Genomic DNA, 53093 nt, shown 5'->3' with positions numbered 1-53093 from the left:
GGCCGCTCGCCGCGGGGGCCCAAAAACAAACCCATGTCCCAAAATTTGTTCGGGGGGGGGGGGGGGGGGCCCCCCCCCCCCCCGACGTCGGCGTACGCCCTCCCGCTCGACCTCGGCGGACGAGTGGGCTGCGGCCTGCGCTACTCTTGAATGTCGCCGCTGTCGCACCGCGCTGACCGTGCGCGCTCCGAGGGCGGCGACAGCCGCATTTTCCCAGCTCCAAGCCCCAGGAAGTGACATGCCTCCGAAGAAGAAGCTCGTCAAGACGTTCACGCTTCAGCTGCCGGCGGGCCAGGCCACGCCGGCGCCGCCGGTCGGCCCCGCGCTCGGCCAGCACGGCGTGAACATCATGGAGTTCTGCAAGTCCTACAACTCGCAGACCGAGTCCCAGCGGGGCGACATCGTCCCCGCCGAGATCAGCGTGTACGAGGACCGGTCCTTCACGTTCGTGCTGAAGACCCCGCCCGCTGCCCGGCTGCTGATCAAGGCCGCCGGTGTGCAGAAGGGCTCGGGCGTTCCGCAGGCCGAGAAGGTCGGTTCGGTCAGCCGCGCCCAGCTGCGTGAGATCGCCGAGAAGAAGATGGCCGACCTCAACGCCAACGACCTGGCCCAGGCCGAGAAGATCATTGCCGGCACCGCCCGGTCGATGGGCATCACCGTCAACGACTGACGTCGGCCCGGACCTTCGACCCAACCGTGGGAGGGCACGCGCCGAGCGGGCCCGCCAGAGACCACAGGAGTAATCAGCAATGCAGCGCAGCAAGAGCTACCGCAAGGCCGCCGACGTCGTCGACCGGTCCAAGCTCTACACCCCCTCCGAGGCCGTGAAGCTGGCCAAGGAGACCACCAACGTCAAGTTCGACGCCACGGTCGAGGTCGCCATGCGCCTCGGCGTCGACCCCCGCAAGGCGGACCAGATGGTCCGCGGTGTGGTCAACCTGCCGCACGGCACCGGTAAGACCGCCCGCGTGATCGTGTTCGCCAGCGGCGCGAAGGCCGACGAGGCTGTCGCGGCGGGTGCGGACGAGGTGGGCACCGATGAGCTGGTCGCCCGGATCCAGGGTGGTTGGCTCGACTTCGACGCGGCGATCGCCACGCCGGACCAGATGGCCAAGATCGGCCGGATCGCGCGGATCCTGGGCCCGCGCGGTCTCATGCCGAACCCGAAGACCGGCACGGTGACCATGGACGTCACCAAGGCGGTGCAGGACATCAAGGGCGGCAAGATCACCTTCCGGGTGGACAAGCACTCCAACCTGCACCTGATCATCGGCAAGGCGTCCTTCTCGGAGAGCCAGCTGGTGGACAACTACGCCGCGGTGCTCGACGAGGTGCTGCGTGCCAAGCCCTCCTCGGCGAAGGGCAAGTACCTCAAGAAGGTCATCCTGACCACGACGATGGGTCCGGGTGTCCCGGTCGACCCGAACGTGGTGAAGAACCTGCAGGAGGGCTCGGCCGAGGCCTGAGCCGAACTCCGCTCCACCGGGGCGCCGCCACCACCGTGGCGGCGCCCCGGCGCGTCTGAGATGTGGCACGCTCGACCGCATGCGGCTGGAAAACATCTGGTTGCGGTACCACCGGCGGGGGTCGTGGGTGCTGCGGGGCGTGGACGTGCGGATCGGCCCGGGCGAGACGGCCGTCGTTCTGGGCCGCAACGGGGTGGGCAAGTCGACCCTGCTCCAGGTGGCCGCGGGGGTGCTCCGGCCGGGTCGGGGCCGGGTGACCGACCGGCCGGCGCGGGTGGGCTGGGTGCCGGAGCGTTTCCCGGCCGACCAGCCGTTCACCGTGGCCCGCTATCTGACCGGGATGGCCCGGGTGTCGGGGTTGGGCAGCGCGGCGGCTCACGAGGCGGTGAGCTCCTGGACCGAGCGGCTCGGGCTGTCCGCCTTCCGCTCGGTCCGGCTGCCGGAGCTGTCCAAGGGCACCGCGCAGAAGGTGGGCCTCGCCCAGGCGATGCTGCGTCCACCGGGCCTGCTGGTGCTCGACGAGCCGTGGGAGGGCCTGGACGCCGCCACCCGCGACCTGGTTCCCGAATTGATCGACGAGGTGCTGACCGACGGCGGTGCGGTCCTGGTGAGTGACCACCGCGGCGAGACGGTCCGGTTGCCGGGCGCGCGCCGCTGGTTGGTCACCGACGGCACGGTGACCGAGGAGACGTCGTCGGCGGACGAGACGATCGCCGTGGTCGAGGTTGCGGTTCCGGCCGCGCGGGTCGCCGGCACCGTCGCCCGGTTACGCGCCGAGGGGCACCAGGTGCTGCGGGTACGCTCCGACGCCCCGCCGACCCCGCCGGGTGATCCAGAGGCCCCGTACGACGCCGTGGCGGTCGAACAGGTGGCGGGGGAGGCCCGGTGAGCGCGCTGGTCCGGATGCGGCTGGCCGGTTTCCTGCGGACCGGGCGAGCGATGGCGCCACTGCTCGCGGGCCTGGTCACGCTCGGCATCCTCTACGGCGGTGGCCGAGCCCAGCCGGCGGAGGCGTACGGCGTCTCGGCGGTGGTGCTCTTCCCGGTCGTCGCCTGGCAGACAAAGATTCTTCTGGACGTGGAGCCGGACGTGCAGCGCCGGCTGGCGCAGGTGACGGTCGGGGTGGCCCGGGAGCGGTTGGCCGGGCTTCTCGCCGCCGGCGTGGCGGCGCTGGTGACGGTGACCGTTGCGCTGCTCTTCCCGTGGCTGGTCGGCGGGGTCTCCGGCCCGGTCGATCCGGGGGACCGGTCGATCCCGGTCGGGCTTGCCCTGGGGGTGTGGGCGCATCTGCTCGCCGCGCCCGCCGCGGTTGCCCTCGGCGCACTGGCGAGCCGGGCATCGGTGGGCGGTGCCGGGTACGGCGTCGCGGTGCTGGCTCTCGGTGGGGTCGGCGCGGTGGTGCTCGGCCTGGCCGGCTCGGTGGCTCCCTGGCTGGCGCCGCCGATCATGGCCGCGGCCCGGGCCACCGCAGGCGATGCCGCGGCGCTCACGCTGCTCGGGCTCAGCGCGTGGGCGTTGGCCTGGAGCGCCGCCGCGCTCGGCGGCTACCTGTGGCGGCGGCGGGTCCACGGCTGAGGGCTCGGAGGGCTGTTCGCGAAGGTGGCCCGGCCCACACCGGCCCGATTTGGCGCAGCTCACGGGCGTCGCGTACTCTTCAAACGTCATCCGTGTTCTCATGGATGAGGAACCACCCAGAGACCGCTGGTCACCGTGCTTCGGCACGGTCGAAGGTCCCGCGACATCGGGCGACCCGCGTAGGGCGGCAAGCGTAACTCGGCAGTGAGCATGGTCCGCCGACCGTGACGATCTTCCGGCCCTCGCCCCGTGCGCCCTGCGCCGGGGCTTTTCGTTGTCGTGCTGCCTCCGCCCCCGTTCCGGCTTCGGCTGTGACGGGGACCAGCCTCGAGTAACGAGAGAGGAGGGACATGGCGGACAAGCCGATCCGGGCCGACAAGGCCACGGCCGTCGCTGAGCTGACCGAAAGCTTCCGCAGCTCGGGCGCCACCGTGCTGACCGAGTACCGCGGTCTGACGGTTTCCCAGCTCACCCAGCTTCGGCGCTCGCTCGGCGCCGAGACCAGCTACACGGTCGCGAAGAACACGCTGGCGAAGCGTGCTGCGACGGACGCGGGCATCACCGGCCTCGACGAGCTGTTCACCGGTCCTACCGCGCTGACTTTCGTTTCGGGCGACGTCGTCGAGGCGGCGAAGGGGCTTCGCGATTTCGCGAAGGCCAACCCGAAGCTCGTCATCAAGGGCGGTGTCTTCGAGGGCAAGGCCATTTCCGCGGCCGAGGTCTCGAAGCTGGCCGACCTTGAGTCCCGCGAGGTGCTGCTGGCCAAGCTGGCCGGCGCGATGAAGGGCAACCTGAGCAAGGCCGCGGCCCTGTTCCAGGCCCCGCTGTCGAAGACCGCCCGCCTGGCGGCTGCCCTGCAGGACAAGCGTGAGAAGGAGGGCGCCGAGGCGGCCTGAGGCCCCCACGGCGCTCCAGTTCTTTACTTAACAGAATCAGGAAAGGACGCCAGATATGGCGAAGCTCAGCACCGACGAGCTGCTCGACGCGTTCAAGGAGATGACGCTGATCGAGCTCTCTGAGTTCGTGAAGCAGTTCGAGACGACCTTCGAGGTCACCGCCGCGGCTCCGGTCGCGGTTGCCCAGGGCGGCGGCGGCGCCGCTGCTGCTCCGGTCGAGGAGGAGCAGGACGAGTTCGACGTCATCCTCGAGGCTGACGGTGGCAAGAAGATCCAGGTCATCAAGGTCGTGCGTGAGCTGACCGGCCTGGGCCTCAAGGAGGCCAAGGACGCGGTTGAGTCCGCGCCGAAGGCCATCCTGGAGAAGGTCAACAAGGAGACCGCCGAGAAGGCGAAGGCCAAGCTCGAGGGTGAAGGCGCCAAGGTCACCCTCAAGTGACCTGATGTTCCACCAGCGCGTACCCGGCTCATGCGCCGGGACAACGATCGCGTCGCGGCGGGCGGTGATCCGACACGGATCGCCGCCCGCCGTGTTGGTGGATCTGGCGTCGACCCCACCTGAGCTGGCTCCAACGACCGGCGCCACTGACCCGAACGAGCGTGCCGGGGTCGCCCTCCAGTGGGAAAGAAGGGGCAACCCGGATACCGGCCCTTGACGCGGCCCGGGGCTGGCAGGCACGCTGACACCAGCAAGACACCGCGCTTGCGACGGCCACTACGTGGGTATGACAGCGGCGGCACCATCGGCCGCTGTAACCCGAGCGGCCCAGTGGGGACGTTGCGTTCTGAGCGGCCCGGCAGACCCCGGTTTACGGGGGCCGAGGCTCGTTCCGCAAACGACCCGCGGGGTGGGCTGGACAGCGGTTAGCCTGTCGGCTACACTGCTAGTTTGCGCTGCCTTCCGACTTGACCCCTGCTCGGAAATGTCCGTTTACGGATATTTCTGGTGGGGTCATTGGAGTGCACGCGTACCAGCCGTTCTGCAGCACCGGTCCTCGGAAGGACGCATCTTGGCAGCTTCCCGCCCTGCGAAGACCAGTCGTACGTCGAGCGCATTCGCTCCCCGCCGAGTTTCATTCGGCAGGATCACCGAACACCTCGAGGTCCCCAACCTCCTCGCCATTCAGAACGAGTCCTTCGACTGGCTCGTCGGCAACGAGGGTTGGCAGGGCCGGTCGGCGGACGACCCGCACGCACGCTCGGGTCTCGCGGAGATCCTTGAAGAGATCAGTCCCATTGAGGACTTCTCCGGCACCATGTCGCTCTCCTTCTCGGCGCCGCGCTTCGACGAGGTCAAGGCCTCGATCGAGGAGTGCAAGGAGAAGGACCTGACCTACTGCGCTCCGCTCTTCGTGACCGCGGAGTTCACCAACAACACCACTGGCGAGATCAAGAGCCAGACGGTGTTCATGGGTGACTTCCCGATGATGACGCCCAAGGGCACCTTCGTCATCAACGGCACCGAGCGCGTCGTGGTCAGCCAGCTCGTCCGGTCCCCGGGCGTGTACTTCTCCAAAGAGCCGGACAAGACCTCCGACCGCGACCTCTCCAGCGTCAAGGTCATCCCGAGTCGGGGTGCCTGGCTGGAGTTTGACATCGACAAGCGCGACACGGTCGGCGTTCGCATCGACCGCAAGCGTCGGCAGGCCGTCACCGTCCTGCTCAAGGCCGTCGGATGGTCGGCTGAGCGGATCCGTGAGCGGTTCGGTTGGTCCGAGCTCATGATGACCACGCTCGAGAAGGACCACATCGCCGGCGCCGACGAGGCCCTGCTCGATATCTACCGCAAGCTCCGCCCTGGCGAGCCGCCGACCCGCGAGAACGCCCAGACCCTGCTCGACAACCTCTTCTTCAACCCGAAGAGGTACGACGTCGCCAAGGTCGGGCGCTACAAGTTCAACAAGAAGCTCGAAGTCGCCGTGCCGATCACCACCGGCACGCTGACCGAGGACGACATCGTCGCCACCGTGGAATACCTGTGCCGGCTGCACGCCGGTGAGGACGGCTACGAGGCCGACGACATCGACCACTTCGGCAACCGGCGCCTGCGCACCGTGGGTGAGCTGATCCAGAACCAGGTTCGGGTCGGCCTGTCCCGGATGGAGCGGGTCGTCCGCGAGCGGATGACCACGCAGGACGTCGAGGCGATCACCCCGCAGACCCTGATCAACATCCGCCCGGTGGTGGCGGCGATCAAGGAGTTCTTCGGGACGTCTCAGCTGTCCCAGTTCATGGACCAGACCAACCCGCTGGCGGGTCTGACCCACCGGCGCCGGCTGAGCGCGCTCGGCCCGGGTGGTCTGTCCCGGGAGCGGGCCGGCTTCGAGGTCCGCGACGTGCACCCGTCCCACTACGGCCGGATGTGCCCGATCGAGACGCCGGAAGGCCCGAACATCGGCCTGATCGGCGCGCTGTCCACCTTCGCCCGGGTCAACCCGTTCGGCTTCATCGAGACGCCGTACCGGAAGGTCATCGAGGGTCGGGTCACCGACCAGATCGACTACCTGACCGCGGACGAGGAGGACCGGTTCGTCAAGGCCCAGGCCAACGCGCCGTTGAAGGCTGACGGCACGTTCGCCGAGGACCGGGTCCTGTGTCGTCGTAAGGGCGGCGAGACCGAGGACGTGATCCCGGCCGCCGTCGACTACATGGACGTGTCGCCGCGGCAGATGACCTCGGTCGCGACTGCCATGATCCCGTTCCTCGAGCACGACGACGCCAACCGGGCACTGATGGGCGCGAACATGCAGCGCCAGGCCGTGCCGCTGGTCAAGGCCGAGGCGCCGCTGGTGGGTACGGGCATGGAGTACCGGGCCGCGGTCGACGCTGGCGACGTGGTGGTCGCCGAGGTCGGCGGTGTGATCGAGGATCTCTGCGCCGACTACGTCACCATCCACCAGGACGACGGCCACCGCCGGACGTACCTGCTGCACAAGTTCCGCCGCTCCAACGCCGGCTCCTGCGTCAACCAGAAGCCGGTCGTCTTCGAGGGCGACCGCGTCGAGGCCGGTCAGGTCATCGCCGACGGTCCCTGCACCGACGAGGGCGAGATGGCGCTCGGGCGCAACCTGCTCGTGGCGTTCATGTGCTGGGAAGGCCACAACTACGAGGACGCGATCATCCTGTCGCAGCGCCTCGTGCAGCAGGACGTGCTCACCTCGATCCACATCGAGGAGCACGAGGTCGACGCTCGGGACACCAAGCTCGGCCCGGAGGAGATCACCCGCGACATCCCGAACGTCAGCGAGGAAATGCTCGCCGACCTCGACGAGCGCGGGATCATCCGGATCGGTGCCGAGGTCGTCCCCGGTGACATCCTGGTCGGCAAGGTCACGCCCAAGGGCGAGACCGAGCTGACCCCGGAGGAGCGGCTGCTTCGCGCGATCTTCGGTGAGAAGGCGCGTGAGGTCCGGGACACCTCGCTGAAGGTGCCGCACGGCGAGACCGGCACGGTCATCGGCGTGCGTACCTTCTCCCGCGAGGACGGCGACGAGCTGCCCCCGGGCGTCAACGAGCTGGTCCGGGTGTACGTGGCCCAGAAGCGGAAGATCCAGGACGGCGACAAGCTCGCCGGCCGGCACGGTAACAAGGGCGTCATCTCCAAGATCCTGCCGATCGAGGACATGCCGTTCCTGGAGGACGGGACCCCCGTCGACATCGTGCTCAACCCGCTGGGTGTGCCGAGCCGGATGAACATCGGCCAGGTGCTCGAAACCCACCTCGGCTGGGTCGCCAAGACCGGCTGGAAGGTCGAGGGCGACGACGCGTCCTGGAAGAAGCAGCTGCGTTCGATCGACGCGCACGAGTCCGAGGGGGACACGAACGTGGCCACCCCGGTCTTCGACGGCGCCCGCGAGGAGGAGATCGCCGGTCTGCTCTCGTCGACCCTGCCCAACCGGGACGGCAACCAGCTGATCGGCTCCAGCGGCAAGGCGCAGCTGTTCGACGGTCGCTCCGGTGAGCCGCTGCCGGACCCGATCGCGGTCGGCTACATCTACATCCTGAAGCTCAACCACCTGGTCGACGACAAGATCCACGCACGGTCGACCGGCCCGTACTCGATGATCACGCAGCAGCCGCTGGGTGGTAAGGCGCAGTTCGGTGGTCAGCGTTTCGGTGAGATGGAGTGCTGGGCGATGCAGGCGTACGGCGCCGCGTACGCCCTGCAGGAGCTGCTCACGATCAAGTCCGACGACGTGCTCGGCCGGGTGAAGGTCTACGAGGCCATCGTCAAGGGCGAGAACATCCCGGAGCCGGGCATCCCGGAGTCGTTCAAGGTGCTGCTCAAGGAGCTGCAGTCGCTGTGCCTCAACGTTGAGGTGCTCTCCAGCGACGGTGTGGCCCTGGAGATGCGCGAGACCGACGACGAGGTGTTCCGGGCCGCCGAGGAGCTGGGCATCGACCTGTCCCGGCGCGAGCCGAGCTCGGTCGAAGAGGTCTGAGGTGAGCGGTCGGGGGCCGGTCTACCGGCCCCCGACCTCGCCCGAGAATTAGCAGTACAGACGACGACATAGGGGACATAGTGCTCGACGTCAACTTCTTCGACGAGCTGCGCATTGGTCTCGCCACCGCCGACGACATCCGTCAGTGGTCGCACGGCGAGGTCAAGAAGCCTGAGACGATCAACTACCGCACCCTGAAGCCGGAGAAGGACGGGCTCTTCTGCGAGAAGATCTTCGGTCCGCAGCGGGACTGGGAGTGCTACTGCGGTAAGTACAAGCGCGTCCGGTTCAAGGGCATCATCTGTGAGCGCTGCGGCGTCGAGGTGACTCGCTCCAAGGTCCGTCGTGAGCGGATGGGGCACATCGAGCTCGCCGCTCCGGTGACCCACATCTGGTACTTCAAGGGCGTTCCGAGCCGGCTGGGCTACCTGCTGGACCTCGCCCCCAAGGACCTCGAAAAGATCATCTACTTCGCCTCGTACGTCGTGACGAGCGTGGACGCGGAGTCGCGTCACCGTGACCTCTCGACGATCGAGAACGAGATCCTCGCCGAGAAGCGGCAGTCCGAGAACAGCCGCGACTCAGAGATCGAGAAGCGCGCCGCCAAGCTCGAGGCCGACCTGGCCGAGCTGGAGGCCGAGGGTGCCAAGGCGGACGTCCGGCGCAAGGTCAAGGAGGGCGGAGAGCGCGAAATGCGCCAGATCCGCGACCGGGCCCAGCGCGAGATCGACCGCCTGGACGAGGTGCTGGACACCTTCCGCAAGCTGGAGCCGAAGCAGCTGGTCACCGACGAGCTGCTCTACCGCGAGCTGCGCGACCGGTTCGGTGAGTACTTCACCGGTTCCATGGGCGCCGAGGCGATCAAGGCGCTGGTCCAGAACATGGACCTCGACGCCGAGGCCGAGAGCCTGCGGGAGACCATCCGGTCCGGCAAGGGCCAGCGGAAGATCCGGGCGCTCAAGCGGCTCAAGGTCGTGGCGGCGTTCCTGAACACCCGCAACTCGCCGCTCGGCATGGTGTTGGACTGCGTCCCGGTCATCCCGCCGGACCTGCGCCCGATGGTGCAGCTCGACGGTGGCCGGTTCGCGACCTCGGACCTGAACGACCTGTACCGCCGCGTGATCAACCGGAACAACCGCCTCAAGCGGCTGATCGACCTCGGGGCTCCCGAGATCATCGTCAACAACGAGAAGCGGATGCTCCAGGAGGCCGTCGACGCACTGTTCGACAACGGCCGTCGCGGCCGGCCGGTCACCGGTCCGGGTAACCGCCCGCTCAAGTCGCTGTCCGACATGCTCAAGGGCAAGCAGGGCCGGTTCCGCCAGAACCTGCTGGGCAAGCGCGTCGACTACTCCGGCCGTTCGGTCATCGTGGTCGGCCCGAAGCTCAAGCTGCACCAGTGTGGTCTGCCCAAGCAGATGGCGCTGGAGCTGTTCAAGCCGTTCGTCATGAAGCGGCTGGTCGACCTGAACCACGCGCAGAACATCAAGTCCGCCAAGCGGATGGTCGAGCGTCAGCGCCCGGTCGTGTGGGACGTGCTGGAAGAGGTCATCGGCGAGCACCCGGTGCTGCTCAACCGGGCGCCGACCCTGCACCGCCTGGGCATCCAGGCCTTCGAGCCGCAGCTGGTCGAGGGCAAGGCGATCCAGATCCACCCGCTGGTCTGCACGGCGTTCAACGCCGACTTCGACGGTGACCAGATGGCGGTGCACGTGCCGCTGTCCGCCGAGGCCCAGGCCGAGGCACGCATCCTGATGCTGTCGTCGAACAACATCCTCAAGCCGGCCGACGGTAAGCCGGTCACCATGCCCACCCAGGACATGGTCATCGGTCTCTACCACCTCACCCACCGCATCGCCGGTGAGAAGAAGGGTGAGGGCCGGGCGTTCAGCTCGGACGCCGAGGCCCGGATGGCCTTCGACAACGGCGAGCTGCACCTGCAGGCGCTGGTGAAGATCCGCCTGCGCGGCGTGACCGAGGTCGACAACGGCGCCGGTGCCGAGCAGTGGACCGCCCCGGAAGGCTGGGTCGAGGGTGACGCGCTGACCGTGGACACGACCCTGGGTCGGGTGCTGTTCAACGAGACGCTGCCGCAGGGCTACCGCTTCGTGAACTACGAGATCCGCAAGGGTCAGCTCTCCGCGATCGTCAACGACCTCGCCGAGCGCTTCCCCAAGGTGGCGCTGGCCGCCACCCTGGACGGGCTCAAGGAGGCCGGTTTCCACTGGGCCACCTGGTCCGGCGTGACGATCGGCATGGAGGACGTCATCGCTCCGCCGCGCAAGGCGGAGATCCTGGCGAAGTACGAGAAGGAAGCCGACCGGATCGACAAGCAGTACCAGCGTGGTCTGATGACCGCCGAGGAGCGTCGCGGCGAACTCATCGAGATCTGGACCAAGGCGACCAACGAGGTCGCCAAGGAGATGGACACCGCGCTGCCGCAGGAGAACCCACTGTGGAAGATGATCCACTCGGGTGCCCGCGGTAACCTGCTCCAGCTCCGGCAGATCGCGGCGATCCGTGGTCTGGTGGCAAACCCGAAGGGCGAGATCATCCCGCGGCCGATCAAGGCCAGCTACCGGGAGGGTCTGTCCGTGCTGGAGTACTTCATCTCCACGCACGGTGCCCGTAAGGGTCTTGCCGACACCGCGCTGCGGACCGCCGACTCGGGTTACCTGACCCGTCGTCTGGTGGACGTCTCGCAGGACGTCATCATCCGTGAAGAGGACTGCGGCACCGACCGGGCGATCCCGATGCAGATCGGCGAGAAGCTGGACGGCAAGCTCGTCGTCCACACCCACGCCGAGACCAGCGTGCACGCCCGGACCCTGGCCGACGACATCAAGGGGCCGGACGGCACCGTGGTGGCCGAGCGCGGTCAGGACCTCAACTCCATCGGGGTCGACAAGATCGTCGCCGCCGGCGTGGAGACGGTCCGGGTGCGCAGCGTGCTCACCTGCGAGTCCAAGCTGGGTGTCTGCGCGGCCTGCTACGGCCGGTCGCTGCCGACCGGCAAGTCGGTCGACATCGGCGAGGCGGTCGGCATCATCGCCGCCCAGTCCATCGGTGAGCCCGGTACGCAGCTGACGATGCGTACCTTCCACACCGGTGGTGTCGCGGGTGAGGACATCACCCAGGGTCTGCCGCGTGTCCAGGAAATCTTCGAGGCTCGGGTCCCGAAGGGTAAGGCGCCCATCGCCGACACCCCCGGCCGGATCCGGATCGAGGACGGCGAGCGGTCCCGCAAGATCATCGTGGTTCCGGACGACGGCAGCGAAGAGATCGTCTACGACAAGATCTCGAAGCGGGTCAAGCTCCGGACCCACGACGGCGGCCACGTCGCGGTCGGCGAGAAGCTGACCGAGGGCACCATCGACCCGCACGAGCTTCTGCGGATCATGGGTCCGCGGGCGGTCCAGGTCCACCTGACCAGTGAGGTCCAGGAGGTCTACCGCTCGCAGGGTGTGCTCATCCACGACAAGCACATCGAGATCATCATCCGCCAGATGCTCAAGCGGGTGACGGTCATCGACTCCGGCTCGACCGAGTTCCTGCCGGGCGTGCTGGTCGACCGGGCGCTGTTCGAGTCGGAGAACCGCCGGCTCGTCTCGGAGGGCGGCGAGCCCGCCGCTGGTCGTCCGGTGCTGATGGGTATCACCAAGGCCTCGTTGGCCACCGACTCCTGGCTCTCGGCGGCCTCCTTCCAGGAGACCACCCGGGTGCTGACCGACGCTGCGATCAACTCGCGCAGCGACTCGCTGGTCGGCCTCAAGGAGAACGTGATCATCGGCAAGCTCATCCCGGCCGGTACGGGCATCAGCAAGTACCGCAACGTCCGGGTGGAGCCGACCGAGGAGGCCAAGGCCAAGGTCTACTCGATGACCGGCTACCCGGAGACCGACTACGGGTTCGGGCCGGCCAGCGGGCAGGCTGTGCCGCTGGACGACTTCGACTTCGGGTCGTACCGCTAAGCACCAATCACACGACGAGGCCCCCGGCGGATGCCGGGGGCCTCGTCGTGTCCGGACCGGCCCACCCCCGGCCCGAGTTCGGCATGATGGGGGGATGACGACCGCACCCGGGCAGGTGGCAGTCGCGCAGCAGGGCCTGCGCCACCCGCTGGACCCGGATCCGGCCCGCGCCACGAAGGTGCGGGCGGTTATCGCGCTGGGGCTGCTCGGCCTGCTGACCGGGCTGTTCATCGGTGGGGTGGTGCCGGCGACGGTGGCACTGCAACTGGCCCGGCAGGCGCGCCGTGAGGCGTACGCCTCGGGGGGTTTCCTCACCGGGAGCGCCTGGCTGCGACAGGGGGAGCGGATGGCCTGGACCGGCCTGGTGTTGGCCGCGGTCAGTGTGGTGGCCGCGGTGGTCATCGGGGTGGTTCGGTTGGCCGGTGCGCCGTTCGGCCACGATTACCCGGCGAACATGGACTGAGCCATCCGTGGCCGCGCCCGGCGCGGGCGGCGGCACTCTCGGCGGTAGCCTGGCCGGTGTCGCCGTGTGGCGGTGGCGGCCTTTCGACAGGAGGACCTCGTGACGGAACCGGCCCGGCCCCCTGCGGACGAACCGGCCGGCCATCCGGACGCGCCGTCCGAGCCGAGTGGCTGGGCACGGCCAGGCCCGAGCAGCGAGCCGCACCCACCCGCGTCCACGCCGGGTTGGGGCGGGCCGCCACCTTCCGCGCCGCACCCCGGCTGGGGTGCGACAACCCCGCCTGACTCCGCGCAGCCGTACCCGGTCTCCGGAGCGCAGACCCCGCCGCCGGGGTGGGGCCCGCCGTCGTCCGGGGCTGGCATGCCGCCCGGGTGGGGCCCGCCGTCCTCCGGGGCTGGCATGCCGCCCGGGTGGGGCCCGCCGTCCTCCGGGGCTGGCATGCCGCCCGGGTGGGGCCCTTCGGCGCCGGGCCATGCCCCCGGCTGGGGTGCCGCGCCGGGGCATCCGGTGCCACCGCCCACCGACGACCAACGCCGGCCGCCGAAGCGGGTGGAGATGGTGCCCGGTACGCCGTTCGGCGTCGTGCACCTGGACGTGGCGCCGGTCACCTCCGGGCTGGCCATCGGTGCGCTGGTGGCCGGGGTCGCGTCGGTCCTGGTCTCACTGCTGGTGATCTGCTTCGGGGTGGCCTTCGTGGACGAGGGCGGGGCCTGGGCTTCCGGAGCGTTCGCCGCGCTCGCCGTACTGGCCGGCCTGGCGGCGGTCGTCGCCGGCCTGCTCGGCCAACGGCAGATCCGCAGGTCGACCGCGCCCTCCGCGGTCCGGTTCACCGGCCGAGGGCTGGCGGTGGCCGGGATCAGCTGTGGCGCGGTGGGGGCGCTGCTCAGCCTTGTGGGCCTGGGCCTGGCGCTGCTTCTCGCCCTGACGTGAGGCCGGCCACCATCCGATCCGCCACCTGACGCGGTTCCCGGCACCCGCCCCGGGGGCGACGGGTGGTCCCGAGGGGAAGCCGGTACACTTGTGCTCGTAGGTGCCCATCGCGGGCGACGGGGCAGGGCGAGATCCGGCCGGCGGGTGTGAGACGGTCGCCGGGCGATTGCGTTTTGACCTGGGCGGTTGTGGTAGGTACTCTTCCCCCTTGTGCCCGGGCATGCCCGGGCAACTCGTGCGTGCGCTGTTTCCGGAGATCGGACGGCGGCACGACAAGACAAGGATCCGGGGCGGGGCGACCCGCGCACCGGTGACAGACACCCGGTTGCACGCGAGAGCGTCCGCAACGGGACCGTGATGAGGGCGACACGCCCGACCGCGGGTGCCGGGGCCTCCGCAAGGTGGCCCTGGTCGGAATGTAGGAGAGCCGGTCATCAGGCCGGCTAACGAGCAGACGGCGCGGCCGCGAATGCGGCCGAAGGGAGCGGAGAAACCCGGTGCCCACGATCCAGCAGCTGGTCCGAAAGGGCCGCAAGGCAAAGACGAGTAAGACCAAGACCCCGGCGCTGAAGGGTTCCCCTCAGCGGCGCGGCGTGTGCACCCGCGTGTACACCACCACCCCCAAGAAGCCGAACTCAGCGCTGCGCAAGGTCGCTCGTGTGAAGCTCAGCAGCCAGATCGAGGTGACCGCCTACATCCCGGGTGTCGGTCACAACCTGCAGGAGCACTCGATCGTGCTCGTTCGCGGCGGCCGGGTGAAGGACCTCCCCGGCGTGCGTTACAAGATCGTTCGCGGTTCGCTGGACACCCAGGGTGTCCGCAACCGCAAGCAGGCGCGCAGCCGTTACGGCGCCAAGAAGGAGAAGAGCTGACATGCCGCGTAAAGGACCCGCTCCGCGGCGGCCACTGGTCGCTGACCCGGTGTACAACTCGCCGCTGGTCACCCAGCTGGTAAACAAGATCCTGCTGCGCGGCAAGCGCCAGCTCGCCGAGACCATCGTGTACGCGGCCCTTGAGGGCTGCCGCGAGAAGTCCGGCACCGACCCCGTCGTCACCCTCAAGCGGGCGATGGACAACGTCAAGCCGACCCTCGAGGTGCGCAGCCGTCGTGTCGGTGGCGCCACCTACCAGGTTCCGGTCGAGGTCCGCCCGACCCGGGCGACCACCCTGGGCCTGCGCTGGCTGGTCACCTACTCCCGCGCTCGGCGGGAGAAGACCATGGTCGAGCGGCTGATGAACGAGCTGCTGGACGCGAGCAACGGCCTCGGTGCCGCCGTCAAGCGGCGCGAGGACACGCACAAGATGGCCGAGTCGAACAAGGCCTTCGCGCACTACCGCTGGTAACACCCTGGTTCCGGCGCCCACGGGCGCCGGAACCGCCACCAGTTGAGTCGAGACGACGATAAGTAGGGATTGAAGTGGCCGCCGCAGACGCGCTCGCCAACGTACGCAACATCGGCATCATGGCGCACATCGATGCCGGTAAGACCACGACCACCGAGCGAATCCTCTTCTACACCGGCATCACGTACAAGATCGGTGAGGTCCACGAGGGCGCTGCCGTCATGGACTGGATGGAGCAGGAGCAGGAGCGTGGTATCACCATCACCTCCGCTGCTACCAAGTGTGAGTGGAAGGGCCACACGATCCAGATCATCGACACGCCTGGCCACGTCGATTTCACGGTCGAGGTCGAGCGGTCGCTGCGGGTCCTGGATGGTGCGGTCGCGGTCTACGACGGTGTTGCCGGCGTGGAGCCGCAGACGGAGAACGTCTGGCGGCAGGCCGACAAGTACAACGTCCCGCGCATGTGCTTCGTCAACAAGCTCGACCGGACTGGCGCCGACTTCTTCCGCTGCGTGCAGATGATGATCGACCGGCTGAACGCCACCCCGCTGGTGCTCCAGATCCCGATCGGGCTCGAGGGCGACCACATCGGTGTCGTCGACCTGATCGGCATGCGCGCTCTCACCTGGCGTGGGGAGACCCAGAAGGGTGACGACTACGCGATCGAGGAGATCCCGGCCGACCTGGCCGACTCCGCGGCCGAGTGGCGCGAGAAGCTGCTGGAGACCCTCGCTGACGTCGACGACGCGGTGATGGAGAAGTACCTGGAGGGCGAGGAGATCTCCGCCGAGGAGATCAAGGCCGCCATCCGGCGTGCCACCATCGCCGGCAAGGCCAACCCGGTGCTCTGCGGCTCGGCGTTCAAGAACAAGGGCGTTCAGCCCATGCTCGACGCCGTGGTCGACTTCCTGCCGTCGCCGCTGGACGTTCCGGCGATCGAGGGTACGGCCACCGACGGCGAGACCCCGCTGATCCGGAAGCCGTCCAAGTCGGAGCCCTTCGCCGGCCTGGCCTTCAAGATCCAGACGGACAAGCACCTCGGCAAGCTCACCTACGTCCGGGTCTACTCCGGCCTGCTCGAGTCCGGCTCCCAGGTGGTCAACTCCACCAAGGACCGCAAGGAGCGGATCGGCAAGATCTACCAGATGCACGCCAACAAGCGGGAAGAGCGTCCGTCGGCGCAGGCCGGCGACATCATCGCCGTCCAGGGTCTCAAGCAGACCACCACCGGCGACACGCTTTCCGACCCGGCGAACCCGGTGATCCTGGAGTCGATGACCTTCCCGGAGCCGGTCATCTCGGTGGCGATCGAGCCGAAGACCAAGTCCGACCAGGAGAAGCTCGGCACCGCGATCCAGCGGCTGGCCGAGGAGGACCCGACCTTCCGCGTCCGTCTGGACGAGGAGACCGGTCAGACGGTCATCTCCGGCATGGGCGAGCTGCACCTGGACATCCTGGTCGACCGGATGCGCCGCGAGTTCAACGTCGAGGCCAACGTCGGCAAGCCGCAGGTGGCGTACCGCGAGACCATCCGCCGCAAGGTGGACAAGGTCGAGTACACCCACAAGAAGCAGACCGGTGGTTCCGGCCAGTACGCCCGCGTGATCGTGAGCGTCGAGCCGCTGCCGCTGGACAACGACTCGCCGACCTACGAGTTCGCCAACGCCGTCAGTGGCGGCCGTATCCCCCGGGAGTTCATCCCCTCGGTGGACGCCGGCGCGCAGGACGCACTGCAGTACGGCATCCTCGCGGGCTTCCCGCTGGTCGGTGTGAAGCTGACCCTGCTGGACGGCCAGTACCACGAGGTTGACTCGTCGGAAATGGCATTCAAGATCGCCGGCTCGATGGTGATGAAGGACGCGGCCCGCAAGGCCGATCCCGCACTGCTTGAGCCGATGATGGCCGTTGAAGTCACCACTCCTGAGGAGAACATGGGTGACGTCATCGGTGACCTCAACTCCCGCCGCGGCATCATCCAGGCGATGGAGGAGCGCAGTGGCGCCCGCATCGTGAAGGCTCTGGTGCCGTTGTCGGAGATGTTCGGCTACGTCGGCGACCTGCGGTCGAAGACCCAGGGCCGGGCTAGCTACAGCATGCAGTTCGACTCCTACGCCGAGGTTCCGCAGAGCGTCGCGAAGGAGATCATCGCCAAGGCAACGGGCGAGTAACTTCCCCGAGCAGGTGATTCGTGGTTGGTCGCGGGAGGGTTCACCCGCCCGCGGCCACCACGATCGGATCGCGTGAGACCGGGCCTGTAGGCTTCATCGCCGCAGAACCCACAAAGAGACTCTCCGGCCGTCAGGCCGGAAAGGCTGTCGACAGAGTCCTAAGCGCCGACCGGCGCGCCGGGCGTACGAACCAAGAAGTCCACAGGAGGACACCAGTGGCGAAGGCGAAGTTCGAGCGGACTAAGCCGCACGTCAACATCGGCACCATTGGTCACATCGACCACGGTAAGACGACGCTGACGGCGGCCATCACCAAAGTCCTGCACGACCAGTTCCCGGACCTGAACCCTTACACGCCGTTCGACGAGATCGACAAGGCGCCGGAGGAGAAGGCCCGCGGCATCACGATCTCTATCGCGCACGTCGAGTACCAGACCGAGTCGCGGCACTACGCGCACGTCGACTGCCCCGGGCACGCGGACTACATCAAGAACATGATCACCGGTGCCGCGCAGATGGACGGCGCGATCCTGGTGGTCGCGGCGACCGATGGCCCGATGCCGCAGACCCGCGAGCACGTGCTGCTGGCCCGTCAGGTTGGCGTGCCGTACATCGTCGTGGCGCTCAACAAGAGCGACATGGTCGATGACGAGGAGCTCCTGGAGCTCGTCGAGCTCGAGGTCCGTGAGCTGCTCTCCTCGCAGGAGTACCCGGGTGACGACCTGCCGGTCGTTCGGGTTTCGGCGCTGAAGGCCCTCGAGGGTGACCCCGAGTGGACCGGCAAGCTGCTGGACCTGATGACCGCGGTCGACACCTCGATCCCGCAGCCGGAGCGCGAGATCGACAAGCCGTTCCTGATGCCGGTTGAGGACGTTTTCACGATCACTGGTCGTGGCACCGTCGTCACCGGTCGCGTGGAGCGCGGCGTTCTCCTGCCGAACGAGGATGTCGAGCTCGTCGGTATCAAGGAGAAGAGCTTCAAGACCAAGGTCACCGCGATCGAGATGTTCCGGAAGACCCTGGACGACGCCCGCGCAGGCGAGAACGTCGGCCTGCTGCTGCGTGGCACCAAGCGCGACGAGGTCGAGCGCGGCATGGTCGTCGTGAAGCCGGGCTCGAACACCCCACACACGGAGTTCGAGGCGACGGTCTACATCCTCTCCAAGGAGGAGGGCGGCCGGCACACCCCGTTCTTCCAGAACTACCGTCCGCAGTTCTACTTCCGGACCACGGACGTCACCGGTGTCGTCACCCTCCCCGAGGGCACCGAGATGGTCATGCCGGGTGACAACACCACCATGTCGGTGAAGCTGATCCAGCCCATCGCCATGGAGGAGAACCTCAAGTTCGCGATCCGCGAGGGTGGCCGTACCGTCGGCGCCGGGTTCGTCACCAAGATCTCCAAGTGAGCTAGGTAACCCCGATTAGACCGGCCGCCAGTCGTGCGGCATACTAGTCAGGTTGCGTAACGACAGTTCGTCGCCTGTGTTCGGCTTTCGCTGAACCTCCAGGTGATGGCACCGTCGAGCGTAGGGTGGTTGGCGGCCCAGTCGCCAACCACCCTCGCACGGCGTTCAGGTCGCGGTAATGCGATCGGCGCCTTGACCCCCGCGCGGTCAGCACCACTCCGGAACCACGGGGCGGAGCCCGGCCCGAGGGCGCGACACGCCCGACCGCGGGGGTCGGCGAAGTGGGCCTGTGCCAGCCGGTGCAGGCGCCCGCAACACAGCGGCATCGAGAGAAGGAACAGAAGCCACCATGGCGGGACAGAAGATCCGCATCCGGCTCAAGGCCTATGACCACGAGGTCGTCGACTCCTCGGCTCGGAAGATCGTCGAGACGGTGACGCGCACCGGGGCGCAGGTCGCGGGCCCGGTGCCGCTGCCCACGGAGATCAACCGTTTCTGCGTTATCCGCTCGCCGCACAAGTACAAGGACTCGCGCGAGCACTTCGAGATGCGCACGCACAAGCGGCTGATCGACATCATCGACCCGACCCCGAAGACGGTCGACTCGCTCATGCGCCTCGACCTGCCGGCTGGCGTCGACATCGAGATCAAGCTGTAGGGACCGGACAAATGGACAGGCAAGTCAAGGGGATCCTGGGCGCCAAGCTCGGCATGACCCAGGTCTGGGACAACAACCGTGTTGTTCCCGTGACCGTGGTCGAGGCCGGCCCGTGCGTCATCAGCCAGGTTCGTAGCGCCGAGAAGGACGGTTACTCAGCGGTCCAGCTGGCGTACGGCACCATCGACCCGCGCAAGGTCAAGAAGCCGATCAGCGGGCACTACGCCAAGGCGGACGTGGCGCCGCGCCGGCACATCGTCGAGCTGCGCACCACGAACGCTGGGGAATACTCGCTCGGCCAGGAAGTCACTGTCGACGAGTTCCCGGCCGGCGTCACCATCGACGTCACGGGCAAGACCAAGGGCAAGGGTTACGCCGGTCCGATGAAGCGGCACGGCTTCCACGGTCTGGGCGCGGGCCACGGTGTCGAGCGTAAGCACCGTTCGCCCGGCTCCATCGGCGCCTGCGCCACTCCGGGTCGTGTCTTCAAGGGCACCCGGATGGCCGGCCGGATGGGTGGCGTGCGGTACACCGTGCAGAACCTCACCGTCCAGGCGGTCGACACCGAGAAGAACCTGCTGCTCGTTCGGGGTGCCATTCCTGGTCCCAAGGGCGCGCTGGTTCTGGTCCGTACCGCGGCGAAGAGCAAGGTGAAGAAGGGCGGTGCGGCCAAGTGACCACCGTTGACGTACGCACCGTCGAAGGCACCACCAGCAGCTCGGTCGAGCTGCCGGCGGACATCTTCGACGTGCAGGCCAACGTCGCGCTGATGCACCAGGTCGTGGTGGCCCAGCTCGCGGCGGCCCGACAGGGCACGCACAAGGTCAAGACCCGCGGCGAGGTCGCCGGTGGCGGCAAGAAGCCGTACAAGCAGAAGGGCACCGGTCGCGCCCGGCAGGGCTCGATCCGCGCGCCGCAGTTCGCCGGCGGTGGCGTGGTGCACGGTCCCGTACCGCGTGACTACAGCCAGCGGACCCCGAAGAAGATGAAGGCCGCCGCGCTGCGTGGTGCCCTCTCCGACCGGGCCCGCGCCAGCCAGGTGCACGTCGTCGAGGCGTTCGTCTCGGGCGAGAAGCCGTCGACCAAGGCGGCCCTGGCCACGCTGACCAAGCTCACCGAGGCCCGTCGGGTCCTGGTCGTGCTGAGCAGCACCGACGAGCTGAACTGGGTGTCACTGCGCAACGAGCCGCGGGTGCACCTGATCGAGTCCGGCCAGCTGAACACGTACGACGTGCTGGTGGCCGACGATGTGGTCTTCACCAAGGACGCCCTGGACGAGTTCCTGGGCGTGCCCGCCGAGACCACCGAGGAGGGTGGCAAGTGAGCACGATCGCCGACCCGCGCGACATCATCGTGGCGCCGGTCGTCTCGGAGAAGAGCTACAGCGAGCTGAACCGGAACTGGTACACCTTCCTGGTGCACCCGGACGCGAACAAGACCGAGATCAAGATCGCTATCCAGCAGATCTTCAACGTCCGCGTCCTGACGGTCAACACGCTCAACCGCCAGGGTAAGCGCAAGCGCACCAAGACCGGTTTCGGTCAGCGTAAGGCGACCAAGCGGGCGATCGTGAAGCTGGCTGACGGTGACCGCATCGAGGCCTTCGGCGGCCCGGTCAGCTGAGGGGTGTAGACAATGGCTATCCGTAAATACAAGCCGACGACGCCGGGCCGACGTGGCTCCAGTGTCGCTGACTTCGCCGAGATCACCCGGTCCACGCCGGAGAAGTCGCTGGTGGTTCCGCTGCCGAAGAAGGGCGGGCGTAACGCCCACGGCCGGATCACCACGCGGCACCACGGCGGCGGTCACAAGCGCCAGTACCGTCTGATCGACTTCAAGCGGGTCGACAAGGACGGCGTGCCGGCGAAGGTCGCTCACATCGAGTACGACCCGAACCGCACGGCGCGCATCGCGCTGCTGCACTACGCCGACGGCGAGAAGCGGTACATCATCGCGCCGAAGGACATGAAGCAGGGCGACCGCATCGAGTCCGGCCCGGGCGCCGACATCAAGCCGGGTAACAACCTGCCGCTGCGCAACATCCCGGTTGGTACCACGATCCACAACGTGGAGCTGCGTCCGGGTGGCGGGGCCAAGCTGGCCCGGTCCGCCGGTGTCGGCATCCAGCTGCTCGGCCGCGAGGGGGCGTACGCGACCCTGCGTATGCCGTCCGGCGAGATCCGGCGCGTGGACGTGCGCTGCCGCGCCAGCGTCGGCGAGATCGGCAACGCCGACCAGTCGAACATCAACTGGGGCAAGGCCGGCCGTATGCGGTGGAAGGGCAAGCGCCCGACCGTCCGTGGTGTCGCCATGAACCCGGTCGACCACCCGCACGGTGGTGGTGAGGGTAAGACCTCCGGTGGTCGCCACCCGGTCAACCCGCAGGGTAAGCCCGAGGGCCGCACCCGTCGTAAGGGCCAGCCGAGTGACCGGATGATCGTCCGCCGCCGCTACGCCACGCGTAAGCGCGGCTGAGGGAGATAAGACATGCCTCGCAGCCTGAAGAAGGGCCCGTTCGTAGACGACCACCTGCTCAAGAAGGTGGAAGTACAGAACGACAAGGGCTCGAAGAACGTGATCAAGACCTGGTCGCGGCGCTCGACGATCATCCCCGAGATGCTCGGGCACACGATCGCCGTGCATGACGGACGCAAGCACGTCCCGGTGTTCGTGACCGAGGCGATGGTCGGGCACAAGCTCGGCGAGTTCGCGCTGACCCGCACGTTCAAGGGTCACGAGAAGGACGACCGGAAGAGCCGTCGGCGCTGACGCCGCGGGCATACGGATAGAGGGAACAAGGGGTTACAGCGATGCCAGGAAAGGGCGACGCTCCGGTGCTTCCGGGCGCGCGGGCGGTTGCGCGGCACGTGCGCATCTCGCCGATGAAGGCGCGCCGGGTGGTCAACCTCGTCCGCGGCCTGCCCGCGAAGGAGGCGCTCACGGTGCTGCAGTTCGCGCCGCAGGCTGCGAGCGAGCAGGTGTACAAGGTGCTCGCTAGCGCGATCGCCAACGCGGAGAACAACGAGCGGCTGGACCCCGACGCGCTGCTCGTCAGCGAGGCCTTCGTGGACGAGGGCCCGACGATGAAGCGGTTCCAGCCGCGGGCGCAGGGTCGGGCGTACCGCATCCGCAAGCGCACCTGCCACATCACCGTGGCGGTCGAAGCGGTCGCGCCGGCGGCGCCGAGGAAGGCCGCGGCGAAGAAGGCCGCCCCGGCCACGGAGGCCGCACCGGCCGAAGCGCAGAGCAAGACGGAGGACGCCGAGTAATGGGTCAGAAGGTTCACCCCACTGGGTTCCGGCTCGGCATCTCGACCGACTGGAAGTCCCGCTGGTTCGCGGACAAGCTCTACAAGGACTACATCGGCGAGGATGTAAAGATCCGCCGCATGATGTCCAAGGGCCTGGAGCGCGCCGGGATTTCCAAGGTCGACATCGAGCGCACCCGCGACCGGGTTCGGGTCGACATCCACACCGCCCGGCCGGGCATCGTCATCGGCCGTAAGGGTGCGGAGGCCGACCGGATCCGCGGCGAGCTTGAGAAGCTCACCGGCAAGCAGGTTCAGCTGAACATCATCGAGGTGAAGAACCCCGAGTCGGACGCTCAGCTCGTTGCGCAGGGCGTGGCCGAGCAGCTGTCCAGCCGGGTCAGCTTCCGTCGGGCGATGCGCAAGGCCATGCAGTCGGCCATGAAGAACCCGGTCTGCAAGGGCATCCGGGTTCAGGTCTCGGGTCGCCTCGGCGGCGCCGAGATGAGCCGGACCGAGTTCTACCGTGAGGGCCGGGTTCCGCTGCACACGCTGCGGGCCAACATCGAGTACGGCTTCTTCGAGGCCCGTACCACGTTCGGCCGGATCGGTGTGAAGGTCTGGATCTACAAGGGCGACGCCGTCATGGGCCGGGAGACTCCGGCAGAGGCCGGTCCGTCCCGCCCGCGTCGTGGTGAGCGCGGCGACCGTCCCGAGCGTCCGCGCCGTGGCCGGTCCGGTTCGTCCGGCACCACGGCTGGTGGCACCGAGGCCGGCCGGGCTGCTGCGACCACCATCGCGCAGCAGGCCGAGACGCCGAGCGGCGAGCCGGTCGACAGCGCAGCTGTCGCCGCCACGGCTTCCGCTCCGGCAGAGACGCAGCAGGAGGGCTGACAGATGCTGATGCCGCGCAAGCCCCCGAAGGGCTTCCGCAAGCCGCACCACCCGGACCGCAGTGGCGCGTCCAAGGGTGGTAACCGGGTGGTGTTCGGCGAGTTCGGGATCCAGGCTCTCGAGCCGGCGTACGTGACCAACCGCCAGATCGAGTCGGCGCGTATCGCGATGACTCGTCACATCAAGCGTGGTGGCAAGGTCTGGATCACGATCTTCCCGGACCAGGCCCTCACCAAGAAGCCTGCCGAGACCCGGATGGGTTCCGGTAAGGGCTCGCCCGAGTGGTGGGTCGCCAACGTCAAGCCGGGGCGGGTTCTCTTCGAGATGTCCTTCCCCAACGAGCAGACCGCGCGAGAGGCTATGCGTCGCGCGATCCACAAGCTCCCGATGAAGTGCCGCATTGTTACGCGCGAAGTGGGTGAATCCTGATGGCAGCGGGCGTTAAGGCGACCGAGCTGCGTGAGCTCTCCGAAGAGGAGCTGGTCACGAAGCTGCGGGAGGCCAAGGCGGAGCTGTTCAACCTCCGCGTACAGGCCGCAACCGGGCAGCTGGACAACAACCGGCGGTTGCAGGTCATCCGTCGGGAGATCGCCCGGATCTACACGATCATGCGTGAGCGTGAGCTGGGGCTCTCGGCCGCGCCGACTGAGGTGACTGCATCATGACCGAAGACACCGCCACCGCCGCCGCGCGGTCCCGCCGCAAGGTCCGTGAGGGCCTGGTGGTCAGCGACAAGATGGACAAGACCATCGTTGTCGAGGTCGAGGACCGGGTTCGGCACGCGCTGTACGGCAAGATCATGCGCCGTACTCGCAAGCTGAAGGTGCACGACGAGCAGAACGCCGCCGGCATCGGCGACCGGGTCCTGATCATGGAGACCCGGCCGCTGAGCGCCACCAAGCGTTGGCGGATCGTGGAGATCCAGGAAAAGGCCAAGTAGCGAAGGCTCGACCTGCCCGGCGTTGCGTCGGGCGTAGGTTCCGCCAGGCTCCGGCCGCTCCGGCGGCCGGAGAACCGGCAGACATAGGAGATAGACGTGATTCAGCAGGAGTCGCGACTGCGCGTCGCCGACAACACGGGTGCTCGGGAGATCCTCTGCATCCGGGTTCTCGGTGGCTCCGGTCGGCGCTACGCGAGCATCGGCGACGTCATCGTGGCCACGGTCAAGGACGCGATCCCGGGTGCCGGCGTGAAGAAGGGCGACGTCGTCAAGGCGGTCATCGTTCGCACGGCCAAGGAGAGGCGGCGGCCGGACGGCTCGTACATCCGCTTCGACGAGAACGCCGCCGTCATCATCAAGGACGGCGGGGACCCGCGCGGTACCCGCATCTTCGGCCCGGTGGGCCGGGAGCTGCGGGACAAGCGGTTCATGAAGATCATTTCCCTCGCGCCGGAGGTGTTGTGACCGTGAAGGTCAAGAAGGGCGACACGGTCGTCATCATCGCCGGTAAGGACAAGGGTGCCAAGGGCAAGGTCATCATGGCCTACCCGCGGCAGGACAAGGTCCTGGTCGAGGGCGTGAACCGGGTCAAGAAGCACACCCGCATCAGCACCACCCAGCGTGGCGCCAAGACCGGCGGCATCGTCACTCAGGAGGCCCCGATCCACGTCTCGAACGTGCAGGTCCTGGACTCCGACGGCAAGCCGACCCGTGTCGGTTACCGCTTCGACGACAACGGCCAGAAGGTCCGCATCGCGCGTAGCACCGGTAAGGACCTGTGATGACCACGGCTACCGAAAAGACCCTGCCGCGCCTCAAGGAGCGGTACCGCAACGAGATCGTGGCCCAGCTGCGTGAGCAGCACAGCTACGGCAACCCCATGCAGGTGCCGCGGCTGGTCAAGATCGTCGTCAACATGGGTGTCGGCGAGGCTGCTCGCGACGCCAAGCTGATCGACGGCGCGGTCCGCGACCTCGCCACGATCACCGGCCAGAAGCCGCAGGTGCGGCGGGCGACCAAGTCCATCGCGCAGTTCAAGCTCCGCGAGGGCATGCCGATCGGCGCGAAGGTCACCCTTCGTGGCGACCGGATGTGGGAGTTCATGGACCGGCTGCTCTCCATCGCGCTGCCGCGTATCCGCGACTTCCGCGGCCTCGACGGGCGCAAGCTGGACGGGCACGGCAACTACACGTTCGGTCTGACCGAGCAGTCCGTGTTCCACGAGATCGACCAGGACCGGATCGATCGCCAGCGGGGCATGGACATCACGGTGGTCACGACCGCCACGACCGACGACGAGGGCCGGGCGCTGCTCAAGCTCCTGGGCTTCCCGTTCAAGGAGAACTGAGATGGCCAAGAAGGCGCTGATCATCAAGGCGGCCGCGAAGCCGAAGTTCTCGGTTCGCGCGTACACCCGCTGCCAGCGGTGCGGGCGTCCGAAGGCGGTCTACCGCAAGTTCGGGCTCTGCCGGATCTGCATCCGGGAGATGGCTCACCGTGGTGAGCTGCCGGGCGTGTCCAAGGCTTCCTGGTAAGGGCGACCGCGTCCCGGCCGTCGGCCGGGAACTCCTGCACCGATTAGGTATTGCTCTTCGCCGTAGGCCCGGGGCTGATGCCCCGGGAACCCCGGCGAGAAAGGCTGACGAAATCCATGACGATGACCGACCCGATCGCAGACATGCTCACGCGTCTGCGTAACGCCAACCAGGCGTACCACGATCAGGTGAAGATGCCCTACTCCAAGATCAAGGCGAACATCGCCGAGGTCCTGAAGGCCGAGGGTTACATCGCAACCTGGTCGGTCGAGGAGCCCGAGGAGGGCGCCGTCGGCAAGCGACTGGTCGTCGAGCTGAAGTACGGCCAGAGCCGCGAGCGGAGCCTGGCCGGCATCAAGCGCGTGTCCAAGCCCGGTCTCCGGGTGTACGCCAAGTCGGACGGGCTCCCGCGGGTGCTCGGTGGGCTGGGCGTGGCGATCATTTCGACGTCCCAGGGGCTGCTGACCGACCGGCAGGCCCGCAAGCGGAGTGTTGGCGGGGAAGTCCTCGCCTTCGTCTGGTAACGGGAGACAGGTAGAAATGTCGCGAATTGGACGTAAGTCGATCCCGGTACCAGCCGGCGTCGACATCACGATCGACGGGCAGACCGTCAAGGTCAAGGGCCCCAAGGGCCAGCTCCAGCACACCCTCGCCGAGCCGATCAAGATCGAGCGGGCCGAGGATGGGCAGCTGAGCGTCAACCGGCCGAACGACGAGCGCAAGGCCAAGGAACTCCACGGCCTGAGCCGTACGCTGGTTGCCAACATGATCGTCGGGGTCACCGAGGGCTACCGCAAGAGCCTGGAGATCGCCGGCACCGGTTACCGGGTCACCGCCAAGGGTTCGGACCTTGAGTTCGCGCTCGGGTTCTCGCACCCGGTGATCGTTCCCGCCCCGGCGGGCATCACCTTCACGGTGGAGCGGCCGACCCTGTTCCACGTGGCTGGCATCGACAAGCAGCAGGTCGGTGAGGTCGCCGCCAACATCCGGAAGATCCGCCCGCCGGAGCCCTACAAGGGCAAGGGCGTCAAGTACCAGGGCGAGGTCATCCGCCGCAAGGCTGGAAAGGCAGGTAAGAAGTGAGCGCCACGCTGCTCAAGCGCCGCCGCGGCGTCGCCGCCAAGCGCGCCGTTGGGCGTGCGCGTCGGCACTTCCGCGTCCGCAAGAACGTCAGTGGTACGGCCGAGCGTCCGCGCCTGGTCGTCACCCGTTCGCTGCGGCACATGGTCGCCCAGGTCGTCGACGACACCAAGGGTCACACCCTGGCGTCGGCGTCGACCCTGGACGCCTCGCTGCGCGGTGCGGAGGGCGACAAGAGCGCCCTTGCCGGCAAGGTGGGCGCACTGCTCGCCGAGCGGGCCAAGGCCGCCGGCGTCTCCAAGGTCGTCTTCGACCGCGGTGGCAACCGGTACGCGGGGCGAGTCGCCGCGCTTGCCGATGCCGCCCGCGAAGCCGGGCTCGAGTTCTAACAACCCCGTCACGAGAGATAAGGAAGGCTGCTGATGCCAGGTCAACAGCGCCGTGGCGGCGGGTCCGGTGGCAACGAGGGTGGTCGCCGCGACAACCGCCGTGAGGGCGGCCGCGGAAACGCGCCCGTCGAGAAGACCCCGCACCTTGAGCGGGTCGTCGCGATCAACCGCGTCGCCAAGGTCGTGAAGGGTGGTCGTCGCTTCAGCTTCACCGCCCTGGTGATCGTTGGCGACGGCGACGGCACGGTCGGCGTGGGCTACGGAAAGGCCAAGGAGGTGCCCGCGGCCATCGCCAAGGGCGTCGAGGAGGCCAAGAAGCACTTCTTCAAGGTGCCGCGTATCGGCCAGTCGATCCCGCACCCGATCACGGGTGAGGACGCCGCTGGAGTGGTGCTGCTCAAGCCGGCCTCGGCCGGTACGGGTGTCATCGCCGGTGGTCCGGTTCGCGCCGTGCTGGAGTGCGCCGGGATCCACGACGTGCTCTCCAAGAGCCTCGGCTCGTCGAACCCGATCAACATCGTGCACGCCACCGTGGCGGCCCTGAAGGGGCTTGAATCCCCCGAGCAGGTCGCGGCGCGTCGTGGCCTGCCGGTGGAGGACGTCGCGCCGGCCGCCATGCTGGCGTCGCGTGCGGGGGTGGCGCGCTGATGGCACGTCTGAAGGTCACCCAGCTCCGGTCCGTTATCGGGACCAAGCAGAACCAGCGTAATTCGCTGCGTTCGCTCGGTCTCAAGCGGATCAACGACGTGGTGGTCAAGGAAGACCGGCCCGAGATCCGCGGCATGATCTTCACGGTCAACCACCTCGTGAAGGTCGAGGAGGTCGAGTAATGACGATCAAGGTGCACCACCTGCGCCCGGCGCCCGGTTCCAAGACCGCGAAGACCCGCGTGGGTCGCGGTGAGGGTTCCAAGGGCAAGACCGCCGGTCGCGGTACCAAGGGTTCCAAGGCCCGCAAGAACATCTCGGCGGCGTTCGAGGGTGGGCAGATGCCCATCCACATGCGCCTGCCGAAGATGAAGGGCTTCAAGAACAAGTTCAAGGTGGTCTTCCAGGTGGTCAACCTGGACCGACTCGCTGAGCTGTTCCCGAACGGCGGCCAGGTTGGCCCGCTGGAGCTCGTTGAGTCCGGCGCGGTCCGCAAGGGTCACCCGGTCAAGGTTCTCGGCACCGGGGACCTCGGCGGAGTGGCGCTCCAGGTGTCGGCGCACGCGTTCAGCGCGTCGGCCAAGGAGAAGATCGCCGCCGCCGGTGGCTCCGTCACCGAGCTGTAAGGCGTACCACCCCATGGCGCCCGTCCAGTTGTGAGCAACTGGCGGGCGCCATGGTCTACCTGGGCCTCGATCGCCCGGTAATATCGGAATCGATTTATGTAGTCGGGCGCATCTGCCCGGACCGGGGTGGTGCTGTTAGAGTCCCATCCCAGCCATGGATTGCGGGCACTCGCCCGTGATCCACCCCGACCCGCCAGGGATCACCGGCGGCCCGCCTCGCGCAGGAGGAAGAAGTTGCTGTCCGCCTTTCTCAGTGCGTTTCGTACGCCTGACCTGCGCAAGAAGCTGCTGTTCACAGTAGGCATCATCGCGGTCTACCGGCTGGGTGCCACGCTCCCCAGCCCGGGCGTCTCGTACGGCAACGTGCAGAAGTGCCTCGACAGCATCCAGGGTGAGACCACCGGGGTGCTGAACCTGCTCAACCTCTTCTCCGGCGGAGCGCTGCTACAGCTCTCGGTCTTCGCGCTGGGCATCATGCCCTACATCACCGCGTCGATCATTCTGCAGCTGCTGACCGTCGTGATCCCGCGCCTCGAGCAGCTCCGCAAGGAGGGCCAGGCCGGCCAGGCGAAGATTACCCAGTACACCCGCTACCTGACCCTTGGTCTCGGTGTGCTGCAGGCCTCGGCGTTCGTGGCCCTGGCCCGCTCTGGGCAGCTGTTCCAGAACCGCTGCGACCAGTTCCCGATCATTCCCACCGGCACCGGCATCCCGGACTGGCTGACCCTCGGCATCCTGGTGATGACGATGACCGCCGGCACCGGCATGGTCATGTGGCTCGGTGAGCTGATCACCGACCGGGGCGTCGGCAACGGCATGTCCGTCCTGATCTTCACCTCGATCGCGGCCCGGCTGCCCAGCGAGGGTTGGCAGATCAAGACCAGCAAGGGCTGGGGCATGTTCGCCCTGGTCATCGCGCTGGTGCTGGTGGTCATCACCGCGGTCACCTTCATCGAGCAGGCGCAGCGCCGGGTCCCGGTGCAGTACGCCAAGCGGATGATCGGCCGGCGGATGTACGGCGGCACCTCGACCTACATCCCGCTGAAGGTCAACCAGGCGGGTGTGATCCCGGTCATCTTCGGTTCGTCGCTGCTCTACCTGCCGCAGTTGGCTCTGCAGTTCTTCGACCAGACCGACCCGGGCAAGACCCAGGCGTGGATCCAGAACAACCTGGTCAACCCGAGTAGCCCGATCTACATCTCGGTCTACTTCCTGCTGATCATCTTCTTCACGTACTTCTACGTCTCGATCACGTTCAACCCGACCGAGGTCGCGGACAACATGAAGAAGTACGGCGGGTTCGTGCCGGGCATCCGCCCGGGCAAGCCGACCGCCGACTACCTGGACTTCATCCTCAGCCGGATCACCCTGCCGGGCGCGCTCTACCTGGGTGTCATCTCGATCCTGCCGAACTTCTTCTTCATCTGGCTGGACAACCAGCAGTACCAGAACTTCCCGTTCGGCGGCACCGCTGTGCTCATCATGGTCGGCGTCGGTCTGGAGACCGTGAAGCAGATCGAGAGCCAACTCATGCAGCGGAACTACGAAGGGTTCCTGCGGTAGATGAGACTCGTTCTGGTTGGCCCGCCGGGCGCGGGCAAGGGCACGCAGGCCGAGTTCGTCGCCGCACACCTGTCGGTGCCCAAGATCTCGACCGGAGACATCTTCCGATCGAACGTCACCCAGGGCACGCCGCTCGGTGTCGAGGCGAAGCGGTACATGGACGCTGGCGAGCTGGTTCCGGACGAGGTCACCATCAACATGGTCCGGGACCGGCTGGCCGAGCCCGACGCCAGCGAGGGTTTCCTGCTCGACGGGTTCCCGCGGACCACTCCGCAGGCTGCCGCCCTGGACAAGCTCCTCGCCGATCTGGGCACCGCCCTGGATCTGGTCCTGGAGCTGGTGGTCGACGACGACGAGGTCATCCGGCGTCTCTCCGGTCGGCGTACCTGCCGGGGTTGCGGCAAGATCTGGCACGTCGAGTTCGACGCCACCACCCGGACGGGCATCTGTGACCGGTGCGGCGCCGAGCTGTTCCAGCGCGACGATGACAAGCCGGAGACGATCGCGACCCGGCTTCGTGAGTACAGCGAGAAGACCGCACCCCTGGTCGACTACTACGGCGCTCAGGGCAAGTTGGTCGGGATCGACGCCACCGGCCCGGTGGAGGACGTCACCACCCGGGCCATCGACGCACTGCGGTCGTACGGCGGCTGAGGTCCGGCCGGACCACGGCGGATAGAGTGCGAACAGCGGGGTACGCGTGACGTGCCCCGCTGTTCGGCAACGAAAGGTAATCGCTCCATGCGTCGTCCCCAGCTGGACATCCAGCTGAAGACCCCTGACCAGATCGAGAAGATGCGGTCCGCCGGGCTGGTGGTGGCCGAGGCGCTGCGCCGGATGCGGGAGGCGGTCGCCCCCGGTGTGAGCACCGCCGATCTGGACGCGATCGCCGAGTCGACCATTCGCGAGGCGGGTGGCGTTCCGTCGTTCAAGGGCTACCACGGTTTTCCGGCGTCGATCTGCTCCTCGGTCAACGAGCAGGTCGTGCACGCCATCCCGTCGTCGGAGCAGGTGCTCCAGGCCGGTGACCTGATCTCCATCGACTGTGGTGCGGTGCTGGACGGCTGGCACGGCGACGCCGCGATCACCGTCGGGGTCGGTGACGTCGACCCGGCGCTGCTGAAGATGGCCGAGGTCGCCGAGGACGCGATGTGGGCCGGTATCGCCGCCGCCGCACGCGGTGCGGCCAGTGGCAAGGGGCGACTCACCGACATCTCGCACGCGGTGGAGAGCGCCGTCCGTAAGGGCGGCCGGTACGGCATCGTCGACGGCTACGGCGGGCACGGCATCGGCACCGAGATGCACCAGGACCCGCACGTGCTCAACCACGGGCGGCCGGGCAAGGGCCCACGACTGGTCACCGGCATGGCGTTGGCCATCGAGCCGATGATCACGATGGCGTCGCCGCGTACGTCCGAGCTGGCCGACGGCTGGACGGTGGTCACCCGGGACGGCTCGGTGGCAGCACACGTCGAGCACTCGATGGCTCTGCTGCCGGACGGGGTCTGGGTGCTCACCGCGTTCGACGGGGGCCGAGCCCGACTGGGCGACCTGGTCACCGCCCGGCAGCCCGCCGCCTCAACCGCCCCCTAACCACCCACCCCACCCTAGGAGCGCGCCCCCCGGCGCGCTCCTAGCCTCGTTGATCATGAAGTTATTGCCATGACACGCCGCTGTCCCGGGCAATAACTTCATGATCAACGGAGGTCCGGGGTGGGACGCTGCGGGCGTGTGGGTGGCATGCTTGCCGGCATGGACGGACGCGACGGGATGCGAGCGGCGGACGCGGACCGTGAGGCGACGGCTGACCGGTTGCGGGCTGCCCTCGGCGAGGGTCGGCTGGATCTGCACGAGTACGACGAGCGTGTGCAGCGCGCCTACGCGGCGCGTACGTACGCCGAGCTGGACACCCTGCTCACCGACCTGCCGCCGGTGACGCCCGCGGAGCGTTCGACGCTGATGCCGGGCAGCCCGGCCGTCGGTGCGCCGACGGGCGCTGTGGCCGGCCAGCCTGTCCCTGCTGTGGGCAGTGTCACCGCTCGGTGGCTGGCCGAGGTGTGGTTGCCGTACCTGAGGGTGATCGCCATCGTGGTGACCGTCTGGGCGGTGACCTCGCTGCTCAGCCAGGACCTGCTCTACTTCTGGCCAGCCTGGGTGGCAGGGCCGTGGGGCGCGGTGCTGGTGGTCCGTACGGTCACGGGGCTGACCGGGGGAGAGCCCCGGCGTCAGTCGATCGAGCGGGAGCGCAGGCGGCAGCGCAGGCGGGCGAAGCGGGAACGCCGGCGCGAGCTGCGCGCCGGCGAGCCGGATGAACGGGACGACCCGCGACCGGCTGGCTGACCGCCGACAGTGGTTCGGATCACTGTCGCCCTCTCGGAATGAACTGGCTGCCGACGACCGGGCGCACCGGCCGGCGATGGTCCCGCGAGATCATCTGTCCTCCGGACGGAGTTCCGCGCCCGCCACGGCGGCGCGCGGGTGGCCGGTTTGGCGACCGCCCGCAGGCGGGCGTACACTTTCAGATCGGCGCACAGCGTCCACTCCGGCATGCCCGCCCTGCGCTTCGGCGGGACCTGGAGCCGCGGCTGGCGCGGGCTTCTGATTTTGGTCAGATCCCGTGTAAGACGTTGTGGGCCGCCCGGAGCAATCGACGTCAGGACAGCGGAGGACATGCCGAAAAAAGACGGAGCCATTGAGATCGAGGGTCGGGTCATCGAGCCCCTGCCGAACGCCATGTTCCGGGTGGAGCTCGCGAATGGCCACAAGGTGTTGGCTCACATCAGCGGCAAGATGCGGCAGCACTACATCCGCATCCTTCCGGAGGACCGGGTCGTCGTCGAACTCTCGCCGTACGACCTGACCCGCGGGCGCATCGTCTACCGCTACAAGTAGTCCTGACGACGGCCGGGAAGTCCCGTGTCCGTCTTCGACGTCCGGTCTCGCGCATCGCGCGTCCCCGGGCCAGATGGGAAGTAAGGCAACCGTGAAGGTCAAGCCGAGCGTCAAGAGGATCTGCAACAAGTGCCGGGTTATCCGTCGGCACGGCCGGGTCATGGTCATCTGCAGCGACCCGCGCCACAAGCAGCGCCAGGGCTGACTCAGCCCGTCCGGTCGGAGCACGACCGGGTGGCGTTGGTCCGGGTAGATCCTCAGCGACACACACATCACACATGCTCGTCCCAGCCACGAGCGGTACGCGAGACGTACTCCTGCGTGGCTGACCCCCGGTCGGAGGCCGGGGCCCGCTCGGGCAGCGACCGATCCCGGTCGCCGGCGCTCACCGCGTCGGAAAGACGGGACGGCCGGTAGCGGGGTGGGACGGGTCCACACCTCCGCCACATATCACGAGGAGTACGCCCGCACATGGCACGTCTAGTCGGCGTGGATCTCCCCCGCGAAAAGCGGATGGAAATCGCGCTCACCTACATCTTCGGGCTCGGTCGCACCCGGGCCCAGGAGACACTCGCCGCTACCGGGATCTCGCCGGACAAGCGCGCTCGGGACCTCACGGACGAGGAGCTCGTGCAGCTCCGCGACCACATCGAGGGCAACTACAAGGTTGAAGGCGACCTGCGCCGCGAGGTCGCCGCTGACATCCGCCGCAAGGTTGAGATCGGCTGCTACGCCGGCATCCGGCACCGCCGGGGCCTGCCTGTGCGTGGCCAGCGGACCAAGACCAATGCGCGGACCCGCAAGGGCCCGAAGCGGACCGTCGCCGGCAAGAAGAAGCCCGGCAAGAAGTAGTTCTTAACCGGATGATGGGTCGGCCGCCGCCGAGCTAGGCCAGGCCGCAACCCGATTCGGAAAGTCAACTAGGAGCGCACAGACTTATGCCACCGAAGGCTCGTGCCGGAGCCGCTGTAAAGAAGGTCCGGCGCAAGGAACGCAAGAACGTCGCCCACGGGCAGGCGCATATCAAGAGCACGTTCAACAACACCATCGTGTCCATCACGGACCCGACCGGTGCGGTCATCTCCTGGGCCTCCGCTGGCCAGGTGGGCTTCAAGGGCTCCCGCAAGTCGACTCCGTTCGCCGCGCAGCTGGCCGCCGAGGCTGCCGCGCGTCGCGCCATGGAGCACGGCATGCGCAAGGTCGACGTGTTCGTCAAGGGCCCCGGCTCCGGCCGGGAGACCGCCATCCGTTCGTTGCAGGCCGTGGGCCTCGAGGTCGGGCAGATCGCCGACGTCACCCCGCAGCCGCACAACGGATGCCGTCCGCCCAAGCGTCGCCGGGTCTGAGAGGTAGAGAGAGATGGCTCGTTACACCGGTGCTGACTGCCGCCGTTGCCGGCGGGAGAAGATGAAGCTGTTCCTCAAGGGCAGCAAGTGCGATGGTCCGAAGTGCCCGTTCGAGTCCCGGCCGTTCCCGCCCGGGCAGCACGGCCGCGGCCGCACCAAGGAGACGGAGTACCTGCTCCAGCTCCGTGAGAAGCAGAAGGCCCGTCGTGTCTACGGCGTGCTGGAGAAGCAGTTCCGCGGTTACTACGAGGAAGCCGTTGGCAAGCAGGCCAAGACCGGTGAGGTCCTCCTGCAGATCCTCGAGTCGCGGCTGGACAACGTCGTTTACCGGGCCGGCTACGCCCACTCGCGGGACATGGCCCGCCAGCTGGTCAAGCACGGTCACTTCACGGTGAACGGCAAGAAGGTCGACATCCCGTCGTACCGCGTCAAGGAGCACGACATCATCGAGGTTCGGGGCAAGAGCAAGGAGCTCACCCCGTTCATCGTCGCGCAGGCTCAGGCCGGCTCGAAGACGGTTCCGGCGTGGCTTGAGGCCATCCCGAGCCAGATGAAGGTGCTCGTGCACTCCCTCCCGGCCCGGCAGGTCATCGACACGCAGGTCCAGGAGCAGTTGATCGTCGAGCTCTACTCCAAGTAGTCCGAGCTCGTTCGGTGGCCCGCCCTTCGGGGCGGGCCACCGGAACAGTTTGTGTCGTGGACGTCAAATAGCGGGCGTCCCGGAAGAGAAGAGAAAAGATGCTCATCAGTCAGCGACCCTCCCTCTCCGAGGAGTCGATCAACGAGACCCGGTCGCGGTTCGCCATCGAGCCGCTGGAGCCGGGCTTCGGCTACACCCTGGGTAACTCGCTGCGGCGCACGCTGCTGTCGTCGATCCCGGGCGCGGCCGTCACCTCGATCAAGATCGACGGTGTGCTGCACGAGTTCACCACGATCCCCGGTGTCAAGGAGGACGTGGTCGAGCTCGTCATGAACATCAAGGAGCTGTGCGTCAGCTCCGAGCACGACGAGCCGGTCAGCATGTACCTGCGCAAGCAGGGCCCGGGCGACGTGACCGCGGGCGACATCCAGCCGCCGGCCGGCGTCTCGGTGCACAACCCGGACCTGAAGCTCGCCACCCTCAACGGCAAGGGCCGGCTCGACATGGAGCTGACCGTCGAGCGGGGCCGGGGCTACGTGACGGCGGCACAGAACAAGCAGTCCGGCGCCGAGATCGGCCGGATCCCGGTCGACTCGATCTACTCGCCGGTGCTGAAGGTGACCTACCGCGTCGAGGCGACCCGTGTCGAGCAGCGCACCGACTTCGACCGGCTGATCATCGACGTCGAGACCAAGCCGTCGATGGGCCCGCGTACCGCGCTGGCCTCCGCAGGTTCGACGCTGGTGGAGCTGTTCGGGCTGGCCCGTGAGCTGGACGAGACCGCCGAGGGCATCGACATCGGGCCGTCCCCGCAGGACGCCCAGCTGGCGGCGGACCTCGCTCTGCCGATCGAGGAGCTGGACCTCACCGTCCGCTCCTACAACTGCCTCAAGCGCGAGGGCATCAACTCCGTTGGTGAGCTCATCGGGCGTACCGAGGCCGACCTCCTCGACATCCGCAACTTCGGTCAGAAGTCGATCGACGAGGTCAAGATGAAGCTCGCCGGGATGGGTCTCGGGCTGAAGGACTCGGCTCCGAACTTCGACCCGGCGCACGTCGTGGACACCTTCGGCGAGGCCGACTACGACACCGACGACTACCGCGAGACCGAGCAGCTCTAGTCCGCGCTGCCGCCACAACTGAGGAGCACCAAAAATGCCCACGCCCACCAAGGGCCCCCGCCTCGGCGGCAGCCCCTCGCACGAGCGGCTGATGCTGGCCAACCTGGCCACTGCGCTGTTCCAGCACGGCAAGATCCAGACCACTGAGACGAAGGCCCGGCGGCTGCGTCCGCTGGCCGAGCAGCTCATCACCAAGGCCAAGCGCGGTGACCTCGCCTCGCGGCGGCGGGTGCTGGGTGTCGTCAAGGACAAGGACGTGGTCTACGCCCTGTTCGACCAGATCGCGCCCCGCTACTCCAACCGCCCCGGCGGTTACACGCGGATCGTGAAGACCGGTCCGCGCAAGGGTGACAACGCGCCGATGGCAATCATCGAGCTGGTGGAGGAGCTTCAGGTCGCCGAGCCGAAGGCGAACAAGAAGACCGCCGCCCGCAAGGCCGCGCAGCAGGACAAGGTCGAGGCGCTCGCCCCGGCCGAGGAGACCCCGCAGTCGGCTCAGGCCGACCAGGACTCCGAGGCTCCGGTGTCGGCGTCCGGTGACACCGCCGCCGCCCGCGAGGACAGCGACGAGGCCACCGAGAACAAGGCCTGATCAAGGGCAACGTCGGGCCCGGCACCCCCATCGGGGTGCCGGGCCCGACCCGTAACAGGAGGTACGAGGTGGACGAGCGGATCCGGCTGCGGCTGGACGTCTCGTACGACGGCACGGGCTTTTCCGGCTGGGCTGCTCAGCCGACCCGGCGCACGGTCGCGGGGGTGCTCGTCGAGGCCGTGGACCTGGTCCTCGGCGCCGGCACGGCCACCGGACTGACGGTGGCCGGGCGGACCGACGCGGGGGTACACGCCACGGGGCAGGTCTGCCACCTGGACCTGCCCGTCGACGTGTGGCGGCAGCACGAGGGGCTGCTGCTGCGTCGCTTGGCCCGTCTGCTCCCCACCGACGTGCGCGTACGGGCGATGACCGAGGTACCGGCCGACTTCGACGCCCGGTTCTCGGCGACCTTCCGGCGCTATGAGTACCGGGTCACCGATGCGCCCTTCGGCGCCGAGCCGCTGCGCCGGCACGAGGTGCTGGCCTGGCCGAAGCCGCTGGACCTGGCCGCGCTGAATGCCGCGGCGACCGGCCTGGTGGGGGAGCACGACTTCGCCGCGTACTGCCGACGCAAGGAGAACGCGACCACGCTGCGCGAGGTGACTCGGCTGGACTGGCGTCGCGACCCGGATGGCATCCTGGTCGCCACCGTGCAGGCCGACGCGTTCTGCCAGGCGATGGTGCGCAGCCTGGTGGGGGCGATGCTGGTGGCCGGGGACGGCCGCCGCCCGGTCGAGTGGCCGGGCAGCCTGCTCACCCGTCAGGCTCGGTCCAGCGAGGTGACCGTGGCCCCCGCGCATGGGCTGACCCTGGTCGCGGTCGGCTACCCGGCCGATCCCGCCGAGTACGCCCGCCGCGCCGACCTCACCCGCCGGCTGCGGGTTCCGATCGAGGGCTGACCGCCGACGGCCTGCCGGGGATCAGTCGCCCGGCAGTTCGCTGCCGCCGGTGCTGCCGCCGGTGCTGCCGCCCTGGCTCCCGTTGTTGTCGGTCGGCGCGGCCGTCGGCTGCGCGGCTGTGCCACCGTCGGCCCGCTGTTGCAGCACGCCCCGGCTGAGGTGCAGCTCGATCATGTCGAACAGGATCTCGCGGACCTTGGTGTCACCCGCCTTGATCGCCGCCCCGTCCTCGCGGACCACCAGCGCGTACGCCAGGTAGTGACCCCGGACCTGCCAGCCGACCCGTGCCGGGGCGGTGGCCAGCACGTCGGTGCCGTCGCCGCCGGTGAGACCACGGAACCGGCCCTGCCGCTCGTCGAGCTGTTGCCGGATCCGGTCCCGGGCTCGCTCCGCGCTGACCTTGTCGGTGAGGTTGAACAAGCCGGCGGTGACCAGGTGGTCGCCGTCGGGCGTACGCAGCGTGGCCCGGACCACCTGGTTGCAGCCGAGCCGGACCAGCAGGTCGGCGACCTCGCCGGTGGCGGCGACGGCGCAACTGCCACTGGACTGTGTCTTGAGCACCTGGTAGCTAGGCTGGCCGGCGGTGAGTTTCAGTTCCTTGCCGGGGAAGAGTTCCTTGGCGGTGAGCGGGGCCTGGTCGGTGTCCCGGGAGTCGAGGGCCAGCCGTTCCGGCGCGGCGGACGTCGGGGCCGCGTTCGGCTGGTACGTCGGGGTGGCCTGTGGTTGCTGGTCACGGTCGATGAGCAGCGCGGCGGCACCCAGGCCGCAGAGGGCGAGCAGGACCAGGACGGCTGCGCCGCCGATCACCACCTGCCACAGCCGCCCGCCGTTGCGCCGGGTGGCGGGGTCCACCGGCTGCGCCGAGGTGTACACCTGGCTGCGGGGCGCTGCGGGCGGAATGTCGACACGGGCCGGCGGTGGCGGCGACGAGGGCAGCGAAAGCTGATTCGCCCGGGGCAGCGACGGCGTGGGGAAGCGTGACGGAGAGGGCCCGGCCGGCGGCGGCGGCCCGGCGCCGAGCACCGACAGGTCGGACCCGGGCTCCGGGTACTCCTCGAAAGCGTCCTCATCGGACTCGTACCGATACACCATGTCGCCCAGAGTAGGAGGCATTGTCCCTTTAGGGGGTAATATCGGGGAAATGTGCGCGTGGGCCGTGTCGTGGCCCGCCCCGGCCGGTGCGAGAATTGCCGGCGTGACCGGCGACCACTACTTCACCGCTCAACCCACCAGCGATGCTCCGGCGCGCGAGGTCGAGTTCTCCGTCGCCGACCGCGACTACCGGCTTGTCTCTGCCGGCGGGGTCTTCTCCGCCAGCCGGCTCGACCCTGGCACGGCGGTGCTCCTGCGCAAGGCCGAGCTGCCCGCCGTCGAGACCAGCGGCAACCTGCTCGACCTCGGCTGCGGGTTCGGGCCGATCAGCTGCGTACTGGCCGATTTCGCGCCGACGAGCACCGTCTGGGCCGTCGACGTCAACGCCCGTGCCCGCGAGCTGACCGCCGCCAACGCGGTCCGGATCGGCGCCGGTGACCGGGTCCGGGTCAGCGCGCCGGATGACGTGCCGCCAGACGTCCGGTTCGCCCAGCTCTGGTCCAACCCACCCATCCGGATCGGCAAGGACGGGCTGCACGACCTGCTGCTGCGCTGGCTGCCCCGGCTCGCACCGGACGGCGTCGGCTGGCTGGTGGTCGCCCGGCACCTCGGCGGCGACTCGCTGCAGCGCTGGCTCACCGAGCACAGCTGGCAGGTCGAGCGGTACGCCAGCCAGAAGGGCTTCCGGGTGCTGCGGGTCACCCGGTAATTGGATGTACCCCCCGAGCCTTGTTGGGGCAGGATCCCGTCGTGGGATACGTGGACGTGGCAGGGGTCGGGCACATTCTGCCCGACGGTCGGGAACTCTTCGCCGACGTGTCGTTCCGGGTCGGGGAGGGCGGCAAGGTCGCCCTGGTCGGGCCGAACGGCGCGGGGAAGACGACGCTGCTGCGGATGGTCGCCGGCGACCTGCCGGTGCGTAGCGGCGTCGTCGCACGGGCCGGCGGGCTGGGCGTGATGCGCCAGTTCATCGGCATGATCGGCGACGAGTCGACGCTCGCCGACCTGGCGTTGTCGCTGGCCCCGCCGTCGCTGCGCGACGCCGGCCGCCGGCTCGGCGAGACCGAGGCGGCCATGCGGGCGACCGAGGCCCACGGCAAGTTCAGCAACGCCGCGGGCAAGGCCCAGCTGGCGTACGCCGACGCGCTGGGCGCCTGGGGCGAGGCCGGCGGGTACGACGCCGAGGTGCTCTTCGACACCGTCGCGACCATCGTGCTCCACCTGCCCTGGGACGCGGTGCGGGACCGGCCGGTGCGTACGCTCTCCGGCGGCCAGCAGAAGCGCTTCGCGTTGGAGTTGCTGTTGCGCGGCCCGGACGAAGTGCTGCTGCTCGACGAGCCGGACAACTTCCTCGACGTGCCCGGCAAGCGCTGGCTGGAGGCGCGACTGCGCGAGTCGACCAAGTCGGTGCTCTACGTCTCGCACGACCGCGAGCTGCTGGCCCAGAGCGCCGACCGGGTGGTCGCCGTCGAGGGTGGCAGCGCCTGGGTGCACCCCGGCGGCTTCGCCAGCTGGCACTCCGCGCGGGTGGCTCGGCACGCCCGCCTGGACGAGCTGCGTCGGCGCTGGGACGAGGAGCACCAGAAGCTGCGCGAGCTGGTGCTGATGTACAAGCAGAAGGCGGCGTACAACGACGGGTTGGCCTCGCGCTACCAGGCCGCGCAGACCCGGCTGCGCAAGTTCGAGGAGGCCGGGCCGCCGCCCGTACCGCCAAAGGACCAGGACATCCGGATGCGGCTGAGCGGCGGGCGGACCGGCAAGCGGGCGGTCGTCTGCGAGCAGCTGGAGCTCGACGGCCTGACCTACCCCTTCGACCTGGAGATCTGGTACGGCGATCGGCTTGCGGTGCTCGGTGCCAACGGCACCGGCAAGTCGCACTTCCTGCGGCTGCTGGCCCGGGGCGGCACCGACCCCGACCCGGCGAACGGGCCGGTCGACGGGGCGGGCGCGCTCGCCCCGGTGGCACACGACGGCACGGCCCGGCTGGGCGCCCGGGTTCGCCCCGGGCACTTCTCCCAGACCCACGACCGGCCGGAGCTGATGTCCAAGACGCTGGTCGAGATCCTCTGGCGAGGTGACGAACACCGCACGGGGATGGACCGGCACGCGGCGATGGGGGTGCTCAGCCGCTACGAGCTGGCCGCGCAGGGCGACCAGCGCTTCGGCACGCTCTCCGGAGGGCAGCAGGCCCGTTTCCTGGTGCTGCTGCTGGAGTTGTCCGGGGCGACCCTGCTGCTGCTCGACGAGCCCACCGACAACCTCGACCTGGCCAGCGCGGAGGCGCTGGAGGCGGGCCTGAACGCGTTCGAGGGGACGGTGATCGCCGTCACCCACGACCGCTGGTTCACCCGCTCCTTCGACCGGTTCGTGCTGTTCGGCGGCGACAGCGAGGTGGTGGAGACCCCGGAACCGGTCTGGGACGTCGGCTGATCGGTCCCCGGGCGACGGTGCGTCCGGCCGGCATAGGGTGGATCTCGTGACTGAGATGACCTATCGCCGGCTGGGCGACTCCGGGCTCGTGGTGTCCGTGGTCGGCATCGGCTGCAACAACTTTGGCCGCAAGCTCGACCTCGACGGCACCCGGGCGGTGGTGGACGCGGCCCTGGACGCCGGGATCACCCTCTTCGACACCGCCGACATCTACGGCGAACCGCAGGGCGGTTCCGAGGAACTGCTCGGGCAGGCGCTCAAGGGACGCCGGGACGACGTGGTGGTGGCCACCAAGTTCGGCATGGACATGAACGGCCTCAACGGGCCGGACTTCGGCGCCCGAGGCTCGCGGCGTTACATCGCCCGAGCGGTCGAGGCGTCGCTGCGCCGGCTCGGCACCGACCACATCGACCTCTACCAGATGCACGAGCCCGACCCGGGCACCCCGATCGACGAGACGCTCGCCGCCCTCGACGACCTGGTTCGCGACGGCAAGGTGCGCTACCTGGGCAACTCCAACTTCGCCGGGTGGCAGATCGCCGACGCGGACTGGGTCGCCTCGTCCAACGGCCGGGCCCGCTTCATCAGCGCGCAGAACCACTACAGCCTGCTGGAGCGGTCCGTGGAGACCGAGGTGATCCCGGCCTGCGAGCGGTTCGGCCTCGGCATGCTGCCGTTCTTCCCGCTCGCCAACGGCCTGCTCACCGGCAAGTACAAGCGCGAGGGTCAACCGCCGGCCGGCAGCCGGCTCTCCGGCGGTGGCCGGTACGCCGAGCGGCTCGCCGCAGCCGACTGGGACACCATCGAGGCGATCGAGGCGTACGCGGCCGAGCGAGGGCTGACCATGCTCCAGGTGGCGATCGGCGGGCTGGCCGCCCAGCCGGCGGTGACCTCGGTGATCGCCGGTGCCACCACGCCCGAGCAGGTACGCGCCAACGCCGCCGCCGGCACCTGGGAGCCCAGCGACGAGGACCTGGCGGCGCTGCGCGCCATCCTCTGAGCCCGCGACGGCGAGCGCGGATCCGTTCCCGGAAACCGGAGTGCCCTTGGTCGAGGGCACCCCGGCTTTCCGGGACGTCGCGTCGATCAGTCCTTCTGTGTACCGGTGCGGCGGCGGCCGAGCAGTATGCCCACACCCATCGCGGCGGCGACGAGCACGAGGCCGGCCGCTCCGACCGTCCACCACCAGGTGATTCCCTCGCCCGACTCTCTGTCGCGGTCGGCCGTCGGCGAGGGTGACTGGCTCGGGGCCAGCTCCTGTGCCTTCGCCTGCACCGTGGCGGTGGCCTCGCTCTGGTGCGGAGCGGGGGCGCTCACCTTCACCCGCCAACTGCCGGCGGAGAGCAGCGGACCGGTGGTGTAGAAGCCCTGGCCCTCGGGTGCCGGTTCGAGTTGCACCGGCCCGAGCTGTTGTCCGTCCGGGCCGGTGGCGGTGAGGATCAACCGCACCAGCTTGTCCAGCCGACGGCCATCGGCGTAGGTGGCCTGGATGGTGACCCCCTCGGCCCCGTCGCCGGCAACCGCCAGCTTGAGTTTGTCGGCCTGAGCGGCCGCCGGGGTCGCGGCGACCAGGGTCAGGGCCAGTCCGGCGAACACGGCGGCCAGCACCTTGCGGATACCCGTCACGGACATCTCCCCACTACGGATGAGGGAGGCCCCTCCCCGACGCCGCAGCGTCGGGGAGGGGCCTCGTCGGATCAGAGCTGGCGACCGGGTGCGAGCCGGGTGGCATCGCCACCGAGCCGCCCGGTGCCCTTGACCGATTCGCCGTCGTTCGCCTTGACCCCGGCCTTGCTGGCCGCGCCGCCGAGCCGAACGATCATGGCGTCGGCGTCCCGGATCAGAACGTCCCGGATCTCCGCCTCGGCCACCAGCGTGGCATCGGCGGCGAGCGCCCGGAACGCGGTCAGCTGCCTGACCGCCACCTTGTCGTCGCCGGCCGCCTCGGACTTACGAACAGCGTCGAGCTTGTTCGACAACTGCTTGTGCGCCTTGGTCGACAGCCGACCCGTGGCCTTGAACCGGTCCAGCAGGCTCTGCATGTCCCGGAACGAGGTGGTGACGAAGAACCGGACCGTCGAGGTGGTCTTGTTGCCCGCCTTGTCGGTCGCGGTCACGGTCAGCTCGTGCAGGCCGAGCGGCAGCTCGTACATGGCCTGCAGAGTGCCGCTGGCGTACGCCTCGCCGTCCAACTGGCCGACCACGGTCGCGATGCCCGAGGTCGGGTCGACGGCCTGCCAGGACACCCGCACGTCCTGGCTGTCGCCGTAGAGCTGGCCGTCGGCGATCCCGGACACCAGCAGTGTCGGCTTGGTGCCGTCGATGCGCAGCACCGCCGACTTGAGCGTCTCGACGTTGCCCGCCTTGTCGGCCGAGCGGAACAGCAGCTCGTGCTGCCCGTCACCGGTCACCTCGACCGGCGTCGTGTACGACGCCCACGCGCCACCGTCCAGCGACCACTCCACCGTCTTGACGCCGGAACCGGCATCGGTCGAGGTCAGCACGACCGGGATCGTCCCGTTGTGCCAGCCGGCGTCGTTCGCCGGAGCGAACGTCGCCGAGGTCACCGGCGCGGTGGCGTCGATCTTGACCGAGACGGTCTTCGTCGACTCCACGTTGCCCGCCTGGTCCGTCGAGCGGAACCGCAGCTCGTGCTCGCCGTCCCCGGTGACCTGCACCGGTGCCGTGTAGTCCGTCCAGGTGGTGGCCCCGTCCAGCTGGTACGCCGTGCCGGCGAGCCCGCTACCGCCGGCCTCGTCGGCACCGGTGAGCGTGATCGTCACCGGCCCGGTGTGCCACCCGTCGGTCGGGGTGCCCGAAACCGCCGCCGTGGTAACCGGCGCGGTCTCGTCGGCCACCTCCGTGCTGAGCCGGAAGTAGTCGAACGAGGCGGTCTTCGAGGCCGTCTGGTTGGCGCCGAGGGTGAACAGCCCGACCTTCGGGGTGGCACCGACCGCACTGTTGGTCAGCGCCGTCAACGCGGTCCAGGTCGTGCCGTCCGCCGAGTACGACGCGGTGAACGTGTCGCCGGTGCGGGCCAGCCGCAGATGCCACACGGCATCGGTCAGGTTGGCCGCCTCGGGCTGCGGGTTCTGGACCGTCCCGGCGATCTCGCTGCGGAACTCGATCCGCCGCGTCACCGTCTGGCCGGCCTGGTTGTCCGCGATGAAGTCGAACTTCAGGTAGTTGTCGTCGTCCGCCTGCACGAGCAGACCGGCCTGCTGGTACTGCTCGTTCAGCAGGCTGCCGTCGACCTTCGTCTCCAGGGTCCAGTCGCCGGACGGCGCGGTCTGGAGGATGAAGTTCTTCGGCCCGGTGTTGTCGGTGCCGTAGATGTCACCGTTGGGCACGTCGATCCGCAGCGCGCCACCGGTGACCCGGTAACCCGTCGGGTCCTCCCGCAGGATCGCGTCCCACCGGCACTTGTCCAGCGAGCTGCCGGTGAACTCGTCCGACGGCTCGACCGGCCCGGCCGGGGCGTCCGGCGTGACCTGGAACGAGTCGAAGGCCGCGTCGACCACTGGCGCCTCGGTGCCGCCGTTGAGCGCGAAGACCCCGATCCGTGGGTTGGTGATGCCGGCGAGCGCGGCCGACCGGCCGACCGGGGTGAAGGTCTGCCCGTCGCCCGAGGCGGACGCGGTCAGGTTCGTCCCGTCGCTGGTGATCCGCAGGTACACGGTGTCACCCGCCGGTGCGGCGGCGCTGTCGGCAGCATCGTTGCGCGGCGTACCGGCCGTCTCCCGGATGAACTCCACCCGCCGACTGCCGTTGTACAGCAGGTCGAGCTTGGCGTAGTTGTCGTCGTCGCCGTACACGAGAACGCCAGCCTGCTGGTAGTTGGCCGTCACCGGCAGGGTGACCTTGGTGGTCATCTCCCAGGCACCGGTCGGAGCCGCCTGGAGCACCAGGTTGGTGGCATCGTTGCGAGCGCCGTAGAGGTCACCCACGCCGGTGGGCAGCCGCAGCGAGCCGCCACTGACCGAGTAGAGCTGGTTCTCCCGGACCACGCTGGTCCACCGGCCCTTGTCGAGGCTGGTGCCGTTGAAGTCGTCCGAACGCGCCCCGAAGCAGGACGTGTCCGGAGCGTCCACCCGCACCGGCACCGCGGCGTAGGCCTTGGCACCCTTGCTGTCGGTCACCGTGAGGGTGGCCGTGAAGGTGCCCGGGGTGGTGTAGGTGTGGCTGGCGTCCAGGGTGGCCGCCGTGCCTCCGTCACCGAAGTCCCAGGCGTACGTCAGAGGGGTGTCTCCCTCGGCGTCGGTGGCCGTGCCGTCGAAGGCGACGGTGACCGGCGCGGTGCCGGTGGCCGGGGTGGCGGTGGCGCTGACCACCGGCGGCGCGTTCTCGGTGACGCCGCGGCCGACGAAGTCCATCCAGTTGACGTTGAACAGCGAGCCTGTCCCGCCGTTCGGATCGCGGGCCAGGAAGTACAGCGAGCCGCTTGCGGCACCGGTGACCGGCGCGCTCACGTCCGTGTACGTCTGCCACGCGCCGGTCGCCGGCACGGTGGCCGTGGCGACCACCGGTCCGTCAACCGCGCCCGCGCGGACCTCGATCCGACCGCCAGCGGCGGCCGAGGCGGCCCGGAACCGGATCTCGGTGATGTTGGTCAGGTCCGCCGGGGCGACCGACCACCAGTCGCCGTCCTCGATGAACCCGATGTTCTGGCCGCCGCCGGCGGTGTCGGCGCCGGTCTCCCGCTGCACACCGGCGTCTCCGCCGCCGGTGCTCACCGGCGCACGCCCGGTGGCGGTGAAGTACTCGGCCTGCTTCTGCTTCGGCTGAAGGATCTCGATGGCCCGGCCGGTGAGCGGGCCGGACCCGCCAGCGCCGCCCTTGTCGGTGTAGGTGGCCTCGAAGACCGCGAACACGTTCGCCTCGGCGCCGTGCCCGGAGGCGAGCGACGTCTGGACGGTGCCGGTGCAGCCGGTGTGCTGCTCCAGCGGGTGGGCGTGCTCGTCGTGACCGAGCAGCACCTGCAACTGCACCCGGTCGCAGTCGATCTGCCCGTCCTCCGGGTCGGTCGCCTTGATCGTGTAGCGGACCTGGTCACCCCAGTTGAAGAAGCCACCGTCCGGCGGGAACTCGATGGTCACCGTCGGTGCGGTGTTGCCCACGGTGACCGGCACGTTGGCCACCGCGGTACGGCCCTTCGGGTTGGTGACGGTGAGCTGGGCGGTGAAGCTGCCCGCCGTCGCGTACGTGTGCGTCGGGTTGGCCTCGGTCGAGGTCTGCCCGTCGCCGAAGGTCCAGGCGTAGGTGAGCGCGCCACCGTCCGGGTCCCGGGAGCCGGCGCTGGAGAAGGTGACCGTCAACGGTGCCGGCCCCGAGGTCGGGGTGGCGGCCGCTGCCGCGATCGGCGCGCGGTCACCGGCCGTGTAGTCGATCCGGTAGACGCCGGAGTTGTCGTTGTTGCCACCGAAGCCGCTGCCCCACTCGATCAGGTACAGCGCGCCGTCCGGGCCGAACTCGAAGTCCATCGGCCGGACCATGCTCATCCCGGTGAGCAACTGGTTGATGTCCACCAACGACTTACCGTCGGCGGTCAGCTGCATCGTGTACATCTTCGACTGGTTCCACTCGCCGAGCAGCGCCTTGCCGTCGTAGTAGGCCGGCCACTTCCGGTTGGAGTTGAGGTCGGCGTCGTACCGGTAGACCGGGCCGCCCATCGGGGCGCCGCCGCCGCCGATCTCCGGGTACCGCGCGTCACCGGCGTACCCGTAGTCGACGGTCGCCGGAACGACCGGCGGGAGGTTGGTCAGGCCGGTGTTGTTGGGCGAGTTGTTCACCGGCGCAGCGCAGTCGAACTTCGCGCCGCTCGGACCGGACGGGAACGTGTAGTCGTTGTACGCCTCGTTCGTCCCCGTGCAGTACGGCCAGCCGTAGTTGCCGGGGGTGACGACGTTCCACTCGACCAGGCCCCGGGGGCCCCGGGTCGGGTTGTCCGCGTTGGCGTCCGGGCCGTAGTCCGCGACGTACAGCGTGTTGGTCTTCGGGTCCGTGCCGATCCGGAACGGGTTGCGGAAGCCCATCGCGTAGATCTCGGAACGGGTCTTCTCGGTGCCCGGCGCGAAGAGGTTGCCCGACGGGACGGTGTACGTGCCGTCGTCCTCCGGGTGGATCCGGATCACCTTGCCGCGCAGGTCGTTGGTGTTGCCGGAGGTGCGCTGCGAGTCGTAGTCCTGGCGGCCCGGCCGCTCGTCGATCGGCGTGTACGCGCTCGACTCGAACGGGTTGGTGTTGTCACCGGTGGCCAGGTAGAGGTTGCCCTCACCGTCGAAGGTCATGCTGCCGCCTGCGTGGCAGCAGGTGTTGCGCTGGGTGTCGACCCGCAGCACCTGCTTCTCACTGGCCGGGTCGATGGTGTCGCCGGTCACCGTGAATCGGGACAGCAGGTTGCGGGCGACCCCGTCGTTCGGGGCGTAGTAGAGATACACCCACTTGTTGGTGGCGAAGTCAGGGTCGAGCCGGATGCCGATGAGGCCGTCCTCGTTGCCGGTGAAGACGTCCAGGTCGACGGCGGTGACGGTGCTGCTGGTGTCCGGCTTGACGATCTGCACGCGACCGTCGCGCTCGATGTAGAAGACCCGCCCGTCGGGGGCGATGTCCAGCTCCATCGGGTTGCTGGTGTTGCTGTCCAGCGTGACCTTCTCGAAGTTCGCGGTCTTCGAGGCGCCGCAGTCACCGGCCTCGACACCGGCCGCGGTCCGGATGCCGCCGAGCAGGTGGGAGAGGAACTCGGGCTCGGCGTACGACTCCCGGGTGTGCCCGCCTCCGGTGTACCAGGATCGGCCACCGTCGAAGTCCTGGCACCAGGCGATCGGGTGGTCGGCACCCATCGCGCCGGCGCCCGCGGTGTAGCTCTTCTCGTCCAGGCTGGCGAGCACGTGCACGTCCGGCCGGGGGTTGGTCTGGTAGTTGTACCACTCGTCGAACCGGGACCAGCGGTCCGGCAGTTCGGCCGTGGACGGGTGGGCGTGGTCCTCCACCTTGACCGTGGCCTGCTGGTTCGCCGGGTGGTTGGCGAAGTACGCGCCGACCAGATCGCCGTACCAGCCCCAGCTGTACTCGGTGTCCGACGCGGCGTGGATGCCGACGTAACCGCCACCGGCACGGACGTAGCGCTCGAACGCCGCCTGCTGCTCGGCGTCGAGGACGTCACCGGTGGTGGAGAGCCAGATCACCGCCTTGTACTTCGCCAGGTTGGCGTCGCTGAATGCGGCACCGTCCTCAGAGTTGTCCACGGTGAATCCGTTGGCGACGCCGAGCTGTTGGATGGCGGCGACCCCGGTGGGGATGGAGTCGTGCCGGAAGCCGGCGGTCTTGGAGAAGACGAGGACGGAGAAGGGATCGTCGGCGGCCTTTGCCGGCTTCGGCACCACCTGGGTGACCGGGGCTGCGGCGGGCGCCTCTCGCGGGGGGACCTGCGCGGCGGCCGGAGCCGCCTGCGCGGGCATGCCGAACAGGGTCGTCGAGGCGACAGCCAGGGAGATCAGAGTCGCGGTGATGGGTACGCGGGCACGACGAGAACGGGGCACGCCGCCTCCTATGTCGCAGTGGACAGGGATCGCGGGGCCGGCTCGCCGAAGACCGTCCCGGATGGAGCCGGTGGTGACACCGTGCCAGGGTGTCCACACCAGCATTTTGTCGAATCGCTAAACAAATTAATTCGGCTTGCCCAATGTCCGGCAAGATGCCGGCGGGTAACGGTTCTGCAACGGCAGGCGACATTCCGAACAGGACCACATGAAGTGCCCCATGTATCTCGCTCTTTTCGGCGCGGTCCGGCCCACCGGCCGCCGCCGCCCCCGCCTTGGCAGACCGGAGGATCTGTCGTACGGTGACACGCAAGTAACCCACGGGAGTCCGGTGTACCGGGCTGAGAGGGGGGCTGACAGCCCCCGACCGTCGAACCTGATCCGGGTAATGCCGGCGCAGGGAGGAGCGTTGCCGTGCCGTCCCTAGGACGACTGCATCTGATCACCGACACCCGACCCGGGCGGGACCCACTCACCGTGGTCCGGGCCGCCCTCACGGCGGCCCGCGCCGACCTGGTGGTGCAGGTCCGGGTCGAGGATTCCGCCACCGACCGCGAGGCGTACGACCTGGCCCAGCTGGTGCTGGCGCTCTGCACGCCGTACGGGGCGACCTGCCTGGTCAACGACCGGTTGCACGTGGCGCTGGCGGTGGGCGCCGCCGGCGGGCACGTCGGAGCGGACGACCTGCCGGTCGCCGCCGCCCGCCGGGTGCTCGGCCCCACCGGCGTGCTGGGAGCCACCGCCCGCGGGCCGGGAACGGCGACCGAGGCCGTCACGGCGGGAGCCAGCTACCTGGGCGTCGGGCCGTGCCACACCACCAGCACCAAGTTCGGCCTGCCGGACCCGATCGGCCCTGCGGGGGTACGCGCGGTCACCGACGCCGTTGACGTGCCGGTCATCGCGATCGGCGGAGTGACCGCCGCCCGGGTGCCGGCTCTGCGAGCCGCCGGGGCGTACGGGGTGGCGGTCGTCGGTGCCCTCTCGGCTGCCGCCGACCCGGCGCGGGCGACCGCCGAGCTGATCGAGGCCCTGACGTGCTGACCGGCCGGTTCCCGTCACCGCGATCGAGCGACCGGGCCCGGCCGGACGTGGCGGTGGTGGGAGCGGGGCCGATCGGGCTGGCCATCGCCTGGCGCTGCGCCGCCCGTGGGCTGCGGGTGGCGGTGCACGATCCGGCGTCCGGCTCGGGGGCGTCGGCGGTCGCCGCCGGCATGCTCTCCCCGGTCGCCGAGGCGTACTTCGGTGAGCGGCAGCTGACCGGGCTGCTGCTGGCGTCCGCCGCCCGCTGGCCGGAGTTCGCCGCCGAGCTGAGCGAGGCGACCGGCGCCGAGATCGGCTACCGGACCGAGGGCACCCTGATGGTCGGGCTGACCGGCGACGACCTGGCCGAGGCGCGCCGGCTCTGGGCGTACCAGCAGGGGTTGGGCCTGCCCGTGACCCCTCTGCGCCCCAGCGAGCTGCGCGACCGCGAGCCGGCGCTCGCCCCACGGGTGCGCGGCGGCGCGCTCGCGCCCACCGACCACCTGGTCGACCCCCGATTGCTGGTGCCGGCGCTGCGGACGGCCGCGCAGCGGGCCGGCGCGGTGCTCGTACCGCAAGCGGTTCACCAATTGTCCGAGGTGGACGCACGGATCACCGTGGTCGCCGCCGGCTGCGGGGCCGCCGCACTCACCAGCCTGCCCGTGCGGCCGGTGAAGGGCCAGATCCTCCGGCTACGCGCGCCCGATGGCGGCGCGCCGGGCTTCCGACACGTGATCCGGGGGTACGCCGACGGCGAACCCGTCTACCTGGTGCCCCGCGCCGACGGCGAGGTCGTGCTCGGCGCGACGGTCGAGGAGCGGTCGGACACCACGATCACCGCCAGTGCCGTGCAGCGCCTGCTCCGTGCCGGCATCGACCTGCTGCCCGAGCTGGCCGAGTACGACCTGGTCGAGGCGATCGCCGGGCTGCGCCCGGGCACCCCGGACAACGCGCCCATCCTCGGGCCGCTGCCCGGCCGGCCGGACGTCCTGGCCGCCACCGGGCATCACCGGCACGGCATCGTGCTCACCCCGATCACCGCCGACCTGATCGCCGACCTGGTGCTCACCGGCGTACCCGACCCGCTGCTCGCGCCCTTCGGGCCTGACCGGTTTCCCGCCGGCGCCAAGGCTGGGCCTGGTGCGGCCGGGCACGGTGCGGCCGGGCCTGGTGCGGCCGGGCCTGGTACGGCTGGGCCTGGTGCGGCTGGGCCTTTCGCGGCCGGGTCGGGCGGACCTGAACGGACGATGGAGGGGGACCGGTGGAGTTGACGGTGAACGGGGCCGGACGCAGCGTCCCCGGTGGTGCGTCGGTGGCGGACCTGGTCCGCGACATCGTGCCTGAGCAGCGTGGAGTGGCGGTCGCGGTCAACGGCGAGGTGGTGCCCCGCGCAGCATGGTCGGCCACGGTGCTGCGCGACGGTGACCAGGTCGAGGTGCTCACCGCGGCGCAGGGCGGGTGAGCGGCGTGCCCTTCGAGCTGGGTGGGGTGACGTTCACGTCGCGGCTGATCCTCGGCACCGGCGGCGCCGCGAACCTGCACGTGCTGGAGCAGGCGATCCGGGCGTCCGGCACCGAGCTGGTCACCCTGGCGCTGCGCCGGGTGGGCACGGCGCCGGGCTCCACCGGCGGGCTGCTGGAGCTGCTGGACCGGTGCGGGGTACGGCTGCTGCCGAACACCGCCGGCTGCCACACCGCGACCGAGGCGGTGAAGGTGGCCCGGCTGGCCCGGGACGCGTTCGACACCGAATGGATCAAGCTGGAGGTGATCGGTGACGAGCGGACGCTGCTGCCCGACGGGGTGGAGTTGCTGCGCGCCGCCGAGGAGTTGGTCGCCGACGGTTTCACCGTCCTGCCGTACACCAGCGACGACCCGGTGCTCGCCCGCCGGCTCGCCGACGTGGGCTGTGCCGCGGTGATGCCGGCCGGCTCACCGATCGGTTCGGGGCTCGGCATCGGCAACCCGCACCACATTCGGCTCATCCGTCAGGGTGTGGACGTGCCGGTGATCCTCGACGCCGGCATCGGCACCGCCTCCGACGCGGCCCTGGCCATGGAGTTGGGCTGCGACGCGGTGCTGCTGGCGAGCGCGGTAACCCGGGCGGCGGACCCGGTGGCGATGGCGACCGCGATGCGCTACGCCGTCGAGGCGGGGCAGCTGGCCGCAGGCGCCGGTCGAATCGCCCGTCGCTTCCACGCGCTTCCCTCCACACCCGACGAGGGAAGACCCGACCTGTGACCGGCGAACGCGGATGGGCGCCGCTGGAAGATCTTGGAAGCAAACCGCCCGTCGAGGGGCCGATTCCTTCCAAGATCTCGTCGGCGACCGTGCCGTCGGGCGTCGTGGTGTTGACGGATCGGCTGATGGCGCGAAGAGGGCTTGACCGGGTTGTGGCGAGGGCTGTGGCCGGGGGAGTGCGCTGGGTGGTGCTGCGGGAGAAGGACCTGCCCCGCGCCGAGCGCACCGCCTTAGCGGCCGACCTGCGGGCGATCCTCGTCGACGTCGGCGGAACCCTCATCGTGGCCGGCCCCGACCCGCTCGGCGGCGACGCCGTCCACCTGCCCGCCGCCGGCCCGTACCCACCGCCGACCCACCAACTGGTCGGCCGCTCCTGCCACAACCACACCGAGCTGCGCCGACTGACCACTGAGCACTACGCCACCGTCTCCCCGATCTACCCCACCAGAACAAAACCCGGCTACGGCCCACCCCTCGGACCAGGCGGCCTGCGAAAGCTGATCCACAACAGCCCAGTTCCCACCCTTGCGCTGGGCGGAGTGGAAACACCACACCAGGTCACCGCCTGCGTCGAGGCGGGAGCCGTCGGAGTGGCAGTGCTAGGCGCGATCATGCGAGCCCAAGACCCCGCCGAAACAGCCACCGAGCTGACCAGAGCCTTCAAAGAGGCGGTCACCCCCAAGCCCTCCCACAGCCGGCGGCAACCGACGGGGGTCCCCACCGCAGCCCCCAACCGCAACCAAAGAGGAGAGATGACGCCGACAACAGTGCTCACCATCGCCGGCTCGGACTCCGGCGGTGGCGCAGGCATCCAGGCCGACCTCAAGGTCTTCGCCGCGCTGGGCGCGTACGGCACCAGCGTCCTCACGGCGGTCACCGCGCAGAACACGCGCGGTGTCGACGCCGTCCTGCCGCTGCCCCCGCGCACGGTCACCGAGCAGCTGGACAGCGTGCTCACCGACTTCACCGTCTGCGCGGTCAAGACGGGGATGCTCGGCACCCCGGCGGTGGCCGACGTGGTGGCCGAGGCGGCACGGGA

Annotated in this window: 58 protein-coding genes, 1 pseudogene and 1 riboswitch (1 of these 60 running past the window's edge); of the genes and pseudogenes, 56 read left to right on the top strand and 3 right to left on the bottom strand. The window is 69.1% G+C overall.

Annotated elements, in window-relative coordinates:
• Positions 1-238 precede the first annotated feature (238 nt).
• From rplK to truA, 47 genes are all read left to right on the top strand, one after another.
• On the top strand, positions 239-670 hold the full coding sequence (rplK, locus tag ABZS37_RS05820; protein ID WP_110563109.1) for a 50S ribosomal protein L11: 432 nt from the start codon (positions 239-241) through the stop codon (positions 668-670).
• A gap of 79 nt (positions 671-749) precedes the next feature.
• Complete coding sequence (gene rplA, locus ABZS37_RS05815; protein WP_355165841.1) at positions 750-1466, top strand: 50S ribosomal protein L1; 717 nt, start codon at positions 750-752, stop codon at positions 1464-1466.
• A gap of 79 nt (positions 1467-1545) precedes the next feature.
• Positions 1546-2355, top strand: coding sequence for an ATP-binding cassette domain-containing protein (locus ABZS37_RS05810; protein ID WP_355165839.1), 810 nt, complete (start codon positions 1546-1548; stop codon positions 2353-2355).
• Positions 2352-3041 (top strand): hypothetical protein, encoded by a 690-nt coding sequence (locus ABZS37_RS05805; RefSeq protein WP_355165837.1) that lies wholly within the window; start codon positions 2352-2354, stop codon positions 3039-3041. The genes ABZS37_RS05810 and ABZS37_RS05805 overlap by 4 nt, the downstream gene beginning before the upstream one ends.
• 350 nt (positions 3042-3391) lie before the next feature.
• Positions 3392-3937 (top strand): 50S ribosomal protein L10, encoded by a 546-nt coding sequence (rplJ, locus tag ABZS37_RS05800; protein WP_354995014.1) that lies wholly within the window; start codon positions 3392-3394, stop codon positions 3935-3937.
• Positions 3938-3992: 55 nt separating this feature from the next.
• The gene (gene rplL, locus ABZS37_RS05795) at positions 3993-4376 is read left to right on the top strand and encodes a 50S ribosomal protein L7/L12 (protein ID WP_355165835.1); all 384 of its coding nucleotides are present in this window, start codon (positions 3993-3995) and stop codon (positions 4374-4376) included.
• A 571-nt stretch (positions 4377-4947) separates the two neighbouring features.
• Positions 4948-8379, top strand: a complete 3432-nt coding sequence (locus tag ABZS37_RS05790; protein WP_354995016.1) for a DNA-directed RNA polymerase subunit beta — start codon at positions 4948-4950, stop codon at positions 8377-8379.
• An 80-nt stretch (positions 8380-8459) separates the two neighbouring features.
• Complete coding sequence (locus ABZS37_RS05785) at positions 8460-12350, top strand: DNA-directed RNA polymerase subunit beta' (protein WP_355165833.1); 3891 nt, start codon at positions 8460-8462, stop codon at positions 12348-12350.
• A 94-nt stretch (positions 12351-12444) separates the two neighbouring features.
• Positions 12445-12813 carry a hypothetical protein gene (locus ABZS37_RS05780; RefSeq protein WP_355165831.1) on the top strand — a complete coding sequence of 123 codons (369 nt, stop codon included), beginning with the start codon at positions 12445-12447 and terminating at the stop codon, positions 12811-12813.
• 549 nt (positions 12814-13362) lie between these two features.
• Positions 13363-13743, top strand: a complete 381-nt coding sequence (locus tag ABZS37_RS05775) for a hypothetical protein (protein WP_355165919.1) — start codon at positions 13363-13365, stop codon at positions 13741-13743.
• A 497-nt stretch (positions 13744-14240) separates the two neighbouring features.
• A complete protein-coding gene (gene rpsL / locus ABZS37_RS05770; protein ID WP_354995019.1) occupies positions 14241-14615 on the top strand; it encodes a 30S ribosomal protein S12 in 375 nt (124 codons plus the stop codon).
• Between the two features lies 1 nt (position 14616).
• Complete coding sequence (gene rpsG, locus ABZS37_RS05765) at positions 14617-15087, top strand: 30S ribosomal protein S7 (RefSeq protein ID WP_030489583.1); 471 nt, start codon at positions 14617-14619, stop codon at positions 15085-15087.
• A gap of 74 nt (positions 15088-15161) precedes the next feature.
• Positions 15162-17258: an elongation factor G gene (fusA, locus tag ABZS37_RS05760; protein WP_355165829.1), complete on the top strand. Its 2097-nt coding sequence runs from the start codon at positions 15162-15164 to the stop codon at positions 17256-17258.
• Positions 17259-17473: 215 nt separating this feature from the next.
• The gene (gene tuf / locus ABZS37_RS05755) at positions 17474-18667 is read left to right on the top strand and encodes an elongation factor Tu (RefSeq protein ID WP_354995021.1); all 1194 of its coding nucleotides are present in this window, start codon (positions 17474-17476) and stop codon (positions 18665-18667) included.
• 349 nt (positions 18668-19016) lie between these two features.
• The gene (gene rpsJ, locus ABZS37_RS05750; protein ID WP_007073037.1) at positions 19017-19325 is read left to right on the top strand and encodes a 30S ribosomal protein S10; all 309 of its coding nucleotides are present in this window, start codon (positions 19017-19019) and stop codon (positions 19323-19325) included.
• Positions 19326-19336: 11 nt separating this feature from the next.
• On the top strand, positions 19337-20002 hold the full coding sequence (gene rplC, locus ABZS37_RS05745; RefSeq protein WP_355165827.1) for a 50S ribosomal protein L3: 666 nt from the start codon (positions 19337-19339) through the stop codon (positions 20000-20002).
• A complete protein-coding gene (rplD, locus tag ABZS37_RS05740; protein WP_354995023.1) occupies positions 19999-20649 on the top strand; it encodes a 50S ribosomal protein L4 in 651 nt (216 codons plus the stop codon). The genes rplC and rplD overlap by 4 nt, the downstream gene beginning before the upstream one ends.
• A complete protein-coding gene (gene rplW, locus ABZS37_RS05735; protein WP_007465304.1) occupies positions 20646-20948 on the top strand; it encodes a 50S ribosomal protein L23 in 303 nt (100 codons plus the stop codon). The genes rplD and rplW overlap by 4 nt, the downstream gene beginning before the upstream one ends.
• Positions 20949-20960: 12 nt before the next feature.
• Positions 20961-21800, top strand: a complete 840-nt coding sequence (gene rplB / locus ABZS37_RS05730; protein WP_355165825.1) for a 50S ribosomal protein L2 — start codon at positions 20961-20963, stop codon at positions 21798-21800.
• A 12-nt stretch (positions 21801-21812) separates the two neighbouring features.
• Entirely contained in the window at positions 21813-22094 is a 282-nt protein-coding gene (gene rpsS, locus ABZS37_RS05725) for a 30S ribosomal protein S19 (RefSeq protein ID WP_007465299.1), read from the top strand.
• A gap of 41 nt (positions 22095-22135) precedes the next feature.
• The gene (rplV, locus tag ABZS37_RS05720; RefSeq protein ID WP_007465297.1) at positions 22136-22594 is read left to right on the top strand and encodes a 50S ribosomal protein L22; all 459 of its coding nucleotides are present in this window, start codon (positions 22136-22138) and stop codon (positions 22592-22594) included.
• The gene (gene rpsC, locus ABZS37_RS05715) at positions 22594-23466 is read left to right on the top strand and encodes a 30S ribosomal protein S3 (RefSeq protein WP_272613589.1); all 873 of its coding nucleotides are present in this window, start codon (positions 22594-22596) and stop codon (positions 23464-23466) included. The genes rplV and rpsC overlap by 1 nt, the downstream gene beginning before the upstream one ends.
• Before the next feature lie 3 nt (positions 23467-23469).
• Entirely contained in the window at positions 23470-23895 is a 426-nt protein-coding gene (gene rplP, locus ABZS37_RS05710) for a 50S ribosomal protein L16 (protein ID WP_053653940.1), read from the top strand.
• Complete coding sequence (gene rpmC, locus ABZS37_RS05705; protein ID WP_007465283.1) at positions 23895-24131, top strand: 50S ribosomal protein L29; 237 nt, start codon at positions 23895-23897, stop codon at positions 24129-24131. The genes rplP and rpmC overlap by 1 nt, the downstream gene beginning before the upstream one ends.
• Complete coding sequence (gene rpsQ, locus ABZS37_RS05700; RefSeq protein ID WP_354995025.1) at positions 24128-24406, top strand: 30S ribosomal protein S17; 279 nt, start codon at positions 24128-24130, stop codon at positions 24404-24406. Before rpmC ends, rpsQ begins: the two co-directional genes overlap by 4 nt.
• Positions 24407-24502: 96 nt before the next feature.
• Positions 24503-24871 (top strand): 50S ribosomal protein L14, encoded by a 369-nt coding sequence (gene rplN, locus ABZS37_RS05695; protein ID WP_023358185.1) that lies wholly within the window; start codon positions 24503-24505, stop codon positions 24869-24871.
• A complete protein-coding gene (gene rplX / locus ABZS37_RS05690; protein ID WP_355165823.1) occupies positions 24868-25188 on the top strand; it encodes a 50S ribosomal protein L24 in 321 nt (106 codons plus the stop codon). The genes rplN and rplX overlap by 4 nt, the downstream gene beginning before the upstream one ends.
• Positions 25188-25754 (top strand): 50S ribosomal protein L5, encoded by a 567-nt coding sequence (gene rplE, locus ABZS37_RS05685; protein WP_196919809.1) that lies wholly within the window; start codon positions 25188-25190, stop codon positions 25752-25754. Before rplX ends, rplE begins: the two co-directional genes overlap by 1 nt.
• Position 25755: 1 nt before the next feature.
• Positions 25756-25941 carry a type Z 30S ribosomal protein S14 gene (locus ABZS37_RS05680; RefSeq protein ID WP_272613587.1) on the top strand — a complete coding sequence of 62 codons (186 nt, stop codon included), beginning with the start codon at positions 25756-25758 and terminating at the stop codon, positions 25939-25941.
• A 116-nt stretch (positions 25942-26057) separates the two neighbouring features.
• Positions 26058-26465 (top strand): 30S ribosomal protein S8, encoded by a 408-nt coding sequence (rpsH, locus tag ABZS37_RS05675; protein ID WP_272613586.1) that lies wholly within the window; start codon positions 26058-26060, stop codon positions 26463-26465.
• A gap of 16 nt (positions 26466-26481) precedes the next feature.
• A complete protein-coding gene (gene rplF, locus ABZS37_RS05670; RefSeq protein WP_354995027.1) occupies positions 26482-27024 on the top strand; it encodes a 50S ribosomal protein L6 in 543 nt (180 codons plus the stop codon).
• 8 nt (positions 27025-27032) lie between these two features.
• Positions 27033-27410 carry a 50S ribosomal protein L18 gene (gene rplR, locus ABZS37_RS05665; protein ID WP_181518401.1) on the top strand — a complete coding sequence of 126 codons (378 nt, stop codon included), beginning with the start codon at positions 27033-27035 and terminating at the stop codon, positions 27408-27410.
• Between the two features lie 33 nt (positions 27411-27443).
• On the top strand, positions 27444-28058 hold the full coding sequence (rpsE, locus tag ABZS37_RS05660; protein ID WP_088950231.1) for a 30S ribosomal protein S5: 615 nt from the start codon (positions 27444-27446) through the stop codon (positions 28056-28058).
• Positions 28058-28240, top strand: a complete 183-nt coding sequence (gene rpmD / locus ABZS37_RS05655) for a 50S ribosomal protein L30 (RefSeq protein WP_354995028.1) — start codon at positions 28058-28060, stop codon at positions 28238-28240. The genes rpsE and rpmD overlap by 1 nt, the downstream gene beginning before the upstream one ends.
• Positions 28240-28683, top strand: coding sequence for a 50S ribosomal protein L15 (gene rplO, locus ABZS37_RS05650; protein ID WP_030329906.1), 444 nt, complete (start codon positions 28240-28242; stop codon positions 28681-28683). Before rpmD ends, rplO begins: the two co-directional genes overlap by 1 nt.
• A 234-nt stretch (positions 28684-28917) precedes the next feature.
• Entirely contained in the window at positions 28918-30246 is a 1329-nt protein-coding gene (gene secY / locus ABZS37_RS05645) for a preprotein translocase subunit SecY (RefSeq protein ID WP_355165821.1), read from the top strand.
• On the top strand, positions 30247-30900 hold the full coding sequence (locus ABZS37_RS05640) for an adenylate kinase (protein WP_354995030.1): 654 nt from the start codon (positions 30247-30249) through the stop codon (positions 30898-30900).
• An 87-nt stretch (positions 30901-30987) separates the two neighbouring features.
• Complete coding sequence (gene map, locus ABZS37_RS05635; RefSeq protein WP_354995031.1) at positions 30988-31839, top strand: type I methionyl aminopeptidase; 852 nt, start codon at positions 30988-30990, stop codon at positions 31837-31839.
• Positions 31840-31998: 159 nt separating this feature from the next.
• Positions 31999-32586 (top strand): DUF1707 domain-containing protein, encoded by a 588-nt coding sequence (locus ABZS37_RS05630; RefSeq protein ID WP_355165819.1) that lies wholly within the window; start codon positions 31999-32001, stop codon positions 32584-32586.
• A gap of 330 nt (positions 32587-32916) precedes the next feature.
• Positions 32917-33138, top strand: coding sequence for a translation initiation factor IF-1 (gene infA, locus ABZS37_RS05625; protein ID WP_007073013.1), 222 nt, complete (start codon positions 32917-32919; stop codon positions 33136-33138).
• A gap of 91 nt (positions 33139-33229) precedes the next feature.
• Complete coding sequence (gene rpmJ, locus ABZS37_RS05620; protein ID WP_043965539.1) at positions 33230-33343, top strand: 50S ribosomal protein L36; 114 nt, start codon at positions 33230-33232, stop codon at positions 33341-33343.
• A gap of 266 nt (positions 33344-33609) precedes the next feature.
• Positions 33610-33990: a 30S ribosomal protein S13 gene (gene rpsM, locus ABZS37_RS05615; RefSeq protein ID WP_088950226.1), complete on the top strand. Its 381-nt coding sequence runs from the start codon at positions 33610-33612 to the stop codon at positions 33988-33990.
• Positions 33991-34076: 86 nt separating this feature from the next.
• Positions 34077-34484, top strand: a complete 408-nt coding sequence (gene rpsK / locus ABZS37_RS05610; protein ID WP_030329919.1) for a 30S ribosomal protein S11 — start codon at positions 34077-34079, stop codon at positions 34482-34484.
• A gap of 13 nt (positions 34485-34497) precedes the next feature.
• The gene (rpsD, locus tag ABZS37_RS05605; protein WP_030489600.1) at positions 34498-35124 is read left to right on the top strand and encodes a 30S ribosomal protein S4; all 627 of its coding nucleotides are present in this window, start codon (positions 34498-34500) and stop codon (positions 35122-35124) included.
• Between the two features lie 98 nt (positions 35125-35222).
• Positions 35223-36245: a DNA-directed RNA polymerase subunit alpha gene (locus ABZS37_RS05600; protein ID WP_007465227.1), complete on the top strand. Its 1023-nt coding sequence runs from the start codon at positions 35223-35225 to the stop codon at positions 36243-36245.
• Positions 36246-36279: 34 nt separating this feature from the next.
• The gene (gene rplQ, locus ABZS37_RS05595) at positions 36280-36837 is read left to right on the top strand and encodes a 50S ribosomal protein L17 (RefSeq protein ID WP_355165817.1); all 558 of its coding nucleotides are present in this window, start codon (positions 36280-36282) and stop codon (positions 36835-36837) included.
• 68 nt (positions 36838-36905) lie between these two features.
• Positions 36906-37736 carry a tRNA pseudouridine(38-40) synthase TruA gene (truA, locus tag ABZS37_RS05590; RefSeq protein WP_355165815.1) on the top strand — a complete coding sequence of 277 codons (831 nt, stop codon included), beginning with the start codon at positions 36906-36908 and terminating at the stop codon, positions 37734-37736.
• Positions 37737-37757: 21 nt separating this feature from the next.
• On the opposite strand, the gene ABZS37_RS05585 is transcribed toward truA, so the two are convergent.
• Positions 37758-38828: a hypothetical protein gene (locus ABZS37_RS05585; RefSeq protein WP_355165813.1), complete on the bottom strand. Its 1071-nt coding sequence runs from the start codon at positions 38826-38828 to the stop codon at positions 37758-37760.
• Positions 38829-38931: 103 nt separating this feature from the next.
• Here ABZS37_RS05585 and ABZS37_RS05580 point away from each other — a divergent pair, with 103 nt between their 5' ends.
• The 3 genes from ABZS37_RS05580 to ABZS37_RS05570 are packed head-to-tail and all read left to right on the top strand — an operon-like array spanning position 38932 to position 42258.
• Positions 38932-39537, top strand: a complete 606-nt coding sequence (locus ABZS37_RS05580; RefSeq protein ID WP_355165811.1) for a methyltransferase — start codon at positions 38932-38934, stop codon at positions 39535-39537.
• Positions 39538-39578: 41 nt separating this feature from the next.
• Positions 39579-41258 (top strand): ATP-binding cassette domain-containing protein, encoded by a 1680-nt coding sequence (locus tag ABZS37_RS05575; RefSeq protein ID WP_354995037.1) that lies wholly within the window; start codon positions 39579-39581, stop codon positions 41256-41258.
• A 37-nt stretch (positions 41259-41295) separates the two neighbouring features.
• Complete coding sequence (locus tag ABZS37_RS05570) at positions 41296-42258, top strand: aldo/keto reductase (RefSeq protein WP_354995038.1); 963 nt, start codon at positions 41296-41298, stop codon at positions 42256-42258.
• Between the two features lie 86 nt (positions 42259-42344).
• On the opposite strand, the gene ABZS37_RS05565 is transcribed toward ABZS37_RS05570, so the two are convergent.
• Both ABZS37_RS05565 and ABZS37_RS05560 read right to left on the bottom strand, forming a co-directional pair.
• Positions 42345-42890 carry a hypothetical protein gene (locus ABZS37_RS05565; protein ID WP_355165809.1) on the bottom strand — a complete coding sequence of 182 codons (546 nt, stop codon included), beginning with the start codon at positions 42888-42890 and terminating at the stop codon, positions 42345-42347.
• A 65-nt stretch (positions 42891-42955) separates the two neighbouring features.
• Complete coding sequence (locus ABZS37_RS05560) at positions 42956-48796, bottom strand: ThuA domain-containing protein (protein WP_355165807.1); 5841 nt, start codon at positions 48794-48796, stop codon at positions 42956-42958.
• A gap of 310 nt (positions 48797-49106) precedes the next feature.
• Positions 49107-49216, top strand: a riboswitch (TPP riboswitch).
• Here ABZS37_RS05560 and thiE point away from each other — a divergent pair.
• The 6 genes and pseudogenes from thiE to thiD all read left to right on the top strand — a co-directional run.
• Positions 49211-49837, top strand: coding sequence for a thiamine phosphate synthase (thiE, locus tag ABZS37_RS05555; protein WP_355165805.1), 627 nt, complete (start codon positions 49211-49213; stop codon positions 49835-49837). Its footprint overlaps the riboswitch before it by 6 nt.
• Positions 49834-51087, top strand: coding sequence for a glycine oxidase ThiO (gene thiO / locus ABZS37_RS05550; RefSeq protein WP_355165917.1), 1254 nt, complete (start codon positions 49834-49836; stop codon positions 51085-51087). The genes thiE and thiO overlap by 4 nt, the downstream gene beginning before the upstream one ends.
• Positions 51078-51278, top strand: a complete 201-nt coding sequence (gene thiS, locus ABZS37_RS05545; protein ID WP_355165803.1) for a sulfur carrier protein ThiS — start codon at positions 51078-51080, stop codon at positions 51276-51278. The genes thiO and thiS overlap by 10 nt, the downstream gene beginning before the upstream one ends.
• Positions 51275-52054, top strand: a complete 780-nt coding sequence (locus ABZS37_RS05540; RefSeq protein ID WP_355165801.1) for a thiazole synthase — start codon at positions 51275-51277, stop codon at positions 52052-52054. Before thiS ends, ABZS37_RS05540 begins: the two co-directional genes overlap by 4 nt.
• A 125-nt stretch (positions 52055-52179) precedes the next feature.
• Positions 52180-52683: pseudogene (locus ABZS37_RS05535) on the top strand (thiamine phosphate synthase); the annotation flags it as partial.
• Positions 52684-52806: 123 nt separating this feature from the next.
• Positions 52807-53093 carry the 5' end (the start) of a bifunctional hydroxymethylpyrimidine kinase/phosphomethylpyrimidine kinase gene (gene thiD, locus ABZS37_RS05530; RefSeq protein WP_355165915.1) on the top strand. The gene runs 499 nt beyond the window's last position, so 287 of the gene's 786 nt are visible here — the first part of the coding sequence; it begins with the start codon at positions 52807-52809; the stop codon falls past the right edge of the window.

Origin of the sequence: Micromonospora sp. NPDC005413 (genome assembly GCF_040606435.1) — a bacterium.
GTDB lineage: Bacteria > Actinomycetota > Actinomycetes > Mycobacteriales > Micromonosporaceae > Micromonospora.
This window is presented reverse-complemented; position numbering and strand designations above follow the sequence as displayed.

Coding starts and splice junctions, on each gene's coding strand:
- rplK (WP_110563109.1), top strand. CDS start 239: ATGCCTCCGAAGAAGAAGCTCGTCAAGACGTTCACGCTTCAGCTGCCG.
- rplA (WP_355165841.1), top strand. CDS start 750: ATGCAGCGCAGCAAGAGCTACCGCAAGGCCGCCGACGTCGTCGACCGG.
- ABZS37_RS05810 (WP_355165839.1), top strand. CDS start 1,546: ATGCGGCTGGAAAACATCTGGTTGCGGTACCACCGGCGGGGGTCGTGG.
- rplJ (WP_354995014.1), top strand. CDS start 3,392: ATGGCGGACAAGCCGATCCGGGCCGACAAGGCCACGGCCGTCGCTGAG.
- rplL (WP_355165835.1), top strand. CDS start 3,993: ATGGCGAAGCTCAGCACCGACGAGCTGCTCGACGCGTTCAAGGAGATG.
- ABZS37_RS05780 (WP_355165831.1), top strand. CDS start 12,445: ATGACGACCGCACCCGGGCAGGTGGCAGTCGCGCAGCAGGGCCTGCGC.
- rpsG (WP_030489583.1), top strand. CDS start 14,617: ATGCCGCGTAAAGGACCCGCTCCGCGGCGGCCACTGGTCGCTGACCCG.
- rpsJ (WP_007073037.1), top strand. CDS start 19,017: ATGGCGGGACAGAAGATCCGCATCCGGCTCAAGGCCTATGACCACGAG.
- rplC (WP_355165827.1), top strand. CDS start 19,337: ATGGACAGGCAAGTCAAGGGGATCCTGGGCGCCAAGCTCGGCATGACC.
- rplB (WP_355165825.1), top strand. CDS start 20,961: ATGGCTATCCGTAAATACAAGCCGACGACGCCGGGCCGACGTGGCTCC.
- rpsS (WP_007465299.1), top strand. CDS start 21,813: ATGCCTCGCAGCCTGAAGAAGGGCCCGTTCGTAGACGACCACCTGCTC.
- rplV (WP_007465297.1), top strand. CDS start 22,136: ATGCCAGGAAAGGGCGACGCTCCGGTGCTTCCGGGCGCGCGGGCGGTT.
- rpsC (WP_272613589.1), top strand. CDS start 22,594: ATGGGTCAGAAGGTTCACCCCACTGGGTTCCGGCTCGGCATCTCGACC.
- rplP (WP_053653940.1), top strand. CDS start 23,470: ATGCTGATGCCGCGCAAGCCCCCGAAGGGCTTCCGCAAGCCGCACCAC.
- rpmC (WP_007465283.1), top strand. CDS start 23,895: ATGGCAGCGGGCGTTAAGGCGACCGAGCTGCGTGAGCTCTCCGAAGAG.
- rpsQ (WP_354995025.1), top strand. CDS start 24,128: ATGACCGAAGACACCGCCACCGCCGCCGCGCGGTCCCGCCGCAAGGTC.
- rplE (WP_196919809.1), top strand. CDS start 25,188: ATGACCACGGCTACCGAAAAGACCCTGCCGCGCCTCAAGGAGCGGTAC.
- ABZS37_RS05680 (WP_272613587.1), top strand. CDS start 25,756: ATGGCCAAGAAGGCGCTGATCATCAAGGCGGCCGCGAAGCCGAAGTTC.
- rpsH (WP_272613586.1), top strand. CDS start 26,058: ATGACGATGACCGACCCGATCGCAGACATGCTCACGCGTCTGCGTAAC.
- rplF (WP_354995027.1), top strand. CDS start 26,482: ATGTCGCGAATTGGACGTAAGTCGATCCCGGTACCAGCCGGCGTCGAC.
- rpsE (WP_088950231.1), top strand. CDS start 27,444: ATGCCAGGTCAACAGCGCCGTGGCGGCGGGTCCGGTGGCAACGAGGGT.
- rpmD (WP_354995028.1), top strand. CDS start 28,058: ATGGCACGTCTGAAGGTCACCCAGCTCCGGTCCGTTATCGGGACCAAG.
- rplO (WP_030329906.1), top strand. CDS start 28,240: ATGACGATCAAGGTGCACCACCTGCGCCCGGCGCCCGGTTCCAAGACC.
- ABZS37_RS05640 (WP_354995030.1), top strand. CDS start 30,247: ATGAGACTCGTTCTGGTTGGCCCGCCGGGCGCGGGCAAGGGCACGCAG.
- map (WP_354995031.1), top strand. CDS start 30,988: ATGCGTCGTCCCCAGCTGGACATCCAGCTGAAGACCCCTGACCAGATC.
- ABZS37_RS05630 (WP_355165819.1), top strand. CDS start 31,999: ATGGACGGACGCGACGGGATGCGAGCGGCGGACGCGGACCGTGAGGCG.
- infA (WP_007073013.1), top strand. CDS start 32,917: ATGCCGAAAAAAGACGGAGCCATTGAGATCGAGGGTCGGGTCATCGAG.
- rpsM (WP_088950226.1), top strand. CDS start 33,610: ATGGCACGTCTAGTCGGCGTGGATCTCCCCCGCGAAAAGCGGATGGAA.
- rpsK (WP_030329919.1), top strand. CDS start 34,077: ATGCCACCGAAGGCTCGTGCCGGAGCCGCTGTAAAGAAGGTCCGGCGC.
- rpsD (WP_030489600.1), top strand. CDS start 34,498: ATGGCTCGTTACACCGGTGCTGACTGCCGCCGTTGCCGGCGGGAGAAG.
- ABZS37_RS05600 (WP_007465227.1), top strand. CDS start 35,223: ATGCTCATCAGTCAGCGACCCTCCCTCTCCGAGGAGTCGATCAACGAG.
- rplQ (WP_355165817.1), top strand. CDS start 36,280: ATGCCCACGCCCACCAAGGGCCCCCGCCTCGGCGGCAGCCCCTCGCAC.
- ABZS37_RS05585 (WP_355165813.1), bottom strand. CDS start 38,828: ATGGTGTATCGGTACGAGTCCGATGAGGACGCTTTCGAGGAGTACCCG.
- ABZS37_RS05565 (WP_355165809.1), bottom strand. CDS start 42,890: ATGTCCGTGACGGGTATCCGCAAGGTGCTGGCCGCCGTGTTCGCCGGA.